General features: G+C 73.0%; 52 protein-coding genes, 1 tRNA gene and 1 pseudogene (1 of these 54 cut by a window edge). 21 read left to right on the forward strand and 33 right to left on the reverse strand.

Annotated elements, in window-relative coordinates; all coding sequences use genetic code 11:
* A pseudogene (locus tag ACFP3R_RS31395) lies at positions 1-264 on the forward strand (NDP-hexose 4-ketoreductase); the annotation flags it as partial.
* A 167-nt stretch (positions 265-431) separates the two neighbouring features.
* Here the strand turns inward: ACFP3R_RS31395 and pcp are convergent.
* The gene (pcp, locus tag ACFP3R_RS31400) at positions 432-1,058 is read right to left on the reverse strand and encodes a pyroglutamyl-peptidase I (RefSeq protein ID WP_380641343.1); all 627 of its coding nucleotides are present in this window, start codon (positions 1,056-1,058) and stop codon (positions 432-434) included.
* An 18-nt stretch (positions 1,059-1,076) separates the two neighbouring features.
* On the opposite strand from pcp, the gene ACFP3R_RS31405 reads away from it, so the two are divergent.
* A complete protein-coding gene (locus tag ACFP3R_RS31405; RefSeq protein WP_380641345.1) occupies positions 1,077-2,048 on the forward strand; it encodes an endonuclease/exonuclease/phosphatase family protein in 972 nt (323 codons plus the stop codon).
* Here ACFP3R_RS31405 and ACFP3R_RS31410 read toward each other — a convergent pair.
* From ACFP3R_RS31410 to ACFP3R_RS31420, 3 genes are read right to left on the reverse strand one after another with little or no spacing between them, the layout of a single operon-like run.
* Positions 2,020-2,814, reverse strand: a complete 795-nt coding sequence (locus tag ACFP3R_RS31410; protein ID WP_380641347.1) for an SIR2 family NAD-dependent protein deacylase — start codon at positions 2,812-2,814, stop codon at positions 2,020-2,022. The two genes, ACFP3R_RS31405 and ACFP3R_RS31410, sit on opposite strands and share 29 nt — an antisense overlap.
* Entirely contained in the window at positions 2,807-3,124 is a 318-nt protein-coding gene (locus tag ACFP3R_RS31415) for an antibiotic biosynthesis monooxygenase family protein (protein ID WP_380641349.1), read from the reverse strand. The genes ACFP3R_RS31410 and ACFP3R_RS31415 overlap by 8 nt, the downstream gene beginning before the upstream one ends.
* Before the next feature lie 24 nt (positions 3,125-3,148).
* Entirely contained in the window at positions 3,149-4,621 is a 1,473-nt protein-coding gene (locus ACFP3R_RS31420) for a M1 family metallopeptidase (protein ID WP_380641351.1), read from the reverse strand.
* Between the two features lie 17 nt (positions 4,622-4,638).
* Between ACFP3R_RS31420 and ACFP3R_RS31425 the strand changes: the two genes are divergently transcribed.
* Positions 4,639-5,400 carry an alpha/beta fold hydrolase gene (locus ACFP3R_RS31425; RefSeq protein ID WP_380641353.1) on the forward strand — a complete coding sequence of 254 codons (762 nt, stop codon included), beginning with the start codon at positions 4,639-4,641 and terminating at the stop codon, positions 5,398-5,400.
* Here the strand turns inward: ACFP3R_RS31425 and ACFP3R_RS31430 are convergent.
* From ACFP3R_RS31430 to ACFP3R_RS31440, 3 genes are read right to left on the reverse strand one after another with little or no spacing between them, the layout of a single operon-like run.
* Positions 5,349-5,846 carry a 2'-5' RNA ligase family protein gene (locus ACFP3R_RS31430; RefSeq protein ID WP_380641355.1) on the reverse strand — a complete coding sequence of 166 codons (498 nt, stop codon included), beginning with the start codon at positions 5,844-5,846 and terminating at the stop codon, positions 5,349-5,351. The genes ACFP3R_RS31425 and ACFP3R_RS31430 overlap by 52 nt on opposite strands.
* Positions 5,847-6,716, reverse strand: a complete 870-nt coding sequence (locus ACFP3R_RS31435; protein ID WP_380641357.1) for an HhH-GPD family protein — start codon at positions 6,714-6,716, stop codon at positions 5,847-5,849.
* Positions 6,717-6,743: 27 nt separating this feature from the next.
* Positions 6,744-7,235: a beta-class carbonic anhydrase gene (locus tag ACFP3R_RS31440; RefSeq protein ID WP_380641359.1), complete on the reverse strand. Its 492-nt coding sequence runs from the start codon at positions 7,233-7,235 to the stop codon at positions 6,744-6,746.
* A 136-nt stretch (positions 7,236-7,371) separates the two neighbouring features.
* Here ACFP3R_RS31440 and ACFP3R_RS31445 point away from each other — a divergent pair, with 136 nt between their 5' ends.
* Together ACFP3R_RS31445 and ACFP3R_RS31450 are read left to right on the forward strand one after the other, a co-directional pair.
* On the forward strand, positions 7,372-8,013 hold the full coding sequence (locus ACFP3R_RS31445) for a hypothetical protein (protein ID WP_380641361.1): 642 nt from the start codon (positions 7,372-7,374) through the stop codon (positions 8,011-8,013).
* A 28-nt stretch (positions 8,014-8,041) separates the two neighbouring features.
* Positions 8,042-8,377: a PadR family transcriptional regulator gene (locus ACFP3R_RS31450; RefSeq protein ID WP_380641363.1), complete on the forward strand. Its 336-nt coding sequence runs from the start codon at positions 8,042-8,044 to the stop codon at positions 8,375-8,377.
* Positions 8,378-8,740: 363 nt separating this feature from the next.
* Here the strand turns inward: ACFP3R_RS31450 and ACFP3R_RS31455 are convergent, their stop codons facing one another.
* Together ACFP3R_RS31455 and ACFP3R_RS31460 are read right to left on the reverse strand one after the other, a co-directional pair.
* Entirely contained in the window at positions 8,741-9,844 is a 1,104-nt protein-coding gene (locus ACFP3R_RS31455; protein ID WP_380641365.1) for a LacI family DNA-binding transcriptional regulator, read from the reverse strand.
* A gap of 107 nt (positions 9,845-9,951) precedes the next feature.
* On the reverse strand, positions 9,952-11,001 hold the full coding sequence (locus tag ACFP3R_RS31460) for a LacI family DNA-binding transcriptional regulator (RefSeq protein WP_380641367.1): 1,050 nt from the start codon (positions 10,999-11,001) through the stop codon (positions 9,952-9,954).
* 227 nt (positions 11,002-11,228) lie between these two features.
* Here ACFP3R_RS31460 and ACFP3R_RS31465 point away from each other — a divergent pair, with 227 nt between their 5' ends.
* The 3 genes from ACFP3R_RS31465 (at position 11,229) to ACFP3R_RS31475 (ending at position 14,357) form a co-directional block, all read left to right on the forward strand.
* On the forward strand, positions 11,229-12,485 hold the full coding sequence (locus ACFP3R_RS31465) for an extracellular solute-binding protein (RefSeq protein WP_380641369.1): 1,257 nt from the start codon (positions 11,229-11,231) through the stop codon (positions 12,483-12,485).
* A 61-nt stretch (positions 12,486-12,546) separates the two neighbouring features.
* On the forward strand, positions 12,547-13,464 hold the full coding sequence (locus ACFP3R_RS31470) for a carbohydrate ABC transporter permease (protein ID WP_380641371.1): 918 nt from the start codon (positions 12,547-12,549) through the stop codon (positions 13,462-13,464).
* A complete protein-coding gene (locus ACFP3R_RS31475; RefSeq protein ID WP_380641373.1) occupies positions 13,464-14,357 on the forward strand; it encodes a sugar ABC transporter permease in 894 nt (297 codons plus the stop codon). The genes ACFP3R_RS31470 and ACFP3R_RS31475 overlap by 1 nt, the downstream gene beginning before the upstream one ends.
* Positions 14,358-14,403: 46 nt before the next feature.
* Here the strand turns inward: ACFP3R_RS31475 and ACFP3R_RS31480 are convergent, their stop codons facing one another.
* A complete protein-coding gene (locus ACFP3R_RS31480; protein WP_380641375.1) occupies positions 14,404-14,544 on the reverse strand; it encodes a hypothetical protein in 141 nt (46 codons plus the stop codon).
* Positions 14,545-14,614: 70 nt separating this feature from the next.
* On the opposite strand from ACFP3R_RS31480, the gene ACFP3R_RS31485 reads away from it, so the two are divergent.
* From ACFP3R_RS31485 to ACFP3R_RS31500, 4 genes are all read left to right on the forward strand, one after another.
* Complete coding sequence (locus ACFP3R_RS31485) at positions 14,615-15,715, forward strand: ABC transporter ATP-binding protein (protein ID WP_380641377.1); 1,101 nt, start codon at positions 14,615-14,617, stop codon at positions 15,713-15,715.
* Positions 15,716-15,876: 161 nt separating this feature from the next.
* The gene (locus ACFP3R_RS31490; RefSeq protein ID WP_380641379.1) at positions 15,877-16,857 is read left to right on the forward strand and encodes a metal ABC transporter solute-binding protein, Zn/Mn family; all 981 of its coding nucleotides are present in this window, start codon (positions 15,877-15,879) and stop codon (positions 16,855-16,857) included.
* On the forward strand, positions 16,854-17,678 hold the full coding sequence (locus ACFP3R_RS31495; RefSeq protein ID WP_380641381.1) for a metal ABC transporter ATP-binding protein: 825 nt from the start codon (positions 16,854-16,856) through the stop codon (positions 17,676-17,678). The genes ACFP3R_RS31490 and ACFP3R_RS31495 overlap by 4 nt, the downstream gene beginning before the upstream one ends.
* Positions 17,678-18,514 (forward strand): metal ABC transporter permease, encoded by an 837-nt coding sequence (locus ACFP3R_RS31500; protein WP_380641383.1) that lies wholly within the window; start codon positions 17,678-17,680, stop codon positions 18,512-18,514. Before ACFP3R_RS31495 ends, ACFP3R_RS31500 begins: the two co-directional genes overlap by 1 nt.
* 292 nt (positions 18,515-18,806) lie before the next feature.
* On the opposite strand, the gene ACFP3R_RS31505 is transcribed toward ACFP3R_RS31500, so the two are convergent.
* The 10 genes from ACFP3R_RS31505 to ACFP3R_RS31550 all read right to left on the reverse strand — a co-directional run bounded on the left by ACFP3R_RS31505 (position 18,807) and on the right by ACFP3R_RS31550 (position 29,101).
* Positions 18,807-20,261 carry a GGDEF domain-containing protein gene (locus ACFP3R_RS31505; protein WP_380641385.1) on the reverse strand — a complete coding sequence of 485 codons (1,455 nt, stop codon included), beginning with the start codon at positions 20,259-20,261 and terminating at the stop codon, positions 18,807-18,809.
* A 236-nt stretch (positions 20,262-20,497) separates the two neighbouring features.
* The gene (locus ACFP3R_RS31510; RefSeq protein ID WP_380641387.1) at positions 20,498-21,721 is read right to left on the reverse strand and encodes an MFS transporter; all 1,224 of its coding nucleotides are present in this window, start codon (positions 21,719-21,721) and stop codon (positions 20,498-20,500) included.
* A 362-nt stretch (positions 21,722-22,083) separates the two neighbouring features.
* Positions 22,084-23,505 carry an MBOAT family O-acyltransferase gene (locus ACFP3R_RS31515; RefSeq protein WP_380641389.1) on the reverse strand — a complete coding sequence of 474 codons (1,422 nt, stop codon included), beginning with the start codon at positions 23,503-23,505 and terminating at the stop codon, positions 22,084-22,086.
* 312 nt (positions 23,506-23,817) lie between these two features.
* Positions 23,818-24,786, reverse strand: a complete 969-nt coding sequence (gene rlmB, locus ACFP3R_RS31520; RefSeq protein WP_380641391.1) for a 23S rRNA (guanosine(2251)-2'-O)-methyltransferase RlmB — start codon at positions 24,784-24,786, stop codon at positions 23,818-23,820.
* Positions 24,787-24,790: 4 nt separating this feature from the next.
* Positions 24,791-26,188, reverse strand: a complete 1,398-nt coding sequence (gene cysS, locus ACFP3R_RS31525) for a cysteine--tRNA ligase (protein WP_380641393.1) — start codon at positions 26,186-26,188, stop codon at positions 24,791-24,793.
* 45 nt (positions 26,189-26,233) lie between these two features.
* Entirely contained in the window at positions 26,234-26,845 is a 612-nt protein-coding gene (locus tag ACFP3R_RS31530) for an HAD family hydrolase (protein WP_380641395.1), read from the reverse strand.
* 97 nt (positions 26,846-26,942) lie between these two features.
* A complete protein-coding gene (locus tag ACFP3R_RS31535) occupies positions 26,943-27,338 on the reverse strand; it encodes a PPOX class F420-dependent oxidoreductase (RefSeq protein ID WP_380641397.1) in 396 nt (131 codons plus the stop codon).
* Positions 27,339-27,392: 54 nt separating this feature from the next.
* Positions 27,393-27,881, reverse strand: coding sequence for a 2-C-methyl-D-erythritol 2,4-cyclodiphosphate synthase (ispF, locus tag ACFP3R_RS31540; protein ID WP_380641399.1), 489 nt, complete (start codon positions 27,879-27,881; stop codon positions 27,393-27,395).
* The gene (gene ispD / locus ACFP3R_RS31545) at positions 27,878-28,579 is read right to left on the reverse strand and encodes a 2-C-methyl-D-erythritol 4-phosphate cytidylyltransferase (protein ID WP_380641401.1); all 702 of its coding nucleotides are present in this window, start codon (positions 28,577-28,579) and stop codon (positions 27,878-27,880) included. The genes ispF and ispD overlap by 4 nt, the downstream gene beginning before the upstream one ends.
* A 33-nt stretch (positions 28,580-28,612) precedes the next feature.
* The gene (locus tag ACFP3R_RS31550) at positions 28,613-29,101 is read right to left on the reverse strand and encodes a CarD family transcriptional regulator (RefSeq protein WP_012782996.1); all 489 of its coding nucleotides are present in this window, start codon (positions 29,099-29,101) and stop codon (positions 28,613-28,615) included.
* Between the two features lie 301 nt (positions 29,102-29,402).
* On the opposite strand from ACFP3R_RS31550, the gene ACFP3R_RS31555 reads away from it, so the two are divergent.
* The 3 genes from ACFP3R_RS31555 to radA all read left to right on the forward strand — a co-directional run bounded on the left by ACFP3R_RS31555 (position 29,403) and on the right by radA (position 32,032).
* The gene (locus ACFP3R_RS31555; RefSeq protein WP_380641403.1) at positions 29,403-30,194 is read left to right on the forward strand and encodes a copper chaperone PCu(A)C domain-containing protein; all 792 of its coding nucleotides are present in this window, start codon (positions 29,403-29,405) and stop codon (positions 30,192-30,194) included.
* A 154-nt stretch (positions 30,195-30,348) separates the two neighbouring features.
* Positions 30,349-30,480 carry a hypothetical protein gene (locus ACFP3R_RS31560; protein ID WP_380641405.1) on the forward strand — a complete coding sequence of 44 codons (132 nt, stop codon included), beginning with the start codon at positions 30,349-30,351 and terminating at the stop codon, positions 30,478-30,480.
* A gap of 184 nt (positions 30,481-30,664) precedes the next feature.
* Positions 30,665-32,032, forward strand: coding sequence for a DNA repair protein RadA (gene radA, locus ACFP3R_RS31565; protein ID WP_380641407.1), 1,368 nt, complete (start codon positions 30,665-30,667; stop codon positions 32,030-32,032).
* A 49-nt stretch (positions 32,033-32,081) separates the two neighbouring features.
* Here radA and otsB read toward each other — a convergent pair whose 3' ends face one another.
* The 3 genes from otsB to ACFP3R_RS31580 form a co-directional block, all read right to left on the reverse strand.
* Positions 32,082-34,616 (reverse strand): trehalose-phosphatase, encoded by a 2,535-nt coding sequence (gene otsB / locus ACFP3R_RS31570; protein ID WP_380641409.1) that lies wholly within the window; start codon positions 34,614-34,616, stop codon positions 32,082-32,084.
* Between the two features lie 52 nt (positions 34,617-34,668).
* Positions 34,669-36,105 carry an alpha,alpha-trehalose-phosphate synthase (UDP-forming) gene (locus tag ACFP3R_RS31575; RefSeq protein WP_380641411.1) on the reverse strand — a complete coding sequence of 479 codons (1,437 nt, stop codon included), beginning with the start codon at positions 36,103-36,105 and terminating at the stop codon, positions 34,669-34,671.
* 154 nt (positions 36,106-36,259) lie between these two features.
* Positions 36,260-37,645, reverse strand: coding sequence for a threonine/serine exporter family protein (locus ACFP3R_RS31580; RefSeq protein WP_380641413.1), 1,386 nt, complete (start codon positions 37,643-37,645; stop codon positions 36,260-36,262).
* A 248-nt stretch (positions 37,646-37,893) separates the two neighbouring features.
* On the opposite strand from ACFP3R_RS31580, the gene ACFP3R_RS31585 reads away from it, so the two are divergent.
* A tRNA-Thr gene (locus ACFP3R_RS31585) sits at positions 37,894-37,969 on the forward strand.
* A 120-nt stretch (positions 37,970-38,089) separates the two neighbouring features.
* A complete protein-coding gene (gene mgrA, locus ACFP3R_RS31590; RefSeq protein WP_380641415.1) occupies positions 38,090-39,118 on the forward strand; it encodes an L-glyceraldehyde 3-phosphate reductase in 1,029 nt (342 codons plus the stop codon).
* 192 nt (positions 39,119-39,310) lie between these two features.
* On the opposite strand, the gene ACFP3R_RS31595 is transcribed toward mgrA, so the two are convergent.
* Both ACFP3R_RS31595 and ACFP3R_RS31600 read right to left on the reverse strand, forming a co-directional pair.
* Entirely contained in the window at positions 39,311-40,732 is a 1,422-nt protein-coding gene (locus tag ACFP3R_RS31595) for a HAMP domain-containing sensor histidine kinase (RefSeq protein ID WP_380641417.1), read from the reverse strand.
* The gene (locus ACFP3R_RS31600) at positions 40,729-41,427 is read right to left on the reverse strand and encodes a response regulator transcription factor (RefSeq protein ID WP_380641418.1); all 699 of its coding nucleotides are present in this window, start codon (positions 41,425-41,427) and stop codon (positions 40,729-40,731) included. The genes ACFP3R_RS31595 and ACFP3R_RS31600 overlap by 4 nt, the downstream gene beginning before the upstream one ends.
* Before the next feature lie 201 nt (positions 41,428-41,628).
* Between ACFP3R_RS31600 and ACFP3R_RS31605 the strand changes: the two genes are divergently transcribed.
* Positions 41,629-42,291: a Crp/Fnr family transcriptional regulator gene (locus ACFP3R_RS31605; protein WP_380641420.1), complete on the forward strand. Its 663-nt coding sequence runs from the start codon at positions 41,629-41,631 to the stop codon at positions 42,289-42,291.
* Positions 42,292-42,442: 151 nt separating this feature from the next.
* Complete coding sequence (locus ACFP3R_RS31610; RefSeq protein WP_380641422.1) at positions 42,443-43,297, forward strand: hypothetical protein; 855 nt, start codon at positions 42,443-42,445, stop codon at positions 43,295-43,297.
* 213 nt (positions 43,298-43,510) lie between these two features.
* On the opposite strand, the gene ACFP3R_RS31615 is transcribed toward ACFP3R_RS31610, so the two are convergent.
* Entirely contained in the window at positions 43,511-44,551 is a 1,041-nt protein-coding gene (locus ACFP3R_RS31615; RefSeq protein ID WP_380641424.1) for an ADP-ribosylglycohydrolase family protein, read from the reverse strand.
* Between the two features lie 311 nt (positions 44,552-44,862).
* Here ACFP3R_RS31615 and ACFP3R_RS31620 point away from each other — a divergent pair, with 311 nt between their 5' ends.
* A complete protein-coding gene (locus ACFP3R_RS31620; protein WP_380641426.1) occupies positions 44,863-47,661 on the forward strand; it encodes an AfsR/SARP family transcriptional regulator in 2,799 nt (932 codons plus the stop codon).
* Between the two features lie 202 nt (positions 47,662-47,863).
* On the opposite strand, the gene ACFP3R_RS31625 is transcribed toward ACFP3R_RS31620, so the two are convergent.
* The 7 genes from ACFP3R_RS31625 to ACFP3R_RS31655 form a co-directional block, all read right to left on the reverse strand.
* Positions 47,864-48,631, reverse strand: coding sequence for an SGNH/GDSL hydrolase family protein (locus ACFP3R_RS31625; RefSeq protein ID WP_380641428.1), 768 nt, complete (start codon positions 48,629-48,631; stop codon positions 47,864-47,866).
* A gap of 251 nt (positions 48,632-48,882) precedes the next feature.
* Complete coding sequence (locus ACFP3R_RS31630) at positions 48,883-49,872, reverse strand: N-acetylglucosamine kinase (RefSeq protein ID WP_380641430.1); 990 nt, start codon at positions 49,870-49,872, stop codon at positions 48,883-48,885.
* Positions 49,869-51,140, reverse strand: coding sequence for a 6-phospho-beta-glucosidase (locus ACFP3R_RS31635; RefSeq protein WP_380641431.1), 1,272 nt, complete (start codon positions 51,138-51,140; stop codon positions 49,869-49,871). The genes ACFP3R_RS31630 and ACFP3R_RS31635 overlap by 4 nt, the downstream gene beginning before the upstream one ends.
* Positions 51,137-52,018: a carbohydrate ABC transporter permease gene (locus tag ACFP3R_RS31640; protein WP_380641433.1), complete on the reverse strand. Its 882-nt coding sequence runs from the start codon at positions 52,016-52,018 to the stop codon at positions 51,137-51,139. Before ACFP3R_RS31640 ends, ACFP3R_RS31635 begins: the two co-directional genes overlap by 4 nt.
* Positions 52,015-52,995, reverse strand: coding sequence for a carbohydrate ABC transporter permease (locus tag ACFP3R_RS31645; protein ID WP_380641435.1), 981 nt, complete (start codon positions 52,993-52,995; stop codon positions 52,015-52,017). Before ACFP3R_RS31645 ends, ACFP3R_RS31640 begins: the two co-directional genes overlap by 4 nt.
* Positions 52,992-54,317: an extracellular solute-binding protein gene (locus ACFP3R_RS31650; RefSeq protein WP_380641437.1), complete on the reverse strand. Its 1,326-nt coding sequence runs from the start codon at positions 54,315-54,317 to the stop codon at positions 52,992-52,994. Before ACFP3R_RS31650 ends, ACFP3R_RS31645 begins: the two co-directional genes overlap by 4 nt.
* 51 nt (positions 54,318-54,368) lie before the next feature.
* Complete coding sequence (locus ACFP3R_RS31655) at positions 54,369-55,577, reverse strand: ROK family transcriptional regulator (protein WP_380641439.1); 1,209 nt, start codon at positions 55,575-55,577, stop codon at positions 54,369-54,371.
* A gap of 130 nt (positions 55,578-55,707) precedes the next feature.
* Here ACFP3R_RS31655 and ACFP3R_RS31660 point away from each other — a divergent pair, with 130 nt between their 5' ends.
* Positions 55,708-56,269, forward strand: the 5' portion of a protein-coding gene (locus ACFP3R_RS31660) for a maltokinase N-terminal cap-like domain-containing protein (RefSeq protein WP_380641441.1). It continues 38 nt past the right edge of the window; the window shows 562 of its 600 coding nt (coding positions 1-562); the start codon lies at positions 55,708-55,710; the stop codon falls past the right edge of the window.

The raw sequence follows: 56,269 nt of genomic DNA on the forward strand, positions 1-56,269 counted from the left end.
CTGGGCGCCCGGCCGCTGCGTCGCACGATCCAGCGCGAGATCGAGGACCAGCTGTCGGAGAAGATCCTCTTCGGCGAGATCCAGGCCGGTCAGATCATCATCACCGACGTCGAGGGCTGGGACGGCGAGTCCGAGGCCAACGACACGGCGCGGTTCGTGTTCCGCGGTGAGACGAAGCCGCTGCGGGTGCCGGACTCGCCTCCGGTGGACCTGGCCTCGTCGGCCGGCGACGGTGGCGGGGAAGCTGACGCCGAGTCTGCCTGAGTGGTTGTCGAGAACGCCCCCGGGACCCCTTGGTCCCGGGGGCGTTCTCGGTTCACGGGTGGAGGTAGGAGCGGCGCTCGCCGCTGGGCAGGCCGCCGGGGGAGAACTGCGGGCTGCTCGGCCGGGTGTGTGGCGCTGGGCTGGGGTGTGCTGGGGGTGCGTGTGTGTCAGTGCAGGGTGCCGGTGGGGGTGTGCAGGTCCTGGGAGGTTTCCAGGGTGGTGCGGATGATGAGGTCCAGGGCCTGTGCGGTGGTGCTCAGGGGCAGGCTGGGGGCGTCCTGGGTCTGGTCCGGGGTGAAGGGGACGTGGACGAAGCCTGCTCGGAGGTGGGGGTGTTCGGTCGCCACCAGGTGCATGAGGCCGTAGAAGACGTGGTTGCAGACGAAGGCGCCGGCGGTGTGAGAGACGGCGGCGGGGATGCCCGCGGCGGTGAGGGCGGCGGTGCAGGCTTTGACCGGGAGGGTGCTGAAGTAGGCGGTCGGGGCGTGGGGGACCACCGGGGTGTCCACCGGTTGGTTGCCGGCGTTGTCGGGGATGCGGGCGTCGTTGAGGTTGACGGCCACGCGTTCCGGGGTGATGTTCGGACGGCCGCCCGCCTGGCCCACTGAGATCACCACGTCGTAGCGGTGGGTGCTGAGCGCGTTCTCCAGGACCCGCAGGGATTCGTCGAACACGCAGGGCAGTTGCAGGGTGGCCAGGGTGTACCCGGTGGGGCGCACGGCCACCGCCGCGTCCCAGGACGGGTTGGTGCGCTGCCCGTCGAAGGGTTCGAAGCCCGTCAGCAATACCTCCATTCGGGCAGAATAGATGTCGTGGTCGAACTGGAGGGACGCCGCACCAGGCGCGGGGGGACGACATTCCTGCTGGTGGTGGCGGCGGTCGCCTTCGTGCTGGCCGGGTTCGTGCGGTTGCTGGGGGTGGATGGCACTCGTCACATGGTGGCCACCACGGCGTTGACGCCCTACTTCGCCGCGGGTGGCGTGGTGCTGGGGGTGCTGGCGCTGCTGCTGCGCCGGTGGGGGGTGGCGGTGCTGGTGCTGTCACTCGCGGCGGTGCTGGTGGCGGCGGTGGCGCCCCGGGCGTTCCCCGACTCGCGGCCGGTGGGGGTGGGGCGCGAGGTGACCGTGATGGCGTCGAACTTCCTGGTCGGGAAGGCGGACGCGGAGGTCGTGGTGGACCTCGTGCGGCGGTACCGGGTGGACGTGCTGGCGATGCAGGAGCTGACGCCGGCGATGGCGCGGGACCTGGACCGGGCCGGGTTGGGGCTGGTGCTGCCGCACCGGCACCTGCTCGACGAGCCCGGGGGGTCGGGGTCGGGGATCGCGTCCCGGTACCCGGTGTCGGCCCGGGAACTGACCGCGCCCGGTTCGCTGCGGCAGGCGAGGGCCCTGGTCGACCTGCCGGGGGACGATCTCGACATCGTCTCCGTGCACCCGATGCCGCCGGTGGTCGAGGGCGGGCCGGAGACGTGGCAGCGGGACCTGGCCGGGTTGCCGGAGCGGGAGCTGGGCGGGCCCGTCCGGGTGTTGGCCGGCGACTTCAACGCGACGCTGGACCACGTGGCGCTGCGGCGGTTGCTGAACAGCGGGTACGTGGACGCGGCCGACCAGGTGGGCGCCGGGTTGACGCCCACCTGGCCGGCCGGGGCGCTGTGGCCGCCGCCGGTCACCCTCGACCACGTGCTGGTGGACGGTCGGTGCCCGGTGGAGTCCTTCGAGGTGGTGGACGTGCCCGGGTCCGACCACCGGGCGGTGATCAGCCGGTTCGTCGTGCCAGCCGGGTGAGGGCCTCTTCCGCGCCCAGGGGGAGCGAGATGCCCCGGCCGTGCCTGATGTCGGGTTCGCGGGGGTTGATGCGGATCAGGTTGCCGGTGGCGGCGGACGCCAGCTCGGCCTGGCGGCGGACGGTGGGCACGGCGGTGCCCGCGCCGATCTCGACCACGACGAGGGCGGTGGTGTCGCGGCGCCAGGCGGTGAGGGCGTCCAGGGCCCTGCGGGAGCGGTGGGGCACCCAGGACCCGTCGCCGAACATGAGGATGTTCGGCCTGGCCAGGCTGCCGCAGTTCGGGCAGGTGGGGAGCGGTTCGGCGGCCCGCACGGTGTCCGGGTCGACGGTGATCACCGCCTCGTTGGGCCAGGTGTCGTCCGAGCAGGGCACGGTGCACTGGAGGTGGTGGATCGAGCCGTGGACCTCGGCGACGCCGGTGAAGCCCGCCCGCTGGAACTGGCCGTCGACGTTGGAGGTGAAGACGCGCGCGTTCCAGTCCCGCAGGACGCGGAAGCCCGCGTGGGGCGTGGTCTCGCGGTAGAGGGCCAGGCGGTGGCCGTAGAAGCCCCAGGCGAGGGTCGGGTCCTCGGCGAAGTGGACCGGGTCCGCCAGTTCCTCGAAGCGCAGGCCCAGGCGGGCGTAGTGCGGGTAGGCCCGCCAGAAGCCCGCGGTGCCGCGGAAGTCCGGCAGGCCCGAGTCCACGCCCATGCCCGCGCCGGCGCACACGAGGACGGCGTCGGCGCCCCGGATGAGGTCGGCGGCCCGGTCGAGGGCCTCAGTCACCCCCGGGCGCGGGGGTGGAGCTGAGCACGACCTCGAACTCCAGCAGGTCGGAGCCGGTGCCCACGGGCTTGGCGCGCTCGCCCGAGTGGGCCTCCTTGGCGCGCCCGCCCATCCAGTTGCGGAAGTCCTCCTCGGTCTCCCACTGGGTCACCACGAAGTACCGGGTGTCGCCCTTGACCGGCCGGAGCAGCTGGAAGCCGAGGAAACCGGGCTCGGAGTCCACGGCGCCCAGGCGTGCGGCGAACCGCTTCTCCAGCTCGGGGCCGGAGCCGTCGGGGACGTGGATCGCGTTGATCTTCACAACCGCCATGGGTCCGACGGTACAGGGGTCGCGCTACCGGCGGAGGGAGCCCGGGTACAGGTGCTCGTCGGCCGGGATCGCCGTGCCCCGGAACCAGGCCGCGAAGAAGGCGTCCAGGTCCTGGCCGGACACCCGCTCCACGTGGGCCTCGAACTCCGGCCAGGACGCGTTGCCGCCCCGGTGCTCGGCGATCCAGTCCTTGAGCACCCGGTCGAAGTCGGCGTCGCCGACCTGGCGGCGCAGGGCGTGCACGGCCAGCTTCCCCTTGTCGTAGACGCCGCGGAACTCGTTGCCGCGACCCATGTCGTAGAGCTCGCGCTCCCAGTAGGCGTCGCGGTCCGCGACCTGGGCGACGGTGTCGCGGTAGAGGGCGTCGAGGTCGGCGCCGTCCTTCGCCTCGTCCCACAGCCACTCGGCGTAGCTGGCGATGCACTCGTTCAGGCAGATGTCGGACCAGCTCTCCACGGACACCAGGTCCCCGAACCACTGGTGGGCGTTCTCGTGCACCACGGTGTCCAGGCTCGCCCAGCCCGCGTAGACGGGCCTGGTCTGGGTCTCCAGGGAGAACCCGATGTCGTCGGCCAGGAAGATGCCGCCCGCGGCCCCGAAGGGGTAGGGGCCGAACCTCCCGGCGAGGAAGTCGAGGATCTCCGGGAGCCTGCGCTGGTGCTCGCGGGCGCTCTCGGCGCCGGGCGCGTAGGCGTCGACGACCGGGGTGCCGTCGGGGAGGGTGGAGCGCTCGATCGTCCACCGGTCGATCGCGACGGTGGTCAGGTAGGTGGCCATCGGCTCCCGGGCCGCCCAGCGGAACGAGGTCCAGCCGTCGGCGGTGACGGGTTCGCGCTCCTCGACGCCGTTGGAGACGACCGACCAGCCCTCGGGGACGCGGGCGGTGAGGGCGAACTCGGCCTTGTCGCGCGGGGTGTCGTTGGCGGGGTACCAGGTGGTCGCGGAGTGGGGCTCGCCGGCCGCGAACGCCCCGCCGCCCCGCGAGACCTGCCAGCCGCTGCTGCCCAGGGCCCGCTCACCCACGACGGTGGGCTCCCCGCCGTACCGCACGGTGGTGGTGAACTCCTCGCCGTCGGCCAGGGGCGCCCGGGGGGTGATCACCAGTTCGTGCTCGCCCTCCTGGCGGAAGCCGGCGGGCAGGTCGCGCACGGTCACCCCGGTGACCTCCAGCCGGTACAGGTCGAGGTTGAACCGGGTGAGGCCGGCGGTGGCCCTCGCGGTGATCGTCGCGACGCCGTCCAGCCGCCTGGTGGCGGGGTCGTAGGTGATGGCGACGTCGTAGCGGGTGACGTCGTAGCCGGTGTTGCCGTCCCGCGGGTAGTAGGCGTCGCCCGCGCCGTCGCCGCCCTCCGCGCCGACCACGGGCGGCGTGGTCGGGCCGGTGGTCGTCGGGGCCGCCTGCCGGTCGTGGGGCAGCCTGGCGACCACGACGCCGGTGACCACCAGCACCAGGCAGAGCACGAGCAGGTACGGGCGCGCCCTGGAGCTGATGGCCATGCCGACATGATGCACGCATGAGCGTGGTGGAGTTCGGGGGCTCGGGGCCGGGCATCCTGCTGCTGCACGGCCTGATGAGCCGGGCCAGCACGTGGTGGACGGTCGCGCAGTGGCTCCGGCCGCACGGGCGGGTGGTCGGCCTCGACGCGCGCGGGCACGGGCGCAACCCCCGGCGCGGTCCCTTCCGGACGGAGGACTTCGTCGCCGACGCGGCCGCCGCGATCGAGCGGCTGGACCTGGGGCCGGTGGTGGTGGTCGGGCACTCCATGGGCGGGCTGCACGCCTGGGCGCTCGCCGCGCTGCGGCCCGACCTGGTGCGCGGGGTCGTCGCCGAGGACGTGGTGCCGGACAACCGGGGCCGGTCGGTCGACGAGTGGCGCTGGTACTTCGAGGCGTGGCCGGTGCCGTTCCGCTCGTTGGCGCACGTGCGGACGGTGGTGGACGTGCCGCGGGTGGAGGAGCTGTTCGAGGAGCGGGCGGACGGCTGGCACCTCATCGCCGAGCTGTCCGACCTCTACGAGATCGCCGCGGAGTGGGGCGAGCGGTCCTACTGGGACTTTGTGGACGCGATCCGGTGCCCGCTGCTGGTGGTCGAGGCCGGGCGGGGCGTGCTGCCGGCGGGGCAGATGGCCGAGGTCGTCCGGCGGTGCGCGGCCCGCGGGCTCCTGGCGCACCACCTGGTGGTGCCCGAGTCCGGGCACGTGGTGCACGACGAGGCGCCGGAGGTCTACCGGGGCGCGGTGGAGGCGTTCCTGAGCGGGTCGATCCCGCCGGTCTGAGTGTCCACGACGGCCACCTGGCGGGCCTCGGCGCGGATCGGGGCGACCGGGTGCAGCTCGGCGAACGCGGCCTTGACCGCGTCGTCGTCGCCGGTGAGCAGGGGGCAGTGCGGGGTCCAGCTGCCGGGCAGGTGCCGGGCGCCCGGGTGCTTCACCCGGCCCGCCAGTACGTCGTGGACGGCCGAGTGCACGGCCAGCAGCTCGCTGTCGACCACGGCGCCGAGCCGCAGGGCGTCGTCGGTGGCGCTGAGCGCGTGCAGCCACAGGTCGGGCAGCCAGAGGCGGGACAGGTCCTCGCGCAGCTCGGCGCGCACCTTGGGGCCGATGGTGCCGGCCGCCGCGTAGGTGAGGTGGGGCGGCAGGTCCGGGGTCACGCCGATCCGCCGCCACAGCTCCCGGACGGCCCGGTCGGCGGCGTCGTCGAAGAACACCACCAGCAGGTGCACCTAGTGCTCCCCGGGCAGCGCGAACAGGCCCTCGGCGGTCTGCTCGACCAGGCCGTCGACCAGCAGCGAGTGCAGGCACCGGTCCCGCTGGCCCGCGTCCGACCACACCAGGTCGAGCCGGGGCTTGGCGACCGGGCCGGTGGTGCCGCGCAGCACGTCCAGCAGCAGGCCGCGCACCTGCCGGTCGGTGCCCGCGAACCTCTGCACGGCCTTGGCCGGGCCGGCGTAGGCGGGGCGGCCGTTGAGCTGCCAGGCGCAGGTCGCCAGGACCGGGCACGCGGCGCACTTGGGCGCGCGGGCCGTGCAGACCAGGGCGCCCAGCTCCATCAGCGCCGCCGAGTAGGTCGCGGCGCGCTCCTCGGGCAGCAGGACGTCCACGTCGCGCAGGTCCCTGGTGGTCGACGGCGGGCCCGCGTCACCCGCGCCGTGCACCGCGCGGGCGACCACGCGTCGCACGTTCGTGTCCACCACCGGGCACCTGCGCCCGTAGGCGAACGCGGCCACCGCGCGGGCGGTGTAGGCGCCGATGCCGGGCAGCGCGAGCAGCACGTCCACGTCGTCCGGGACCACGTCGTCGTGCTCCTCGGCGATGGCCTGGGCGGCGGCGTGCAGCCGCAGGGCGCGCCGGGGGTAGCCGAGCTTGCCCCAGGCGCGCACCACCTCGCCCGGCGTGGCGGCGGCCATCGCGGACGGCGTGGGCCAGCGGGTCAGCCACTCGCGCCAGATCGGCTCGACGCGGGCCACCGGTGTCTGCTGGAGCATGATCTCGCTGACCAGCACGCCCCAGGCGGTGCACTCGGGCCGTCGCCAGGGCAGGTCGCGGGCGGTGTCGGCGAACCAGTCGAGGAGGAGGTCGGCGTCCAGGCTCATAACGCCGACCAGTCTTCCACGAACGGGTCAGACGACCTCGATCAGCTGCCCGGTGTGCACGTCGTAGACGAAGCCGCGGACCCGGTCCCTGTGGATCAGGAACGGGCTGTGCCGGACGCGGTTCACCGAGCCCCGGACGCTGTCCTTGACCTCGCGGAACGCCTCCACCGACCAGGTGGGGCGCAGGCCGGAGTCCTGCTCCAGCTCGTCCTTGAACGCGTCCTCGGTGACCAGCTCCAGCCCGCAGTTGGAGTGGTGCACCAGGAGGACCTCCTCGGTGCCCAGCTTGCGCTGGCTGAGGGCCAGCGAACGGATCATGTCGTCGGTGACGACGCCACCCGCGTTGCGCAGCACGTGCGCCTCGCCCTGCTTGAGGCCGAAGATCTCGAACACCCTGATCCGCGAGTCCATGCAGGTCAGAATGGCGATCTTCATCGACGGCCGGGGCGACGAGCGGTCGCCGGGGACGATGTTGCCGATCTCGGCGTTGCGGCGCAGCAGTTCGTCGATCGCGGTCATCGCGCACCTCCCTGTTCCCCGGGATTGGAACGCGGTTCCCGGATGCCGGCAAGTGGATCGGGCGGAGATCACGTTCATCACATCGGGTGGCCGATGCCTCACCGGATATTCCACGTCGCGGGGTTACTTTCGTCCGGTGATCGAGCCAACGGGCCCGCTCCCGCCGTCGGTGTACCTGCGGCGGCGCGCCCTGGCGGGCGCCGGCGCGGTGACCGCGCTGGTCGGTCTCACCTGGCTGGCCGCCGCCGTGCTCGGCGGGTCCGCCCCCGCCGCGCCGCCAGCCACCTCGACCCCGCCCCCGCCGGCGGCCGCGGCCACCGACCCGTCCTCCGCCACCACCGCCCCGACCACCTCGCCGCCGCCGCCCGCCCCGCCGCCCGGCCCGCCGCCGCCGTGCGAGGACGCGCAGCTGCACGTGGTCGCCGAACTCGACAAGCCCTCGGTCGAGGTGGGCGAGCGGCTGGGGTTGGGGATCGCGGTGTCCAACACGGGATCGCTGCCGTGCGCCAGGGACATCGGGCGGCACGTGCGCGAACTCGTCGTCACCACGGTCGACGGCGCGACCCGGCTGTGGTCGAGCAACGACTGCTTCGCCACCGGGGGCTCCGAGGTGCGCGTCCTGCGCCCGGGGGAGCGGTTCACCTACGGCCTGAACTGGTCGGGCACCACGTCGGAACCGGGCTGCGGCCCGCACCGGCGGTTCGGGCCGGGCGACTACCTGCTGATGGCGAAGGTGGCGGGCAAGCAGAGCGAACCCGTGGTGTTCCGGCTGACCTGAGCTTGACTTACCTAGGTAAGACAACGGTGTGGGTAGGTCGCGCAGGATCACCGGGCCGCTCCTGGACGTGCTGGAGGCGCTGGTGGCAGCCTTCCGGCAGGACGAGGAGCCGCACGGCTGGACGATCATGAAAGCGGTCGGGCGCTCGGGACCGACGGTGTACGGGGTCCTGGAGCGGCTTGAGGAGTGGGGCTGGATCACCGGCACGTGGGAGGAGTTGCCCGCCGACGAGAGCCGGCCGCGCCGCCGGTTCTACCGGCTGACGCCCAGCGGGCGGGTGGAGGCGGTGGCCCTGCCGGCCGAACGCCGGCCCACGCGCGGGGGTACGGCCCTCGGTGAGCCGTTACCCGGCGGTGGGTGGTGAACGGCTGGCTCGGCCTGGCGCTGAGCGTCGTGCTCGGGCTCGCGATCAACGAGTGCGGTGAGCTGTCGCCGTGGCTGGCCCGGCGGTTGGTCCGGTGGGCGGCGGGGGTCCGCTACCCCGATCGGGCCGAGGAGTTGGAAGCCCTCGTCGACGAGCGGCCCGCTGTGGCTGTCCACGCGGTTGGAGCCCCGGGCGCCCGTGGTGGTCTTCGCCGTCCTGATCACCGTGGGCGTGGGCTTCGGCATGGCGGTCGGGACCGGTCGGACGGTCTTCGGCGCCGCCCGTCCCGGGCGGACCGCCGGGGAGGCGTGACAAAAGCGGCGGGGCCCCGTTCCCGGGGCCCCGCCGCGACGCTCCACGACCTCACGGCCCGAACCAGCGCTCCTCCGCCGTCCCGCGCGGCGGCGCGGCGGTGGTGCCGTGGATCAGCTCCGTGGCCAGCGTGACCGAGCGGGGCCGGGAGCGCTCCGCCGAGTCCAGCAGCAGCTTGCCCGCCGCGCGGCCCTTCTCCAGCACCGGCTGCCGGACGGTGGTCAGGCCCGACTGCTCGGCCTCCCGGATGCCGTCGAAGCCGGTCACGGTCAGGTCCTGCGGCACGCGCAGCCCCCGCCGCTGCGCCTCGCCGAGCGCGCCCAGCGCGAGGATGTCCGACGTGCAGACCAGCGCGGTGATCTGCGGGTCGCGGTCCAGCACCTGGGCGGCGGCCGAGGCGCCCGAGGCGGTGGTGTGGTCGAAGCGCTCCACCACGGGGATCGAGCCCCAGTCCACGCCGACCGAGCCGAACGCCTGCGCGAGGCCGGCCAGGCGCGCCCGCTGCACGTGGAAGTGCGCCGACGCCTGCCGGTCCGGCGTCACGAAGCCGTCGTTGCGGTCGCGGGCCAGCCGCATGCACACCACGCCGACCCGCCGGTGCCCCAGCGTGATCAGGTGCTGCGCCAGCGAGTGCATCGCGGCCTGGTCGTCGATGCCCACGCGGTCGACGTTGTCGATGTCCGGCTGGTCGCACACGACCGTCGGCACCGGGCGCTCCAGCACGGCGGCGAGGTGCGGGTCGTCGTCGGGCACGGAGTAGACGACGAAACCGTCGACCCCCGCCCGGTGCACCGCGGCCACGTCCTCGCGCTCGGGGTTCGCGGGTACGAGCAGCAGGCCCTGCCCGGCGTCCTCGCACGCGAGCGCCAGGCCCTCCAGGAACCCGATCGCCGCCGGGTCGCGGAACGCGTAGGACAGGTTCTCGGTGAGCAGCAGGCCCACCGCGCCGGCCTTGCGCGTGCGCAGGGAACGGGCCACCGGGTCGGGGCCCGGGTAGCCGAGTCTTCTCGCTGTCTCCAACACCCGGCGTCGCAGCTCCGGTGAGAGCTGGTCGGGACGGTTGTACGCGTTGGACACCGTTGTCCGGGAAACACCCAGCTCCGCCGCCAGTGAGGCGAGCGTCGCCGGGCGTCGCACATGCATCGACCGCGCCATGAAGTGACCGTAACGGTTCAGAACCAATTACAGAAGTGGGGGTGACGGGCGTCCCTCAAATTCACCATCAGCGCAGGTTACTTCATGTTACCAGGTAGTAGTTTGGTCTAAACCAATGCGGGTGACGCGGACGACTCGCGCACCACCAGCCTGGGGCGGAAAACGCGCGTGTAATTGCCCGCCGGCCGACGCCGCCGATCGGGGTCGAGCCGGTGCACCAACTCGTCCACCGCGGCCGCCGCCATCTCCTCGATCGGCTGGGCCAGCGTGGTCAACGACGGCGAGCAGTACGACGCCAGCGGGATGTCGTCGAAGCCCACCACGGCCAGGTCGCCGGGCACCCGCAGCGCGCGGCGGTGCGCCTCGCGCAGCACGCCGATCGCCATGTGGTCCGACGAGCAGATCACCGCGGTCGGCCGCACCGTGTCGAGCAGCGCCGCCACCGCCACCGCGCCGCCCTCCGGCCCGAACGGCCCGTGCGCCACGAAGTCCGACGACGCGGGCAGGCCGTCCTCCTCCAGCGCCGCCGCCCACCCGGCGCGCTTGAGCCGCGACGGCAGCGACCGCGCCGGCCCCGAGACGAACCCGATCCGCCGGTGCCCCAGCTCCACCAGGTGCCGCGTCGCCGCGTACCCCGCGTGCTGCTCGTCCACGGTCACGTCCGGCACGTCCAGCGACGGCGTGGCCCCGTTGACGAACACCATGTGCACGCCGTCGCCCAGCAGCTTCGCGTAGTACGACGGCCGCGGCGCCTGCCCGAGCGGCACCTCGGTGTTGGTGATCTCCGGCGAGACGAACACCATGCCCTCGACGCCGCGCGCGAGGAGCATCCGCACGTACTCCTCCTCGCCCATGGCGGCCGCGCCGGTGGCGCGCGTGTTGCACAGCAGCGACGAGTAGCCCAGGCGCGCCGCGCGGACCTCCAGCGCCTCGGCGAACGCCGGGAACACCGGGTTCGACAGCTCCGGCACCAGCAGCCCGATCACGCCGGTCCGCTGGAGCGCCCCCAGCCCGCGCGGTGTGTACGGCATCTCGGCGAGCACGGCGAGCACGCGTTGGCGCGTTTCGTCGTTGACACCCGCCCGGCGGTTGAGCACCCGGCTCACCGTCGAGATGCTCACCCCGGCTGCCCTGGCGATCTCGGACAGACCGGACACCGTGCCTCCTAGCTTGGATGTGGGTGACGTGCAGCCTGCCGTCAGCGGCAAATTTTTGCAACGCCGACCGCGGTTTCGTCCGGGAACACCGGGCCGTTACGGCTTGGTTACCGTCCCGGCCTTGACCCGGCCCAGGTCGGCGGGATGAAATCCGCGTCAACAATTTCGCAAGTTCTTGCAAGAGCCTTCATCGCGATGAAGGTCCAGCAGGAGGGACGACAGCAACGATGCGACGTACCACCCTCGTGACCGCAGTGGCGGCAGCGAGCGCCCTCGTCCTCACCGCGTGCGGCGGTGGTGACGGCGGGTCGGAAGCCGGCGACTCCGGCGAGGTCACCTTCTGGGACACCAGCGGCCCGAACGAGAGCCCGGTGTTCACCAAGCTGGCGCAGGACTGCGCCACCAAGGGCGGCTACCGGGTCAAGACCGAGACGGTCGCCTTCGACCAGGCGCTCAACAACTACCGGACCGCCGCCCAGGGCGGGCAGGGCCCCGACGTGTTCCGCGCCGAGGTCGCCTGGGTGCCGCAGCTGGCCAAGCTCGGCTACGTGGTCGACCTGACCGGCACGGAGCTGGCGAGCGACACCTCCGACTTCCTGGACACCCCGCTGGGGTCCACGAAGTTCGAGGGCAAGTCCTACGGCGTCCCCCAGGTCACCGACTCCCTGGCGCTGTTCTACAACAAGAAGCTGCTGGCCGACGCCGGCGTCGAGCCGCCGAAGACCTGGGACGAGGTCAAGTCCGCCGCGGCCGAGCTCGGCGGCGAGAAGACCCTCTTCATCAACAACGACGCCTACTACGCGCTGCCCTTCATCTACGGCGCGGGCGGCGACCTGGTCGACGCCGAGGCGAAGAAGATCGTGGTCAACTCCGCCGAGAACGTGAAGGCGCTGGAGACCGCCAAGGGCCTGCTGGACGCGAAGGCCGCCGGCACCGCGCTCGACCCGGCCAACTCCTACAACAACATGCAGGCCGCGTTCACCTCCGGCGAGGTCGCCATGGTGGTCAACGGCCCGTGGTCGGTCGCCGACTACCTCAAGGGCGCCGCGTTCACCGACGCCGCCAACCTCGGCATCGCGCCCGTGCCCGGCGACACCGCGGGCAAGGGCACCGCGCCCGTCGGCGGCCACAACTACGTCATCCGCCAGGGCACCAAGGCCAAGGACTCCTCGGTCGAGTTCATCGCCTGCATGAGCGGCGTCGAGTCCCAGGTGGCCGTGGCCAAGGAGCTGGGCCTGCTGCCCACCCGCAAGTCGGCCTACGAGAACGCCGACGTCCAGGCCAACGAGGTCGTCTCCGCGTTCGAGCCGGTGGTCACCGCCGCGCACCCGCGCGCCTGGATTCCCGAGGGCGGCCAGCTGTTCGACCCGCTGAAGATCGCCTACGCGGACGTGCTGGCCGGCAAGAAGGACGCCAAGACGGCGCTGGACGAGGTCGCCAAGACCTACAAGGACACCGTCGTCCCCGACTACACCGTCGGCTGACAGCCTCGTGGGGGCTCCCCCGGCCGGGGGAGCCCCCACGGGCACGCGGAAGGAGACTTCGGTGCGCAGGTTCCTGGACCGGCACTGGTACGCGTACGCGATGGTGCTGCCGGTCGTGGTGGTCATCGCGGTGCTGGTGCTGTTCCCGCTCGCCCAGGGCGTGTACTTCACCTTCACGAACATCAACGAGGGCAACATCGCCAACCCGATCCTCGATCGGCCGGCGAGCTACGACTGGGTGGGGCTGGGCAACTACCTGAACGTCCTGTCCGGCGACACCAGCTTCGGCGCCTTCTGGGGCACCCTGGTCCGCACGCTGATCTGGACGTTCGGGTGCGTGTTCTGCCACTACACCATCGGGCTGGGCCTGGCGCTGCTGCTCAACCGGCAGGTGCGCGGGCGGGCGGTGTACCGGGTGCTGCTGATCCTGCCGTGGGCGGTGCCCGCGTTCATCAGCGCGTTCGCGTGGAAGTACATGTTCAACGCGCAGTACGGGATCATCAACCAGGGCCTGCGCGCCGTCGGCCTGCCCGACCCGGTGTGGCTGGGCCAGTCGGACTGGGCGCTGGTCGCGGTCATGATCGTCAACATCTGGCTCGGTGTGCCGTTCATGATGGTGGCGCTGCTGGGCGGCCTCCAGTCCATCCCGGGCGACCTCTACGAGGCCGCCGAGGTGGACGGCGCCACGGCGTGGCAGCGGTTCCGGCACGTGACGCTGCCCGGGTTGCAGGCGGTGTCCAGCACGGTGGTGCTGCTGGGCATCATCTGGACGTTCAACATGTTCGCGATCATCTACCTGATCACCGGACCGAACCCGAACACGCGGATCCTGGTGACCTACGCGTTCGAGCGGTTCTTCTCCGGCGCGTCCCGCGACTTCGCGGTGGCGTCCACCTACGGCGTGCTGATCCTGTCCGTGCTGCTCGTGTTCGCGGGCGTGTACCGGCGCGCGCTGCGCAAGCAAGGCGAGGTGTGGTGATGTCGGTCGAGGCGGCTTCCCTCAAGGCGACGCGGCCGGTCCGGGCGCCCGGGCGCGCCGACCGGTCGCGGTTGGCGAGCTTCGGCCTGCACGCGGCGCTGGTCGGCGCGTCGCTGATCGCGGTCTTCCCGGTGTTCTGGGTGCTGGTGACCTCGTTCAAGCCGGACGCGCGGGCCGTGGAGACCACGCCGAAGCTGGTCAACGAGTCCAGCCTGGACAACTACACGCGCATCCTGGCCGGGGAGAAGGGCGACTTCCTGGCCTGGTTCGGCAACTCGGTGCTGATCGCGCTGATGACCACGGTGCTGGCGGTGTTCCTGTCGGCGACCGCGGGGTACGCGGCCTCGCGGTTCCGGTTCCCGGGCAAGCGGTCGCTGATGCTGTCGTTCCTGGTCGTGCAGATGTTCCCGTTCGCGGTGCTGATCGTGCCGCTGTACAACATCCTGCTCGACCTGGGGTTGCAGGGCACGTCGTTCGGCCTGGTGCTGGTGTACTGCACGACCGCGGTGCCGTTCTGCACCTACATGCTGAAGGGCTACTTCGACACCATCCCCGGCGACATCGACGAGGCGGGCCGCGTGGACGGCCTGTCGCCGTTCGGCGTCTTCTGGCGGCTGGTGCTGCCGCTGGCCCGGCCGGGGCTGGCGGTGACCGCGTTCTACGCGTTCCTGACGGCGTGGGGCGAGGTGGCGTTCGCGTCGGCGTTCCTGTCGGCGGCGGACGAGTCGAAGACGCTGGCGGTGGGGTTGCAGGTGTTCGTGCAGCAGAACCGGACCGAGTGGGGCCACCTGGCGGCGGCGTCGATCCTGGTGGCGATCCCGGCGGTCGTGGTGTTCTACCTGGTGCAGCGGTTCCTGGTGACGGGGCTGTCGTCGGGCGCGGTCAAGGGGTAGGCCCGGACCCCGGCCGCGGTGGGCCCACCGTCCCGCCGCGGCCGGTTCAGACCGCGATGACCTCGACCATCGACTCCAGCCCGACGAAGATCGCCGCGCCGAGCTTTTCCGCGCGCGTCGCCGCGTGGTCGACCCGCGGCAGCCGCTTGTGGCGCTCGACGGGCTCCAGCGCCGAAAACTGGACCAATCCACCCGTTCCCGTAAGCGCTTGCAATCCCTAACGTTGCGGCAAAGCGTGGTAGTGAAAGGTGCGTCACATGGCAGAGGTCGCCTACGTCAAGGCGTCGCGGATCTTCCCCGGCAACCCGCCGGTCCGCGCGGTCGACGAGTTGTCCCTGGATGTCGCCGACGGCGAGTTCCTCGTCCTGGTGGGTCCGTCCGGCTCGGGCAAGTCCACCGCGCTGCGCATGCTCGCGGGTCTGGAGGACGTCGACGAGGGCGCCATCCACATCGGGGGCAAGGACGTCACCAACGTCCCGCCCAAGGGCCGCGACATCGCCATGGTGTTCCAGTCCTACGCGCTCTACCCGCACATGACCGTCGCGGAGAACATGGGCTTCGCGCTCAAGCTGCGCGGCGTGAACAAGGCCGAGATCAAGGAGAAGGTCGCCGAGGCGGCCAAGATGCTCGACCTCGGCAAGTACCTGGACCGGAAGCCGAAGGCCCTGTCCGGCGGTCAGCGCCAGCGCGTCGCGATGGGCCGCGCGATCGTGCGCGAGCCCTCCGTGTTCCTCATGGACGAGCCGCTGTCGAACCTGGACGCGAAGCTGCGCGTGGAGACCCGCGCGAACATCGCCGCCCTCCAGGCGCGGCTGGGCACCACCACGATCTACGTCACGCACGACCAGGTCGAGGCCATGACCATGGGTCACCGCGTGGCGGTGCTCAAGGACGGCCTGCTCCAGCAGTGCGACACCCCGCGCAACCTGTACGACAAGCCGGCCAACGCGTTCGTCGCGGGCTTCATGGGCTCGCCCGCCATGAACCTCAAGACCGTGCCGCTGACCGGTGAGGGCGCCAAGCTCGACGGCGTCGTGGTGCCGCTGGAGCGCCGCGCGCTGGACAAGGCCGCGGCCGAGGGCCTGTCCGAGGTCACCTTCGGCGTGCGGCCCGAGTCGCTGGGCCTGGTCTCCTCCGCCGAGCACGGCATGGAGATGGTCGTCGAGCTGGTCGAGGAGCTGGGCGCGGACGCGCTGCTGCACGGCTCGGTCCGCATCAACGGCACCCCCGAGCGGTTCGTGGTCCGCGTCGACGGTCGCACGCCGCCGACCCTGGGCCAGACGGTGAAGGTCGCCGTGCGCGACGCCGGCGAGGTCCACCTGTTCCACCCGGAGAGCGGTCTGCGCCTGACCGACTGACACCCGCGGTGCCCCGGAGGGCCGTCCCCGTTCACGCGGGGGCGGCCCTCCGACGTGTGCGACGACACCCGGTCGGTGCGGTCCGCGGTCGCGCGGAGTTCTAAACTGAACTCGACAACGGTTTCCATTGCCTCTGGTTCGCCCAGTCGAGGAGTGCGCTGATGACGGTCCGCAACATGATGATCGGGGCGGTGGCCACCGCGACCGCCGTCGCCCTCACGGCCTGCGGCGGCGGTCAGGACACCCCCGCCGCCGAGGACGACGGTCGGATCAAGGTCGTCGCCTCCACGAACGTGTGGGGCAGCGTGGTCGAGGCCGTCGGCGGCGACGCGGTCGAGGTCACCTCGATCATCGACGACCCGTCCGGCGACCCGCACTCCTACGAGAGCAGGCCCGCCGACGTGGCCGCGGTGCGCGACGCCCGGCTGGTGATCTTCAACGGCGGCGGGTACGACGACTTCTTCGCCACCCTGCTCGGTCCCGAGACCGAGGGCGCGAAGAAGATCGAGGCGTTCCCGATCTCCGGCAAGGCGTCGGGCCACGAGGAGCCGGGCCACGAGGAGCCGGGCCACGAGGAGGCCGGGGCGGCGGAGCCGACCGAGGACGGGCACGGCCACGACCACGCGGTCAACGAGCACGTCTGGTACGACTTCGAGACCGTCCACCGGGTCGCCGAGCAGGCCGCCGCCGACCTCGGCGAGATCGCCCCGGACCGGAAGGCCGAGTTCGAGACCAACGCCCGGGACTTCGGCGCGGAGCTCGACGAGCTGACCGCGGCGCTCGACGGCAAGGGCGCGGGCAAGCGGGTCCTCCAGACCGAGCCGGTCGCCCACTACCTGCTCGACGCCGCGGGCGTGGAGGACGCCACCCCCGAGTCGTTCAGCGACGCCGTGGAGGAGGAGACCGACGTGCCCGCCGCCGCGCTCGCCGAGGTGCTCGACCTGGTGACCGGCAAGCAGGTGTCCGCCCTGGTCAACAACGCGCAGACGGAGAACGCCGCCACCGGTCAGGTGGTCGAGGCGGCCCGTTCGGGCGGGGTGCCCGTGGTGGAGGTGACCGAGACGCTGCCCGAGGGCGCGACCGGCTACCTTGACTGGATGACCAAGCAGGTTGACGCCCTCGTGGGTGCGCTCGGCGCATGACCGCTCGGGGCGAGACGGCGCGGCCCACCGACCCGCCGGCGGTGGCGCTGCGCGGCGCGCGGCTGGCCTACGGCGACCGCGTGCTGTGGGAGGGCCTGGACCTGGACGTGGCGCCCGGGGAGTTCCTGGCCGTGCTCGGGCCCAACGGCTCGGGCAAGACCAGCCTCATCCGGGTGCTGCTGGGCCTCCAGCCGCTGTCCGCCGGCACCGTTCGGGTGACGGGCGGCAACCGGCGCATCGGCTACGTCCCGCAGCAGCGGGCCGTGGACACCACGCTGACCCTGCGCGCCCGCGACCTGGTCGGCTTCGGCCTGGACGGCCACGGCTGGGGCCTGGGCGTGCGCGGCCGGCACGAGCGGCGCGAGAAGGTGGACGCGGCGCTGGCCGCCGTGGGCGCCACCCGGTACGCCGACGAGCCGGTCGGCCTGCTCTCCGGCGGCGAGCAGCAGCGCCTGCGGGTGGCCCAGGCGCTGGTCGGCGACCCCGAGGTGCTGCTGTGCGACGAGCCGCTGCTCTCGCTCGACCTCGCCCACCAGCGCGTGGTCAGCGACCTGATCGACGCGCGCCGGCGGGCCGCGGGCACGGCCGTGCTGTTCGTGACGCACGAGATCAACCCGGTGCTGCCGCTGGTGGACCGGGTGCTGTACCTGGTGGAGGGCCGGTTCCGGGTCGGCACGCCCGCCGAGGTGATGACCTCGCGGGTGCTCACCGAGCTGTACCGCACGAACGTCGAGGTGGTCCGCGTGCGCGACCAGATCCACGTGGTCGGCGCGCAGCACGTGTGCGAGGACGAGCCGCACCACGTGGTGGATGAGGGTTGATGGAGAACTTCTTCGACTGGCGGCTGACCGTCGAGCTGCTGGGGTACGACTTCGTGCGCGACATGCTGGTCGCGGGCGCGGTGCTGGGCCTGGTGGCCGGGCTGATCGGCCCACTGGTGGTCACCCGCAAGATGGCCTTCGCCGTGCACGGCACGAGCGAGCTGGCCTTCACCGGCGGCGCGGCGGCCCTGCTGCTCGGCGTGGGCGTCGGGTACGGCGCGCTGGCGGGCTCCGTGGTCGCCGCGCTGCTGCTGGGGCTGCTCAGCGGGCGCGACTCCGACCGCGACTCGGTGATCGGCGCGGTCCTGGCGTTCGGGCTGGGCCTGGGGGTGCTGTTCCAGGCCCTCTACAGCGGCCGGGCGGCCAACAAGTTCGGGTTGCTCACCGGTCAGGTGGTCAGCGTCGGCTCGACGGACCTGTGGCTGCTGATCGGCTCGTCGCTGGCGGTGCTCGCGGTGCTGGCGGTCATCTACCGGCCGCTGCACTTCGCCAGCGTGGACCCGGCGGTGGCGGTGGCGCGCGGCGTGCCGGTGCGCACGCTGACCGTGGTGTTCGCGGTGCTGGTGGGCGTGGCCACGGCGTTGAGCGTGCAGGTCGTCGGCGCGCTGCTGGTGCTGTCGCTGATGATCACGCCGGCGGCGGCCGCGGTCCGGGTCACCGCGAGCCCGGTGAGGGCCACGGTGCTGGCGGTGGTGTTCGCCGAGGTGTCCGCGGTGGGCGGGATGCTGCTGTCGCTCGCGCCCGGGGTACCCGTGAGCGTGTTCGTGACGACCGTGTCCTTCCTGATCTACCTGGTGTGCCGGCTCGCGGGCCGCAAGCGGGTGCGGGCCCAGTAGGGCGGCGAACCGTCGCGGTATCGATTTGCTGAAAGATTCGGTTTCGAGGTTAGAAACGTCGAGGAGTGGGTACTCCTTGAGTGGGCCGACAGGCCCGAGGTGGTGACCGCGCTGGAACGAGCGTTCCATGACTCCGACGCTGAGGTGCCGGCACGCGCGCGGCAGGCCCTGGGGAAGGGCGGCTGACCGCGCCCCGCGCCGTGCCCCGGAACGAACCCCGACCTCTATGCCGATGCCGATGCGGATTCCGACGCCGACGCGCCCCCGGACCGGGCTCCGGCCGGGTGACCTCTCAGGCCGAGCGGGTGACCTCGGCCTGCGCCTCGTCCACCGGCTCGTCCAGCCGGGGCGCGGGCAGCAGCCGGACCTCGCCCGCGGCCACGCGCACCTGGTTGCGGCCGTTCTCCTTGGCCGTGTAGAGCGCGGCGTCGGCGCAGTGCTGGGCGTCCGCGAGGTGGTCGCCGTGCTCGGGCAGCACGGCCACGCCGATGGACGCCGAGATGGCGCCCACGTCCTGGTCACCGCCGATCGAGGGCAGGTTCCGGCCCCGCAGGGTGACCGTGTTGCGGTACTTGTCGGTGGTCACCACGGACATCTCGCCGATCGCCTCGCGCACCCGTTCCGCTATGGCGGTGCCCTGCGCGAGACCGGTGTCGGCGAGCACCACGACGAACTCCTCGCCGCCGTCGCGCCCGGCCACGTCGCCCGGCCGCAGCTTCTCCCGCAGTATCCGGCCGACCTCGGCCAGCACGGCGTTGCCCGCCGGGTGGCCCCAGGTGTCGTTGATCCGCTTGAAGTGGTCCAGGTCGATGGCGAGCACGGTCACCGGCTTGTTGTCGTGCCGGCAGCGCTCGGTGAGCCGGTTGGCGTACTCGGCCAGGCCGTTGGTGTTGAGCAGCCCGGTCCGGTAGTCGGTGTGCGCGTCCTCGGTGAGCCGGGCGTGCAGCTGCTCCTGCTCGCGCAGCAGCCGCTCCAGGTGCGCCCGGCGCTCGGCGGCGTGGTAGAGCAGCGAGTTGACCAGGATCACCGGGAACACCAGCAGCAGCGGGCCCACCCAGTGCGTGGTCATCAGCATGCCGAGCATGACGCCCGCGCCGAGCGTGGACAGCTCCAGCATGTTGTCCGCCCGCGAGCCCAGGAACTCCTGGATCCGGGTGTGCGGGGTGACGATCTTCAGCGCGATGGCGATGTTCATGCCCTGCGCGCCCCAGTTGACCACCGCGGCGGTCATCAGCACCAGCACCAGGCCGAGGTCGGGCACCACCCGGCCGGTCGAGCCCAGGGACACGCCGGACAGGTGCACGACGGCCCAGGCCAGCATGGTGCCGCCGAGGATGCTCGCCGAGGAGAACATGAACCGGTGGGGCTGCCGCCGCGCGATCGGCTGGATCAGGATGCGCATCCAGATCGTCGCCAGCACGGCCAGCGCGCCGGGCAGCGCGATGGCGGCGGCGAACGTCCAGACGGACGTGAGGTCGATGTGCGGGCCGGCCGATTCGTCGCGGCGCGATTCCTCCGCCCGCCACACGACCATCAGGTGCACGGTGATCGCGAACATCACCGCGGCGAACCGCAGCCAATCGGCGTCCTGAATCGTGCCGAGCGTGGTCAGCAGCCAAATGGCGGCAGCGGCTACGGCCGATTCGACGACCAGGAAGTAGGCCAGGGCGGCGGGTCGCAACGACCACAGGTCCCAGTTCCGAATCGAGGTCCAGCCGACTGCCCCAGACGCCTTGCGGTCAGTCAAACTGTTCTTCACCACGACCCCCTACCCTCTGCGCGGCGCCACGTGGCGAACGCCGTTCGCAGCCGCACGCCGGTGCCCGGGACGCGTTCCGAGGAGGTGTTCGCCATGCGCAACCGCGACATGTGATCCACCTTCCCGTCACCGGACCGAGTGTTCACCGTACGTGCCCGCTGCCTAGCGGGCCGCAGCCGAGGGGCCCTTCATGTTTGACAATCGCGATATGTGATGACTCCGTTTCAGATCGCCACCGCTTCGGGGTCGTGCCGGTTGCGCGCCCGACGCCAGGCTACGGTCGCCTGGGTGGCCAGGAGTAGTCCGATGCCACCCGCTCCCGCGATGGTCGCGGTCACCGACCCGATCGAGTGCGCCACGACACCGGCCAAGGCCATGCCGCCGCCCTGCGAGGACCGCAGCGCGGCCCGGCCGATGCCGTACGCCCTACCGCGGTAGGCGTCGGGCAGGATGCGCATCCACGCCGCTCGCGCGGGCGTGTGGTACGCACCGGCCATACCGGCTATGACCAGCAGCGCGATGGTCCAGGTCAGGTTCGGGTCGAGCGCGAACATGACCAGCGGGGCCAGGGACAGTATGGCGAGCGGCCCGATCAGCCGCTCGCGTTTCGCCGGATCGCGCACCACCCGGAAGAGGACCGCCACACCCAGGACGTTCGCCGCGGGCTCGATGGCGAGGATCAGGCCGACCGCCCACACGGCGTCCAGGCTCGCCGCCAGGGGCACGGCGAGTCCCTCGGGGACCATGGCGAGCCCGGCCAGCAGGCGCATGCCCATCAGGCTGCGCAGCCTGGGTTCGGTGACCAGGAGCGTGAACGCGCCTTTGGGGCCTTCGGGGTCCCGCTGGGAGCCGAGCGGGTCCGCGGCCGGCCGGTGCCGCACCGACACCTGGACCAGGACCGCCACCCACACGAACGTCGCCGCGTTGATGCCCAGCGCGACCTGCGGACCGGCCCCGATCACCAGGAAGCCTGCCGCCGCCAGGCCCACCATCTGCGCCACGTCCACCGACGTGCCGAACAGCGCCACGCCGTCGTCGTAGCGCTTGTCCGGCAGCACGGTCGGCAGGCTCGCCTCCTGGGCCGCCAGGAACGGCGTCGCGATCATCAGGACCACGACCAGCAGCACGACCATGAGCCACAGCGGCACGCCGGGCACGGCCATGAGCGCCATCAGGACGGCCTGGAGCCACGCGCAGCACACCATCACGGTGCGGCGGGGGAACCGGTCCGCGACCCAGCCGAGCAGCGGGCCGGAGATCAGCGGCGGGAACAGCGTCAAGGACCAGGTGAGGGCGGTCCAGGCGGCCGACTGGGTCCGTTCGAACACCAGCAGGGACAGGGCCACGGTCGCGAGCTGGTCGCCCACGGTGGACACCGTCGAGCCGATCCACATGCCGCGGAACTCGCGGTTGCCCACGAGTGCGCGGATGGTTCCCCCGGAAGTCACGAGCGCTCCAGGTCGGTCGGCCCCGATGAGTGAGTCACGTTACCCCCACCCGAAGTAACAATTCCCTCGGTCAGCACGGTAGAAGCTGTTGGATCTGCAATCTCTGTCCTACCACAGTGTGTACCCGAACGGAGCAGGTCGGTTACATAAAGTAGTTACAATAGCGAAAAAACGGGCACTTATTCTTGACAGTTGACCGTAGGTGACCCAGTTGGGCAATGTTCGCCTACCCTGCGTCGAGGTGCGCCTCCATTGGGTCGGCCGGCGCTGGGCCGACCGGTCCAGCACGTTCCCGCCGTCCGCCCGGTCGGTCGGCGCCGCCCGCGGGCAATTTGTTCGGCGTGCCGAGGTCTAGTCGATCTTCAGAACTGGTAGTAGAGGAACGGGCTGAAGGTTCCGCTCGCGACCAGGATCGCCGCGTACGCCACCCCGACCGTCATCAACGACACCCTAGCGGCTTTGGCGATCTTCGCGCGAGAGGACTCGAGGTAGGGACCGGTCACGGGTTCGCTCGGCATAACGACGACCGCCAGTGCCACCAGGAGCAGAACAATGCGCTGATTGGTCGCCGCCGCGCTCACGGCCTCGGTCAGCCCGTGGAAATCCGGCAACAACAGGTGGCCGATGATTGTGAACGCCGTACCGAGGTCGGGTGACCGGAAGAACACCCACCCGATAACGACCAGCACCGTGGTCAGGGCCCTGCGGGCAATTCGGGCCCCCGTCGCCGAGGGGGCGGATTCCCACCCGAATCGGCGCTCCACCACCAGCAGCGCGCCGTGGAACACGCCCCAAACCAGGAACGTCCAGTTCGCGCCGTGCCAGAAACCGGTGAGCACGAAAACGATCGACAGGTTCCGGTAGGTCTGGAGGGCGCCGCCGCGGTTGCCGCCCAGCGGGATGTAGACGTAGTCGCGGAACCAGCGGGACAGCGACATGTGCCACCGCCGCCAGAACTCCGTCACGGTCACCGAGGAGTACGGGCGCGCGAAGTTCTCCGGCAGCCGGAACCCCAGCATCCGACCCAGCCCGATCGCCATGTCGGAGTAGCCGGAGAAGTCGAAGTACAGCTGGAGCGTGTAGCCGATCGCGCCCAGCCAGGCCACCGCCGTGGTCATCTGGTCGGCCGGGGTGGCGAAGCAGGCGTCCACCATCGGCGCCAGCGAATCGGCGATGATCACCTTCTTGCACAGGCCCAGCGCGAACCGGGGGAAACCGGCGGCGATGTCGTCCAGGCGGTGCGTGCGGGGCTGCGGCAGCTGGTCGGCGATCTCCCGGAACCGCACGATCGGGCCCGCCACGAGCTGGGGGAACATCGCGATGTAGGTGATGAACGCGACCGGGTCGCGCAGCGCCGGGCGCTCGCCGCGGTAGACGTCCACCACGTAGGAGATGTGGTGGAAGGTGTAGAAGGAGATGCCGATCGGCAGGGCCAGCTCCACCACCGGCAGGTCGGCCCCCACCACCGAGGCGATGTCGTGCAGCTGCCGGCTGGCGAACCCGGCGTACTTCCAGACCAGCAGCACCGCCAGGTCCACCGCGACCGTGCCGACCAGCACCAGACGCCGGTCACCGCGGCTGCCCGGCTCCAACCGCAGCCCGGCCAGGTAGTTGACCACCATGCACCCGAGCAGCAGCAGCGTCGTGCCGCCCGCCCCGGACACGTAGAACAGCAGGCTCGCCACGGCGACCACGGCGTTGCGCCGGTTCCTGGGTGCGACGAGGACGGCCGCGAGCACGACCGGCAGGAAGAACCACAGGAACAGGGGCGTGGCGAAGGACATCGCCGCAAACTCTAACCGCCGCCCCACCACCCCGAGGCGGAACCACTCACATCACACCACAACCCAAGCCCCCGCCCAGCCCTGCCAGACCCCCCAACCCACGGCCCCAGAACCCCCAACTCACGAGGTCTGAACGCTCAACTCACCCAACCTGAACGTACGACTCGCGAGGTCTGAACGTACGACTCGCGCGGCGCGGGTGTTCGACACGCGCGCGAGTCGTACGTTCAGGACCACCGTGTCGTACGTTCGCGACACCCGAGTTCTACGTCCGGGACCGGTGAGTTGAGCGTTCGCGACTATCGGGGCCGGTCAGGCGCGGGCAGACTGGCGGCGTCGCCGGGCCACCTCGGCCAGCACCACGCCGGCGGCCACCGAGGCGTTCAGCGACTCCACGCCGGGCGCCATCGGGATCGACACCGTCTGGTCGCACGTCTCGCGCACCAGGCGGGACAGGCCCCGCCCCTCGGAGCCCACCACGACGACCAGCGGACCGGTCGCCAGGTCGAGCCCGTCCACGTCGACCGTGCCGTCCGCGTCCAGGCCCACGACCATCAGACCCGCCTCGGCCCACTCCTTGAGCTGGCGCGTCAGGTTCGTGGCCACCGCGATCGGCAGCCGCGCCGCCGTGCCCGCGCTGGTCCGCCACGCCACCGCTGTCACGCTCGCCGACCGGCGCTGCGGCAGCACGACCCCGTGCGCCCCGAACGCCGCCGCCGACCGCACCACGGCCCCGAGGTTGCGCGGGTCCGTCACGCCGTCCAGCGCCACCAGCAGCGGCGGGTTGCCCGACTGGGCCGCCAGCTCCAGCAGGTCCCGCGGGTCGGCGTACTCGTACGGCGGCACCTGGAGCCCGAGGCCCTGGTGCATCGCGCCGCCGGTGATCCGGTCCAGCTCGCCGCGCTGCACCTCCAGCACGGAGATGCCCCGCGACGCCGCGATCTGCACCGCCTCGGTGACCCGGTCGTCGGTCTCGACGCCCAGCGCCACGTACAGCGCCGTCGCCGGGATCTCCGCCCGCAGGCACTCGACCACCGGGTTGCGCCCGGCCACGATCTCCGGCGCCGCCTCGGCCGCCCGGCGCCGCTGCGACCGCTGCTGATCGGCCTTGGCCGCGGCGTTCGCCCGCCGGTGCGCCGGGTGGTTGGGCCGGTCCGCCGCCTTGGGCGTCGGGCCCTTGCCCTGGAGACCCTTGGCGCGCTGGCCGCCGGACCCGACGACCGCGCCCTTCTTGGAACCGGGCTTGCGCATCGCGCCCCGGCGCTTGGAATTCCCTGCCACGAGGTCAGTCGTCCTTCAAAGTCCACTTCGGACCGTCGGGGGTGTCCTCGACGGCGATCCCGGCCAGCAGCAGGTGGTCGCGCAACGCGTCCGCGCGCGCGAAGTCCCGCTCCCGCCGAGCCTGCTGCCGTTCCTCCAGCAGCCGGTCAACCAGCACGGCCAGCGCCCGGCCGCCCGCACCGTCCGCGGCGGACGACGCGTCGTGCCACCGGGGTGACAGCGGGTCCAGGCCGAGCACGCCGGTCATCGCCCGCACCGACCCGGCCGCCGCGCGGGCGCCCGCGTCGTCGCCCGACTCCAGCGCCGTGTTGCCCTCGCGCACCCGCCGGTGGATGGCGGCCAGCGCGCCCGGCGTGCTGACGTCGTCGTCCATCGAGGTCACGAACGCCGGGGCCAGCTCGCCCGAGTCGTCCACGGCCCCGGTCCGCTCGACCACGCGCCGCAGGAACGACTCGATTCGCCGGTACGCCGAGACCGACTCGTCCAGCGCCTCCGGCGAGTACTCGATGTGCGAGCGGTAGTGCGGGCCGACGAGGTAGTAGCGCAGCTCGGGCGCGCGCACCTGCTCCAGCATCACCGGGATGGTCACGGTGTTGCCCAGCGACTTCGACATCTTCTCGCCGCTGAGCGTCACCCACGCGTTGTGCATCCAGTAGCGGGCGAACCCGTCACCGGCCGCGCGCGACTGCGCCTGCTCGTTCTCGTGGTGCGGGAAGATCAGGTCGATGCCGCCGCCGTGGATGTCGAACGTGCCGCCCAGGTACGCGGTCGCCATCGCCGAGCACTCCAGGTGCCAGCCCGGCCGGCCTGGGCCCCACGGCGTCGGCCACGACGGCTCGCCCGGCTTGGCGGCCTTCCACAGCGTGAAGTCGCGCGGGTCGCGCTTGCAGGTCGCCGCCCACTCGCCCTGCGACACCTCGTCCAGCTTCTGCCCGGACAGCGCCCCGTACTCGGGGAACGAGGTCACCGAGAAGTACACGTCGCCCTCGGCGGCGTACGCGTGGCCCTTCTCGATCAGCCGGTCCATCAGCTCGACCATCTGCGTCATGTGCCCGGTGGCGCGCGGCGCGTACGTCGGGGGCAGGCAGCCCAGCGCGTCGTAGGCGGCCTCGAACGCCCGCTCGTGCCGGTACGCCCAGTCCCACCAGGCCGCGTCGTTCTCCCCGGCCTTGGTCAGGATCTTGTCGTCGATGTCGGTGACGTTGCGCACCAGGTGTACGGTCGACCCGTCGCGGGCCAACCAGCGGCGCAGCACGTCGAAGTTCAGGCCGCTGCGCACGTGGCCGATGTGCGGAACGCCCTGCACGGTGGCCCCACACACGTAGATCGACGCCGTTCCGCTGACCTGCGGGACGAACTCCCGCATCGACCGGGTCGCGGTGTCGAAGAGGTGGAGGCTCACACGCGAATGGTACGGGCGTTGGCCAGGGGGTATTGCACCGGCTGGTCAGGTGTGCTTGCGCAACGCCCGCAGCAGTGCGTCCGGCCGCGCCGAGGTCGGACACGGTTCCACGATCTCCACCGCGCACCCGATCGCCGCCGCGCCGCCGTCGGCCTCCGGGCTGTCGCCGATCATCAGCGCCTCGGACGGGTGCACGCCGAGCCGGTCGCAGGCGACGCGGAACAGCTTCGGGTCCGGCTTGGCGAACCCCTCCTGGTAGGACAGCACGTACTCGTCCACGCGGTGCTCGACGCCGTGACGTGCGAAGACGGGGCGGATGTCCCACGCGATGTTGCTCACCACGGCGGTGGGCAGCTCGGTGCCCAGCGCCTGCGCCGCGTCGGGGTAGGGCTGCCAGAACGCCGGGCTGAGCAGGTTCTCGTAGAACCCGACCGGGTCCGCCGCGCCGGCACCCGCGAGCACCGCGAGGTGCAGTTCGCGGTGCGCCACCGGGTCGAGGTCGCGGCGCTCCCACTCGGCCTCGTCGACGTCGAGCCCCTCGGCCACGCCGACCGGCGCGGTGAGCGCGCGCATCAGCTCGTCGTGCGCGGTGAGCGAGTCGTGCTCCAGGCGGAACAGGGTGCCCGAGAAGTCGAAGAGGACGGCACGGATGGTCACCCGATCACGCTACGAGGTCTGGACCACCCTTGGGAACAACCGAGACCAGTCTCACCGGTCGGACCGCGGTGCCGGACCGCGGTGCCGGACCACGGCGCTAGACCGCGTTGCCGGTGACCTTCGTCGGCGTCAGGCGCAGCACCACGCGCACCTTGCCCGGCCGGTCCTGCGGGAACTCCCGGCCGTCGTACTTGTGCGACAGGTCGCCGGCCAGCCGGCGGCCCACGTCCTCGGTGATCGTCACCGTGCCGCGGACCTCCGCGTACACCTGCGGGTCGGCGCCGCTCCAGATGCTCACGCTGGCCCGCGGGTCGCGGGTCAGGTTCACCGCCTTCGCCCGGTCGCGCAGGGTGGTGAACAGCAGGTCGTCGCCGTCGCGCGTCACCCACACCACCGAGGACTGAGGGCTGCCGTCCGGGTTCGTCGTCGCCATCACGGCGAAGTTGGGCTCGTCGACGAGCGCGCGCGTGACCGGGCTGAGGGTGACCGCCATGTCGATCACAGTACTGGCCGCCGGCCGCGCGTCGAGGGGCCGAAAGCGGCGTCTTCAGGCGTCCAGCGGCACCAGCAGGGCGGTCGCCACGGCGGCGATGCCCTCGCCGCGCCCGGTCAGCCCCAGGCCGTCCGTGGTCGTGCCGCTCACCGACACCGGCCCGCCGACGGCCGCCGACAGCACCTCCTGCGCCTCCTCGCGGCGCTTGCCGACCTTGGGCGCGTTGCCGATGACCTGCACCGCCGCGTTGCCCACCCGGTAGCCGGCCCCGGTCAGCAACCGGCGCACCTCGGCCAGGAAGTCCACCCCGTGCCGCCCGGACCACCGCGGGTCGCTCGTGCCGAACACCGCGCCCAGGTCGCCCAGGCCGGCGGCCGACAGCAGCGCGTCGCACAAGGCGTGCGCGGCCACGTCGCCGTCCGAGTGCCCGGCGCAGCCGTCCACGCCCTCCCAGCGCAGCCCGACCAGCCAGCACTCGCGGCCCGCCTCGACCTGGTGCACGTCCGTGCCGATGCCCACCCTGGGGATCGCGGGGGTCGTCACCGGGCTCCTCCACCGGACCGGACCAGCAGCGCCTCGGCCACCGCCAGGTCGAACCTCGTCGTGACCTTCATCGCGTCCTGGTGGCCCGGCACCGTGACGACCGGCACGCCGAGCCGCTCCACCAGGCCCGCGTCGTCGGTCGCGCGCAGGCCCGACCCGTGCGCCCGCAGCAGCACGCGCGCGTCGAAGCCCTGAGGGGTCTGCACCACCCGCAGCAACGCCCGATCGGGTGTGGCGACCACCACGCCGTCGGCGTCGACCTGCTTCACCGTGTCCGCGACCGGCAGCACCGGGATCACCGCCGGGTGACCCGCGGCGACCGCGTCGACCACCGCCCGCACCACCTCGGGAGGGGTGAACGCCCGCGCGGCGTCGTGGACCAGGACGATCGAGGTGTCGGGTATCTCACGCAACGCGTGCTCCAGCGCCAGGCGGACCGAGTCCGACCGCTCGGCGCCACCGGCCACGACGTGCACCGCCCCGCCGGCCTGGGCCAACGGGGCGGTGCACGCGTTCATGGTGTCTACATCGGACGGGGGCGCGGCGATCACCACGTGCCCCACGCGGCCGGACGCCAGGAGACCGCGCACCGCACGGACCAGCAGCGGAACGCCGTCGACCGGGACCAGCGCCTTGGGCATGCCGAAGCCCAACCGCTCACCCCGGCCCGCCGCGGGCACGAGCGCGACCACACCCATGTTCGCGGCTTCCCGAGTTCTTCCCTGGAACGATCAGGACGCGGTGGCGAGGACCTCGTCGAGGAGCACCTCGGCCTTGTCCTCGTCGGTGCCCTCGGCCAGCGCCAGTTCACTGACCAGTATCTGTCGAGCCTTCGCCAGCATCCGCTTCTCACCAGCGGACAGACCGCGATCCTTCTCGCGCCGCCAGAGGTCGCGCACCACTTCGGCCACCTTGTTCACATCGCCCGAGGCGAGCTTCTCCAGGTTGGCCTTGTACCGCCGGGACCAGTTGGTCGGCTCCTCCGTGTGGGGAGCACGCAAGACCTCGAAGACCTTGTCGAGACCCTCCTGGCCGACGACGTCGCGCACGCCCACGATCTCGGCGTTGTCGGCGGGGACGCGGACCGTGAGGTCGCCCTGGGCAACCTTGAGGACGAGGTACTTCTTCTCCTCGCCCTTGATCACGCGGGTCTCGATTGCTTCGATGAGGGCGGCACCGTGGTGCGGGTAGACGACGGTCTCTCCGACCTTGAAAACCATGTGTCCTCTGCCCCTTTCGCTAACCCCATCCTAACACGCCGAGCAATCCCCTCTTCGGCGTCCGGAGATCGGTTCGCGCTGGTCAGGGTCACGCAGAGGGTTGACAAATCACCCGGTCGCATGCAACGCCCGAGGTCGATCTTGCTCCACAGTGGACGGGTGGTCACCCCTGCGGGGCACCACGTGCCGCCGACTCCGCGTCGTCCCGTTAGGCTCCCCGACTGTGTGGTCGCGCCGCTCAGTACCGGCTCTACCGGGTGCGACCCGCCTCGTCAGCAGACCGGGAAGGATCCGAGCAGCCGTGGGTCGCGCACACCAGAAGTCCCCAGCGCCTCGTCGTCTGGCCGTCGTGGCCGCGCTGGCGGCGGGCCTCGGCCTGGTCGCCGCAGGTTGCAGCGCAGGTCAGATCACGCAGACCGACACGCAGGTCGCGGCGGTGAACGGCGCGAGCGGTGACGTGGGTCTCGTCTCGGTCCGCGACGCGCAGCTGCTGTTCCCGGTCGAGCACGGCCTGTACGAGGAGGGCGAGGACGCGCCGATCTCCCTGCTGATCGCCAACAACAGCGGTGAGGCCGACAAGCTGCTGGCCGTGACCAGCGATTCCTCCGAGCCCGCCGAGATCACCGGCGACACGCTGCTGGAGGGCACCTCGTCGATCCTGGTGGAGGCCGAGGAGGGGCAGTCGGGCAGCCACTCCAGCACCACCGCCTCGGCCGGCCGGACCGGTTCGTCCACGCCGTCGGGTTCGTCCTCGCCGTCCGTGACGAGCACCACGTCCCCGTCCGGGTCGTCCTCGGTGACCGGCACCACGACGCCGACCTCGGGCAGCGGCGCCACCACGACCACCGAGGCCGACAGCGCCTCGCAGTCGAACAACATGCCGACGACGCCGACCAAGCTCCCGTCGTCGGTCGACCCGACCGAGCCGGGGCTGGCCAAGATCGTGCTGAAGGGCCTGACGAAGCAGCTGCGGCCGGGGCAGACGATCCGGGTGACGTTCCTGTTCGAGAAGGCCGGCGAGCTGACGCTGGAGCTGCCGATCGGCGCCTCGCCCGAGCCGCGCCCGGCCGGCGAGTCCTCCGGCGGTCACTGAGCCGGTCGAGGCCGCACCGGACGGCTGAACGCTTCGCAGGGGTCCCCGCCAGGGGACCCCTGCTTTTATTTTGCCCGTTGGCACCGACAATTTCGCAGGTCGAGTGGTGGCCTGTGGACAACTCCGCCGGCGGGGTCATTGCTACCCATTCCGGTTGTTGTTCGCTGATTGCCGCTGGCCGCTGGCCGCTGGCCGCTGGCCGCTGGCCGCTGGCCGCTGCCGCTGGCGCTGGCTGCCGCTGGCGCTGCCGCCAGCGCTGGCGCTAGCTGCTGGCCGCTGGCGCTGACTGCCGCTGGCCGCTGGCTGCTGTTGGCCGCCGCCGGTTGGCCCCACCGTCCCGGCTCGCCCGGGGCGCCGCCCGGCCGGCCACGGTCCTGGCACGGCCAGCCCACCGCCCTGGCCCACCCGGGCCCCCACCGCCCACCAGCCCACCCCGGACCTGTCGGTGGTCCCGGTTAACCTCCGACACCGTGGCGAAAACAGCACGGGTGGCCAAGCCCACGTACCGGTGCGCCGAGTGTGGGCACGAGGTGGCCAAGTGGGTGGGCCGCTGCCCCGAGTGCCAAGCCTGGGGCACGGTCGAGGAGCGCGGCGTCAGCCGGGCCGCCCGGGTGGTGGCCGGTGCGCCCAGCGCCCCCGCTCGCCCCATCGGCGAGGTCGACATCGAGTCCGCCCGCGCCAAGCGCACCGGCGTCGACGAGCTGGACCGCGTCCTCGGCGGCGGCCTGGTGCCGGGCGCCGTCGTGCTGCTGGCCGGGGAGCCCGGCGTCGGCAAGTCGACCCTGCTGCTGGAGGTCGCCTACCAGTGGGCCGCCCGCGCCGGCTCGCCCTCCCTCTACATCACCGGCGAGGAGTCGGCGGGCCAGGTCAGGTTGCGCGCCGAGCGGACCGGCAACATCCACGGCGCCATGTACCTGGCCGCGGAGAGCGACCTCGGCGCGGTCATCGGCCAGATCGACGCCGTCGACCCCGGGGTGCTGATCGTGGACTCGGTGCAGACCATGTCCTCGCCCGAGGTGGACGGCACCCCGGGCGGCGTCACGCAGGTCCGCTCGGTCACCGCGACGCTGCTCGCCGTGGCCAAGGAGCGCTCGCTGCCGATCGTGCTGGTCGGCCACGTCACCAAGGACGGCTCGGTGGCCGGTCCCCGAGTGCTGGAGCACCTGGTGGACGTGGTCCTCCAGTTCGAGGGCGACCGCCACTCCAGCCTCCGCCTGGTCCGCGGCATCAAGAACCGGTTCGGCGCGGCCGACGAGGTGGGCTGCTTCGAGCTGCGCGACGACGGCATCGTGGGCGTGCCCGACCCCTCCGGCCTGTTCCTCAACCGCCGCGAGCAGGACGTCACCGGAACGGCGGTCACCGTGGTGGTGGAGGGCAAGCGCCCGCTGCTGGGCGAGGTCCAGGCGCTGGTCACGCCGACGAACCTGCCGTCACCCCGGCGGGCGGTCAGCGGGCTCGACTCGGCCCGCGTGGCGATGGCCCTGGCCGTGCTGGAGAAGCGCGGGCGGATGGCCATGCACAACAAGGACGTGTTCACCGCCACGGTCGGCGGGATGCGGCTCACCGAGCCCGCGGTGGACCTCGCGGTGGCGCTGGCGATCGCCTCGGCCGCCACGGACACGCCGCTGCCGCACGACCTGGTGGTGGTCGGCGAGGTCGGCCTGTCGGGCGAGCTGCGCCGCGTCAACGGCGTGGGCCGCAGGCTCACCGAGGCCGCCCGCCTGGGCTACACCAAGGCCCTCGTGCCGCCGGACGCCGGGCCGCTGCCGGGTGACACGCGGGCGCTCGTCGCGCACGACCTGTTCGAGGCCCTCCAGCTGCTCAAGCTCGCGAAATAGCGAACGCGCCCGGTGCGGTGGGCACCGGGCGCGTTCGTGGACGACCTGCCTACTTCGCCGCCGCCAGCAGCTGGGCGCAGCGGATCAGGCCCAGGTGGCTGTACGCCTGGGGGTGGTTGCCCAGGGAGCGCTCCGCGATGGGGTCGTACTCCTCGGGCAGCAGGCCGGTGGGTCCGGCCGCGTCGACCATCTGGGCGAACAGCTCCTCGGCCTCGGTGCGGCGGCCGGTGAGCAGGTACGCCTCGATCATCCAGGCCGCGCAGAGGTGGAAGCCGCCCTCGTCGCCGGGCAGGCCGTCGTCGCGCCGGTAGCGGTAGACGGTCGACCCCGAGCGCAGCTCGGCCTCGATGGCGGTGACGGTGGCCTGGAAGCGGTCGTCCGCGGGGTCGACCAGGCCGGTCAACCCGACGTGCAGCGACGCCGCGTCGAGGTCGTCGCCGTCGTAGGCGGTGGTGAAGGACTGGGCCTCCTCGCTCCACCCGTGCTTGAGCACGTCGCCCGCGATGGTGTCGCGCAGCACCGGCCAGGACGGGTCGACCTCGCGGTCGTAGAGCCCGGCCAGCGTCACCGCCCGGTCGAGAGTCACCCAGCACATGACCTTCGAGTACACGTGGTGGCGCGGCGCGTGCCGCTCCTCCCAGATGCCGTGGTCGGGCTCGTGCCAGCGGCGGGCGACCGCCTCGGCCATGGCCTGCACCATGCGCCAGTCCTGGTCGGTCAGCGAGCCGCGCGCGGCGGCCAGCTGCATGACCAGGTCGACCACGGGCCCGAACACGTCGAGCTGCACCTGCTGGTTGGCCAGGTTGCCCACGCGCACCGGCCGCGACCCGGCGTACCCGGGCAGCGTGTCGATGACCGCCTCGGCGCCCAGCATGGTCCCCTGGAGCGTGTAGAGCGGGTGCAGGCGCTCCGGGCCGGGCAGGGTCTCCAGGACCCCGTGCAGCCACTGGAGGTACGCCTCGGCCTCGCCCAGCGACCCGACCGACACCAGCGCCTGGGCGGTCAGGGCGGCGTCGCGCAGCCAGCAGTACCGGTAGTCCCAGTTGCGGATGCCGCCCAGCTCCTCGGGCAGCGAGGTGGTGGCGGCGGCCATGATCGCGCCGGTGTCGTGGTGGACCAAGCCCTTCAGCGTCAGGGCCGAGCGCAGCACCAGGTCGGGCTCGACGGTGGGCAGCTTGAGCGTCGCCGCCCAGTCCGACCAGTGCGCGCCGGCGCGGGCGCGCCGCTCCGGCTCGCCCAGGGTGGCCTCGGACAGGTCGTCGGTGCCGCAGCGCAGCTCCAGCAGGATCGGCGCGCCCTCGCGGGGGCGCACGACCGCGGTGGCGGTCTCCTGGAGGCCGTCGCTGCTGATCTCCCAGTCCACGCCCGGCGAGCGCAGCACCATCGGCTCCGAGGTGCCCACCACGCGCAGGCCCTCGCGCTCGCGCAGCAGCCGCACCGGCACCTGCCCGAACTCCGGCCGCGGCGCGAAGGTGATCACCGCGTTGGTCGAGCCCGAGATGCGCCGCACCAGGTCGGTGCGGTGCGCGGGCACCCCGTGGTCGAGGTAGTCGGTCACCAGCAGGCGCGACCAGCGGGTCTCCACGATCATCGTGCCCGGCACGTACCGCTGGCCCAGGGGCAGCGAGCCGTGCTCCGGCTTGATCGAGAAGTGGCCCGCGGACGGCCCGCCCAGCAGGTCGGCGAACACCGCCGCCGAGTCCGGCTCCGGGTGGCACAGCCAGTTCACCCGGGCGTCCGGCGTCAGCAGCGCCACCGACCGCTCGTTGGACAGCATGGTCATGCGCTCGATCGGCACCGCCTGGTCGCCGTGCAGCCAGGCACGCCGCTCCTCCAGCAGGAACGCCAGCACCGTGGCCACGTCCAGCGTGTCGGAGACGGAGTACTCGGCCAGCGACTCGCCCTCGCCGACCTTGATGCCCACGTCGGGGCCGGTCAGCCGGGCGAACGCCTTCTCGTCGGTCACGTCGTCGCCGACGAAGACGGCCGCGGTCGCCGACGCGCGGTGCCGCAGCACGTCCAGGGCGTGGCCCTTGTCGGTCTGCACCACGGCCAGCTCGATCACGGCCTTGCCCTCCGTGACCTGCACGCCGTCCCAGGTGGCCGGACCGGTGCGCACGGCGTCGAGCACCCGTTCGCCCACGGTCGGGTCGGCGCGGCGGACGTGCACCGCGATGCTGGCTGGCTTCACCTCCAGACCGACGCCCTCCTGGCCGGCGACGACCTCCTCCAGGGCGGTTTCCAGGCGGCGGTGCAGGGCTCGCGCGTCGGCGTCGAGGGCGTGCACGAAGCCGACGTCGAACTCGGAGCCGTGCGAGCCGACCAGGTGCACCTCGGACGGCAGGCGCGAGAGTGTTGCCAGGTCGCGCAGCGCGCGCCCGGAGATCACCGCGGTCGTCGTCTCGTGCAGACCGGCCAGCGAGCGCAGCGCGCCCACCGACTCGGGCAGCGGACGGGCGTCCTCGGGGTTGGCCACGATCGGAGCCAATGTCCCGTCGTAGTCGCAGGCGACCAGCAGGCGCGGTGTACGAGCCAGCTGCACGATCGCACGGCGAAGTTCGGCGGGGAGGGCCTCGGCGGTCAACGCCCCTCCTCAATGCTCGGTGGGACAGGTAAGGTATCTGGTCTGAACTGATTCAGACCGCGGTCTGCGTGCCCAGTGCGTCAAGGAACGATCGCGCCCAGCGGTCTACGTCGTGTGTGAGGACTTGGCGTCGCAGCGCGCGCATCCTACGGCGACCTTCGGCCGGATCGAGTGTGAGGGCGGCTTCCAACGCGTTCTTCACGCCGTCCAGGTCGTGGGGGTTGACGAGGAACGCGCTCGTGAGCTCGGCGGCCGCGCCGGCGAACTCGGACAGCACCAGGGCGCCGCCGAGGTCGTACCGGGTGGCGACGTACTCCTTGCAGACGAGGTTCATGCCGTCGCGCACCGGGGTCACGACCATCACGTCCGCGGCCGACATGAACGCGGTCAGCTCGCGGCGGTCGACCGATTGGTGCAGGTAGTGGACGATCGGGTGGCCCACGGTGGAGAACTCGCCGTTGATCCGGCCGACGATCTGCTCGATCTCGCTGCGCATCTGCTTGTAGTGCTCGACGCGCTCGCGGCTGGGCGTGGCCAGCTGCACCATGGTGACCTCGGTGGGGTCGACGCGGCCGTCGGCGAGCAGTTCGTAGAGCGCGCGCAGCCGCACGTCGATGCCCTTGGTGTAATCGAGGCGGTCGACGCCCAGGAAAATCTTCTTCGGGTTCCCGAGGTCTGCCCGAATTTTGCGGGCCTGTTTCTGGACCTCCTTGTCGCGGGCCAGCGCGTCCAGGCCGGCGGAGTCGATGGAGATCGGGAAAGCGCCCACGCGCACCGTGCGGTCGCCGACCTGGACCACGCCGGGCCGGGTGCGCACGCCGACCGCGCCGCGGCTGGGCTCCAGGCCCACCAGCCGCCGGGCCAGCCACAGGAAGTTCTGCGCGCCGCCGGGCCGGTGGAAGCCGACCAGGTCCGCGCCGAGCAGGCCGCGGATGATCTCGGTGCGCCACGGCAGCTGCATGAACAGCTCGACCGGCGGGAACGGGATGTGCAGGAAGAAGCCGATGCGCAGGTCCGGGCGCAGCTCGCGGAGCATCGCGGGCACCAGTTGGAGCTGGTAGTCCTGGACCCACACGGTCGCGCCCTGCGCGGCGACCTTCGCGGTCACGTCGGCGAACCGCTGGTTCACCCGCACGTAGGTGTTCCACCAGCGGCGGTGGAACGCGGGCGGCGCCACCACGTCGTGGTAGAGCGGCCACAGGGTGCCGTTGGAGAAGCCCTCGTAGTAGTCGGCCACCTCGGTGGCGCTCAGCGACACCGGGTGCAGCTGGAGGCCGTCCTCCTCGAACGCCTCCACGTCCGCGTCGGCGATGCCGGGCCAGCCGACCCACGCGCCGCTGTGCGCGCGCAGGAACGGCTCCAGGGCGCTGACCAGTCCACCGGGGCTGTGCTTCCAGCGCTGGGTGCCGTCCTCCAGGCGCTCCAGGTCAACCGGGAGGCGGTTGGCCACGACCAGGAAGTCCGCGCCGTTCTCGCCAATGCTGCTCACCGGGTAGCGCCTCCTCAGAGATCCGTCTCGCCCACGTCGAAGGTTAGTGGGAACGTGCAGGCTGGATGCCCTGTCGTCGGTCCTGTCACACTGTGTTGACTTGACGAAAGTACGTCAGGTGGGCCAGGTCACGTGGAAACCGCGTGATCAGGCTCTACCTGCGCACACGGGCCACCAGTCGGCCCACGCCGGAGCGCACCGGCCGCCCCAGATGTTCACCCAGAACGACGCCGCCGGCGAGCGCCAGCGCGGTGCCCGCGGCGAGCACGAGGATCGACAGGCCGGCCGGGTCGCCCTCCGCGGTGAGCCGGTAGAGGCCCAGGTAGGTGGTGTAGCCGGGCAGCAGCGGCACCACCCCGGCGACCGCGACGACGGTCGGGGGCACGCGCAGCCGGCGGGACACCACCTTGCCGCCGAAGCCCACCGCGGTGGCCGCGACGGCGGCGGCGGTGACGGCGTTCGTGCCGGTGAGGGTGAGCAGGCCGGAGCAGGCCGTGCCGACCGCGCCCGCCGCGGCGGCCGGCAGCAGCGCGCGGGGCTGGGCGTAGCTGGCCAGGGCGAAGCAGGCGGAGGTGGCCGCGCCGGCGGCGAACTGCACCGGCAGGTCCGAGATCAGCGGCGGCAGCGGGTCGGCGATCGTGGTCCGCACGCCCCACTGCACCCCCGCCCGCAGGGTCAGCGCGACGCCCGCGATGAGGCCCGCGGTGAGCAGCGCGACCTCGACCGTGCGGGCGGCCGCGGTGATGTTGTAGCCGGTGATCGCGTCCTGCACGGTGCCCACCAGCGACAGCCCGGACAGCAGCACCACGATGCCGGTGGCCACCAGCAGCGACGGGCGCACGCCGGGCAGCAGGTCCGTGGCGTACATGGCCAGGGCCGCCGCGGTGGCCAGGGCGCCGCCGACGACCTGCTGGAAGAAGAACGGCAGTGCCCGGCGGTTGAGCACCCGGCCGACCCGGTCGATGAGCGCGGTGACCAGCGCGGCGGCCAGCGCCAGTGCCGGCCCGCCGCCGACCAGGAACGCGACCGAGGCGGCCATGCCCGCCCAGGCCAGCGTGGCGACCCAGCGCGGGTAGGGGTGGTCGGCCCGGGTGATGCGGTCGATCTCGGCGTGGGCCAGGTCGGCGGTGACCCGGTCGGCGGTGACCCGGTCGGCGGAGATCCGCCGGATCAGCTCCTCCACGGCGGCCAGCCGCGTGTAGTCCAGGCCGCGGGTGCGGACCACGCGCATGGACGTGACCGGCGCGGCCTCGGTGCCGCGCGGGCAGGACACGGTGATCGAGGTGTAGGTGACGTCGGCCTCGGTGCGGGGCAGGCCGTAGGCGTCGGTGACGGCGAGGATGGTGGCGGTGACGTCCGCCGCGCCCGCCCCGCCGGCCAGTTGCGCCTCACCGACGCGCAGGGCCAGGTCCAGCACGAGGTGGACCGTCGAGTCGTCCGGGACGGCCGGTCCCTCGACCGGCCGTTCCCGCTTCCGCCGCCGGTGTCGACGCCACAGCCGCACCCGTGCCTCCTGGTCGGGGGTTGGTCCGGTCGCCACGCCCGACCGCTGCGAATTTGCGGCTGTGTCCTGCGCCACCCCCGGACGAGGGACCTGGACAGGATTATCCGATCACTGTCCGTTCAATACTGTTGATACCGCTGGCCAGCACTTTTGCGGTCCGGTGGCACCACCCGGACGGTACCTCCACCCTCCGGACGGACCAACGCGGGGACACGGTGAGCAGACCGTTCGCCGCAGGTGGCACCCCCTGGGGGCGCTTACGATGTTCCCGGCCTCCGGGTCGTGCCGGTGTAGCTCAATTGGCAGAGCGCTCGCCTTGTAAGCGAAAGGTTGCGGGTTCAAGTCCCGCCACCGGCTCCACGCGGGTCTCGCGGACCGCGTCGGACGTGCCGTCCGGCGACCCGCGTTCGAGCCGGGGCGGGGGTGCCGCCGGTGACCGCAGGTCCGGCGAGGGGCGGGCACGCGTGCCAAGGTGGGTCCATGGCCTACCGACCCGACGGATCGCGGTACGACCGGATGACCTACCGCCGCTGCGGGCGCAGCGGCCTCACACTGCCCGCGGTGTCGCTCGGCCTGTGGCACAACTTCGGCGACGACCGGCCCCACGAGCTGGGCCGCTCGATCATCCGCCGCGCGTTCGACCTCGGCATCACGCACTTCGACCTGGCCAACAACTACGGCCCGCCCTACGGCAGCGCCGAGGCCAACTTCGGCCGCGTCCTGGCCGAGGACCTGCGCCCGTACCGCGACGAGCTGGTCATCTCCACCAAGGCGGGCTACGACATGTGGCCCGGCCCGTACGGCGAGTGGGGCTCCCGCAAGTACCTGCTGGCCTCGCTGGACCAGTCGCTCGGGCGGCTGGGCCTGGACTACGTCGACATCTTCTACTCGCACCGGTTCGACCCGGACACGCCGCTGGAGGAGACGGTCGGCGCCCTGGTCAGCGCGGTTCGGCAGGGCAAGGCCCTCTACGTCGGCATCTCGTCCTACTCGGCGACCAAGACCCGCGAGGCGGCGGAGCTGCTGCGCGCCGCGGGCGTGCCGCTGCTGATCCACCAGCCCTCCTACTCGATGCTCAACCGGTGGATCGAGCGGGAGCTGCTCGACGCGCTGGGTGAGCTGGGCACGGGCTGCATCGCGTTCTCTCCGCTCGCGCAGGGGATGCTCACCGACAAGTACCTGGGCGGCATCCCCGAGGGCTCCCGCGCCACGCAGGGCAAGTCGCTGTCGACGGACCTGCTGACCGAGGCGAACCTGGCGCACGTGCGGGCGCTGGCCGAGGTCGCGGCGGGTCGGGGGCAGACGCTGGCGCAGCTCGCGCTGACCTGGGCGCTGCGCGACCCGCGGGTCACCTCAGTGCTGGTCGGCGCGAGCAGCGTGGCGCAGCTGGAGGACAACGTCGCCGCGCTCGACGGGCCGCCGCTGACCGACGACGAGCTGGCGCGAATCGAGGAGCACGCCGTCGAGTCCGGGGTGGACCTGTGGGCGCGGTCGTCGAACGCCGGGTAGCTCGGCGGCCCTGAGGCGGGCGGCGGGGCGGTGGTCGGCTTCGGCTCGTGGTGGTGTGGAGCCGGGTGGTGCTGAGCGGGTGGTGCTGAGCGGGTGGTGCTGAGCGGGTGGTGCTGAGCGGGCGGCGCGGAGCCGGGTGCCGTGGAGCCGGGTGCCGTGGAGCCGGGTGCCGTGGAGCCGGGCGGCGCGGGGTCAGGTGGTGCGGCGCGGCAGCCGGACCTCGAACACCGTCGAGCCCGGCCCGCTGTCCACCACGACCGTCCCGCCGTGCGCCACCACCAGCGACTGCGCCACCGCCAGCCCCAGCCCGCTGCCGCCCCGGCCCCGGGTCCGCGAGTCGTCCACCCGGTAGAACCGGTCGAAGATCCGGCCCTGGTCGGCGGTCGGGATGCCGGGGCCGGAGTCGCCCACCCGCAGCACCACCCGGCCCGGCTCCACCGCCAGCGACAGCGCCACCGCCGTCCCGGCCGGGGTGTGCACGGCGGCGTTGGTCAGCAGGTTGTCCACCACCTGCCGCAGCCGCACCGGGTCGAACGCCAGCCGCACCGGGTCCGGGGGCGTGGTCACGTCCAGCGGGTGCGTCGGGCGGGCCGCCCGGAACGCGTCCGCCGCCTCGCGCGCCAGCGCCGCCAGGTCGCCGTCGGCGAGCCGGAGCGGCGTCTCCACCTCGGCCGCGTCGAGCCGGGCCAGCAGGAGCAGGTCGTCCAGCAGCACGGTCATCCGCGCCGCCTCCGACCGCAGCTTCTCCAGGTGCGCCTCGCGCTCCCCGGGCGCGTTCGCCGCCGCGTACCGGAACAGGTCGGCGTACCCGCGGATCGAGGTCAGCGGCGTGCGCAGCTCGTGCGAGGCGTCCGCGATGAACCGCCGCAGCCGCTGCTCGGCGGCGGTGCGGGCGGCCAGGGAGGCGTCGATGTGATCCAGCATCGTGTTGAACGCCGTGCGCAGCTCCTCCACCTCGACGCCGCCGCCGTCGCCCGCCGCGCGCACCGGCAGCCGCGCCGAGTCGGTCAGGTCGTGCGAGGTGATGTCGTGCGCGGTCTGCGCCATGTCGCTCAGCGGCTGGAGCCCGCGCCGCAGCACCGCCCGCCCGATCACCACGAACGCCACCAGCGCCAGCAGGAACGCCGCCACCTCGACCAGCACCAGCTGCCGCACGGTGGTGGTGATGTCGTTCATCGGGGCCGCGCTGACCATCACCACGCCGTCGGCCACCTCGCAGCCGCGCAGCCGGTAGGTGCCCAGCCCCTCCAGGTACTCGGTCCGGAACGCCGGCTCCTCGCCGCCGATCACCCGCAGCGCCACGTCGGTGAACTCGGTGGGGTCGTCGGGCAGGCCCTCGGTGTCCAGCGGCCGCGGTTGGCCGTCGCGCACCTCGTAGAGCGCCGAGTACCAGCCGTAGCCGGAGCTCTTGAGGGTGTTGTTGCGGTCGTACTCCTTCTTCAGCGACACCTGGGTGGTGGCCATCTGGTCGTCCATCCGGCGCGCCAGGTACTCCTCCATGGACGTCGCCATCACGGTGCCGACCACGGCGAACACGGCCAGCGCCAGCGCGCCCAGCCCGAGGGCCAGGCGCGTGCCCAGGCGCAGCCGGCCCCACCGGGGCGGGAACGTCACTCGGCGGCCCGCCGCAGCACGTAGCCCACGCCGCGCACGGTGTGGATCAGCGGCTCACCGCCGTCGTCCAGCTTGCGCCGCAGGTGCGACACGACCAGCTCCACCACGTTGGACCGGCCGCCGAAGTCGTACTCCCACACGTGGTCGAGGATCTGCGCCTTGGTCAGCACGGTCGGCGACCGGCGCATCAGGTACCGCAGCAGCTCGTACTCGGTCGGCGTGAGCGTGACCAGCCGCCCGCCCCGGCGCACCTCGCGGGTGTCCTCGTCCATCGCCAGGTCGGACACCTTCAGCACCGACCGCTTCCAGGTCGGCCCGGTCGACCGCCGCAGCACGGCCCGCAGCCGCGCCATCAGCTCCTCCACCGAGAACGGCTTGACCAGGTAGTCGTCGCCGCCCCGGGTCAGGCCCGCGACCCGGTCGGCGGTGCCGTCGCGGGCGGTCAGGAACACCACCGGCACCATCGCGCCGGACGAGCGCAGCCGGTCGAGCACGGTGAAGCCGTCCAGGTCGGGCAGCATCAGGTCGAGCACCACGATGTCGGGGTGGAACTCGGCGGCGGCCCGCAGCGCCGCCTCCCCGCTGCCCGCGGTGGCGGCCTGCCAGCCCTCGTACCGCGCGACCGTCGCGACCAGGTCGGCGATGTGCGGTTCGTCGTCCACCACGAGCAGTCGAACCGGGTTGCCCTTGTCCACGTGCCCATGGTGCGCCGCCCCCGCGCGGGCGCGCGGGCGACCCCGTCGGATCAACAGCTTTTCGACAGGCGCGGGACAGGGAGGGCGCGGCTCCCCCGAGCGGGCCCGGTGGGGTGACCGCCGGACAGGGCCGTGACGACCGCCGCGCCGTGGCGCCCGCCGCGCCCCGGCCCGCCGCTCGCGGTGCGGTAGACAGTGCGGGTGAGCGGGGCGACTACCCGGCCACCGCGGGGCTTCCGGGCGCTGGTCGACGAGGGCACGTGGCGGGCGCTGCTGGAGCGCGGGGTGCCGCGCGAGTACCGGCCGGGCGAGCTGCTGCTCCGGCAGGGCGACCCCGGCACGGTGGTGCTGGCGCTGGTCTCGGGCCGGGTGAAGGTGCTCCGGACGGAGCCCGACGGCGGTCGGCTGCTGGTCGCCCTGCGCGGTCCGGGCGACCTGCTGGGCGAGATCGCGGTCCAGTCCTCGGTGCCGCGGACCGCGACCGTGCGCGCGATCGACCGGTGCGCGGCGAGGGCGGTGGGCGCGTCGGCGTTCGACGCGTTCCTGGAGGAGCGCCGGGTGCGCAGGCAGCTGACCGACTACGGCTTCGCCAAGCTGTCGCAGGCCGTGCCGTACCAGGTGCGGCTGGTGCACTTCACGCCCGAGCGCAAGATCGCCCGGCTGCTGCTGGAGGTCGTGACCCTGGCCGACGACGGCAGCCCGCGCGTGCCGTTCTCGCAGCAGGACATCGCCGACGGCCTGGGGCTCGCCCGCAGCACGGTGGCGCTCAACCTCCAGCGGTTGAGGGAGGACGGCACGCTCCGGCCGGGTCCGCGCCTGGTGATCGCGGACCCGGGGAAGCTGCGGGCGCACGCCGGTTTGTGACGCCAGTCACAGCGATTCTGTCCGGCGGCGGACAACCCCGCCCGCGCGGACGCGGGACCCTGCTCCTCGGGACCCGTGGTCCCGCGACCCGTGGTCCCGCGACCCGGGCCCGGGTCGGCCCGGCTCGGCTCGGCTCGGACGAGGAGGAAGCGTGGAGCGCAAGTGGGTGCCGCTGCCGCCGTACCGCTCGCTGCTGGTGGTGGACGTCAAGGACTTCAGCGGCCTGCCCGGTCGCGACCACGCGGCGGTGACCGACGCGATCCCGGAGATCCTGTACGGGGCGTTCGAGCGCCTCGGGGCCGTGGACGTGTGGGCGAGGCGGCTCTTCGCGCAGAGCACCGGCGACGGGCTCTCGACCGCGTTCGACCCGGCCGCGCTCCCGCTCCTGGTCGACGCGCTCCCGGGGTCGCTCCAGGAGGAGCTGGAGTTCCGCGCCCGGGTCGACGGGCTGCCCGCGCTGCGGATGCGGCTGAGCGTCTCGGTCGGCCCGGTCACCGACCCGAACCCGGGCGGCGTGAGCACCGGCAGCGGCGAGGCCCGCGTGGAGAACCACCGGCTGCTCGACTCCGACGCCGTGCGGGACCTGCTCACCCGGTCGGGCCCGGCCACCAGGGTCGCGGCGGTGATCTCGCGGCGGGCCTTCGAGGACGCGGTGAGGTCCGGGTACGCGGGGGTCGACGAGGAGGAGTACGTCGCCGTCCCGGCGCGGGTGAAGTCCTACGAGGACACCGTCTACCTGAGGGTGCCGCGCCCGACGGGCGACCTGCTGCGCAGCGGCTTCAAGCCGCCGGCGCCGGCGGACGCGCCCGCCGCCGCGCCCGCGGAGCGCGACACCTGGAGCAACCACGTGAGCGGCGTGGTCCACGGCAACGTCGTGCAGAGCCGCGACCACTACCACGGCGACCGCACCACCTACACCGCCCGGGGCGACAACACCGTCAACACCGGCTCCGGCAACCAGTTCACCGGCAACGACGTGCGCTACCGCGACCGGCGCCGGCCGTGACGACCCCGGGCGCGGGACCGCCCGCCCCGCCGGGCAAGACCCGCCGGTAAGCGCTCACCTGCGCTCTGCTACCGTGCGGTCACGGGTTTTCCCGCTCCACGGCAGGTCAGCCGGGATTCGCGCTCGGGGCGTGCCCCGCCGCAGACCACGTGGAGAGCCGGCCTCGGTCGCACGGATTCGGGACCGTGCGCGCCGAGGCCGGCACCACGAACCTCACGCGTAGCGGTGGAGGTCGAACTCCTGCCCCGTCACCGACCGCGCCAGGTCGCCGCCCAGCCGCGTGAGCAGGTCCACCAGCTCCAGCCCGGCCAGCCAGTCGCGCGGCAGCGCCGCGGTGCCGTGCAGGGCCCCCAGGATGTTGCCGGTCAGCGCGGCCGTGGCGTCGCTGCCGCCCGAGTGGTTCGCCGCCGCCCGCAGGGCGTCCGCGAACTGCGACCGCTTCGGGTGCACCAGCACCACGTGCACGGCGATCGCCAGCGCCTCCGGCCCGGTCCACCCGCTGCCCAGCCGGTCCACCCGCACCGACTCGAAGCCCTGCGCCCGGTGCTCCTCGGCGAACACCACGGCCCGGTTGAGCGTGTTCGCCGTGTACGGGTCGCTGCGCAGCACCCGCCCGATGACCTGGTCCACGGCCTCCCGGATCGGCCGCCCGCGCACCGCGAGCAGGTGGATCAGCAGCGCGAACGCCCCACCGGACACCCAGCCGCCGGTGCCGCCGTGGGTCAGCGCGGCGAACCGGCAGCCCAGGTCGTAGGCGATCTCGGCGCTCGGCGCGAACCCGGCGGGCGCGGTGCGCGTCACGCCGTTGCAGCCGGACGACTCGTTGTGCGGCTGCTCCGGCGAGGGCGGGCTGTCGGCGGCCAGCGCGCGCAGGCACGTCAGGCCGGGCGACCGGCTGGAGTACAGCCGCTCGTCGGCGACCAGCCCGGTCGCACCGGGCTCCGGCGCGGCCACCTGCTGGGTGACCAGCCACCGCCGGTAGCTGCGCCAGACCACGTCGACCGGGTCCCACTCGCCGGTGGTCTGCCCGCGCACCCACGCCCGCAGGTAGCCGTCCGCGGTGAACAGCGTCAGCTGCGTGTCGTCGGTCACCAGGGCCGGTCGGGGCGGCTCCAGCACGCCCCTCGGCCCGTGGTCGCGCTGGATGTCCGCCCACCCGAGGTACTGGACCGGCGCGCCCAGGGCATCGCCCAGCGCGCCGCCCAGCAGGCAGGCCGCACCACGGTCGACCACGTTCACCGGCTCGCGCGGCACTCGCCCTCCTGTCGGTCGCCCTCTCCCGACGGGGACGGCCGGGGCCAAAACCCTAGCCTTCGCGGTCGGGCGGGGTCAGGGCGGCGCGCTAGTTGAGCAAGCAACATCTACCGGCAGGTATCCACCAGGCGCCCCGCCGCACCTGATCAGTGACCGGGTCGTCACGCGAACGGCGTGCGGCACCACCGCGGGCGCTCGTCCGGAGGGGCGCGGGCGAGCCGGGACCGCGTGAGCCGGGACCGTGTGGGCCAAGGCCGGGCAGGCCGGGGACCGTGCGGGCCGGGACGGAAGCACGAGGCGGGGGGAGGGGCATGACCGACCGGAGCAGGAGCGGGGTGGAGTTCGGTGTCCTCGGACCGTTGCAGGTGGTCGCGGACGGCCGGCAGCTCGTGCTCGGTCGCCGGGGGATGCGCGGCCTGCTCGCCATGCTGGTGCTGGAGGCCAACCGGGTGGTGCCGATCGACGAGATCGTGGACTGCCTGTGGGGCGACGACCCGCCCGCCACCGCCCGGACCATCGTGCACGGCTACGTGTCGCGGCTGCGGCGGGTGCTGGAGCAGGCCGACCCGGCCGGCTCGGCGCGGATACTGACCACCCCGCCCGGCTACCAGCTCGCGGTCGACCCGTGGCGGCTGGACTTCCACCGGGCCCGGCAGCTGGTGTCCTCCGCGCGGGGCAAGCCCGCGGCGACCCGGGCGCAGCTGCTGCGCGAGTCGCTGGGGCTGTGGCGCGGGCCGGTGCTGGCGGACGTGCCGGGCAACCCGGTGACCACGGACCTGGAGGAGCTGCGGCTGGCCGCGCTGGAGGAGCGCATCGAGGCGGAGCTGGAGCTGGGCCGCCACCTGGAGCTGGTGGGCGAGCTGCGGCAGTTGGTCACCGAGCACCCGTTCCGGGAACGCCTGGTCGGGCAGATGATGCGGGCGCTGTACCGGTCGGGGCAGCGGGCCGACGCGCTGGAGGCGTACCAGCGGTTCCACCGGCGGGTGGTCGACGAGCTGGGCATCGACCCCGGCCCGGGGCTGCGGGTGCTGCACGAGCAGGTGCTGCGCGACGACCCGGCGCTCAGCTCGGCGGGCCAGGCGGAGGCGGCCACGGTGCCGCCGCGGCCGGGCGTGGTGGTGCCCGCCCAGCTGCCCGCCGCGGTCGGCGGGTTCACCGGTCGCGACGAGGAGCTGGGCTGGCTGGACCGGCTGTGCGACGCGCGGGACCGGGCCGCCACCACGGTCGTCGTGGTCAACGGCGCGCCCGGCATCGGCAAGAGCGAGCTGGTCGTCACCTGGGGCCGCCGGCGCGCCGAGCAGTTCCCCGACGGGCTGCTGTTCGCCCCGCTGCACGGCTTCGCGCCCGACCGCGACCCGGTGGAGCCGGCCGAGGTGCTGGCCCGCTTCCTGGTGGCGCTGGGCGTGCCCGCCGACAGCCTGCCCCACGACCTGGACGACCGCGTCGGCCTGTACCGGTCGGTGCTGGCCCGGCGCCGGGTGCTGGTCGTGCTGGACGACGCCTACGACGCCGGGCACGTGCGGCTGCTGCTGCCGCCCGGCGCGGGCTCGGTGGTGCTGGTGACCAGCCGCAAGCGCCTGGAGTCGCTGGTGGTCAGCAACGGCGCCCGGATGCTGACGCTGGACACGCTGACCGACGAGGAGGCGGTCCGGCTGGTGGACGAGGTGGCCGGCAAACCGCTGTCGGAGCAGGAGCCCGACGCCGTGCGGGCGCTGGCCGAGCTGTGCGGGAACCTGCCGCTGGCGCTGCGCATCGCCGCCGCGAAGCTGGTGATCAGTCCGGAGTGGACGGTCGAGGCCCTGGTGGCGCAGCTGTCCGACGACGACGCCCGGCTGCGCACCCTCGACCTGGCGGACACGGGCGTCGGCGTGGCACGGGCGCTGGCCGTGTCCTACCGCAACCTGCCGCCCGAACTGGCGGAGACGTTCCGCGCCGCCGGCGTGGTCCCCGGCCGCTGGGTGAGCCCGCACGCGGTGGCCGCGGTGTGCGACACCGACCTGGGCACGGCCGCGGGCCGGCTGGCCGACCTCGCCGACGCGCACCTGGTGGTCGAGCAGTGGCGCGGCGGGTTCGTGCTGCACGACCTCGTCCGGCTCTACGCGCGGGAGGTCGTGGACGAGGCCGCCTCCGACCGCGCCCTGCGCCACCTGGTCGAGCACTACCTGGTCGCGTGCGACCACGCGCGGCGCCTCGTCCGGCCGGTGGCCGACGGCCTGGACTTCACCGGCGACTCCGCCGCGCCCCGGCCCGCGACCGCGCAGCAGGCGCTGTCCTGGTTCGACAAGGAGTGGCCGAACATCATCGCCCTGGTGCACGCCACCGCCGAGGCGGGCCTGCACCGGCAGACCTGGCAGCTGGTGCGGCTCGTGCACACCTACTGCGTGACCCGGCTGGTCCGGCGCGAGTGGCAGGCCGTCGCGGAGTTCGGCCTGGCCTCCGCGCGGGAGATCGGGGACCGGCGCGGCGAGGTGCTGGTGCTGCACGCCATGCAGGACATCGACAACCGCACCGACTCCCTGCGCGGCACCCTGGAGCGCGCCGAGCTGGCCCACCGGATCGCGGTCGAGCTGGGCGAGCCCCGGTACGTGGCGATGACGCTGGACAAGCTGGCGCTGACCCTGGTCGAGGAGGGGCGGCCGGTGGAGGCGCTGGACCGGCACCGCGAGGCGGTCGAGCTGGCCCGCTACGACGTCGACCCGACCGGCGAGGCCACCGTGCTCAACAACCTGGCCCAGACCGAGCAGCTGCTCGGGCAGCGCGAGACGGCCGCGCAGCACCAGTTCCGGGCGATGGAGATCTACCACCGCATCGGTGACGAGCGGGCCTACGCGGTGGCCGTGAACAACCTGGCCGAGCTGTACGCCGAACTGGGCCTGCTGCCCGAGGCCGAGGAGCACGCCCGCCAGGGCGTGGAACTGGCGCGCGGCGGGTCGATGCAGTTCGAGGAGGCGTTCGGTCGACAGGTGCTCGGCCAGGTGCTGGCGGAGCGGGGCGAGCAGGTGGCGGCGCAGGCCGAACTGGCGGAGTCGCTGCGGTTGTTCGAACGCCTGGGCTCACCCCGGGCGATGTTGGTCCGAACGGCCCTTGAAGCGTTGACCTCAGGGGTTTAGCCGACGTTTAGCTGGACCGCACGAAGTCGTGGGAACTTTGGTGTGCGCTGATCACACCGCTCGCGGTGGTCGGCGCCGGGTGGCTCTTGGAGGGGGACCAGGGGGGAAGCCACCCAACCCGCCCGGCCGGCGTTCGGGGGAGAGCGCCGGCCGGACGGGCCGCTCCCGGGCCGTTCCCGACGCCGTGCGGCCCGCCCCCGCCTCAGTCCGAGCAGACCGGCAGCAGCTCCGGTCGCTTGGGCGCCAGGCCGTCGCCCATCGACTCGCCCCGCAGCTGCCGCCCGATCCACGGCACCACGTGCTCCCGCGCCCACCTCAGGTCGTGCCGGCGCTGGGTCATCCAGTCCTCGTCCACCGGCGGCGGCCAGGGCGCGTCCCACTCCTCGCCCGGCTCGCACCCCAGCACCTCGGCCGCGCGCAGCGCCACCCGCCGGTGCCCCTCGGCCGACAGGTGCAGCCGGTCCTCCGACCACGCGCGCCGGTCGTGCAGCACGGTCATCGACCACAGGTCGACCACCCGGCAGCGGTAGCGCTCGGCCACCGACCACAGGTGGTTGTTGTAGATGGCGATCTTGCCGCGCAGCGACCGCAGCAGCGGCGTGTGCTTCGGGTCGAACCCGGTGAAGACCAGCACCTCGCAGCCCGCCGCGCGCAGGTCGGCCACGGCGATCTCGTAGATCTCGGCCACCGCGTCCGGGTCGCTGCCGGGCACCAGGATGTCGTTGCCGCCGCCGCAGAACGTGACCAGCCGGGGCCGCAGCGACACGGCCAGCGGGACCTGCTCGTCGACGATCTCCTGGAGCACCTTCCCCCGGATCGCCAGGTTGGCGTACCGGAAGCCCTCCTGCCTGGCCGAGAGCACCGCGGCGAGCCGGTCCGCCCAGCCGACGAAGCCGCCGGCCGGCGCGGGGTCGTCCAAGCCCTCGGTGAAGCTGTCCCCCAGTGCGATGAAGCTGTCCAGGACCGGCATGGTCACCTCCTGACGCGGGCACCCCCCGTGACCGCGTCCGACAGCATGCAACGCGGTGCCGGACCTACGCCACCGTCGGTTGCGGCGCTGTCGCGAAGCCGTCACCCACCGGTGTGAACCGCTGTCGGCATTGGGCGAATTCGCCTCGTTCGGGACGCGTCGTCGTGACGCGGATCGCGTCGTGACGGGTCACCCGGCAAGGGCCGGTGCGGGGGAGGGGCCGCCGCCCGGGGACCTCCCCCGCACCGACGTCATCGGCCGCCCACCGCCGCGGGCTCCCGGTAGGCGGCGCGCAACCGCGCCTCGGCCGCGGGTCCCGCGCCCAGCGCGTCCAGCCCGAGCAGCGCGGCCCCGACCACCGGCGGCACGTCCACCACGCGCACCCGGTCGGCGGGCACGGGCAGCCGCGCCCGCACCGCGTCGACCACCGCGTTCCCGGCGCCGGTCAGCACCCCGCCGCCGAGCACCACGTCCACCGGCTCGGCCAGCAGCCCCAGCCGCGCCAGCGACACCCGCGCCAGCAGCGCGACCTCCTCCACCAGCCGGTCCACCACCGCCCGCGCCACCGCGTCGCCGGCCGCCGCCACCTCGAACAGCAGCGGGCACAGCTCGTTCGGGTCGAACCCGACCTCGCCGAAGTGCAGCAGCTCCACCGCCTCGGCCAGGGTGGTCGTGCCGAAGTGCGCGACCACCGCGTCCAGCAGCGCGGTCGGCTCGCCGCGGCCGTCGTCGGCGCGCGCGGCCAGCCACAGCGCCTCGGACCCGAGGTGCGCGCCGCCGCCCCAGTCGCCGGAGATCCGGCCCAGCGCCGGGAACCGGTGCACCCGGCCGTCCGGGGCGACCGCCACGCAGTTGATGCCCGCACCGCACACCACCGCCACGCCGATGCCGTCCGCGGTGCCGGCCCGCAGCAGCGCGAACGTGTCGTTGCCGACCACGGTCGTCGCCGACCACCCGCGCGCCCCGATGGCCGCGCGCAGGTCGTCCTCCTCCCGGGGCAGGTCGGCGCCCGCGAGGTAGGCGGCGGTGTGGGCGGCGATCGGCTCGCCCGCCGGCAGCCCGGCGCGCCGGGCCACCTCGCGCGCCAGGCCCTCGAACACCTCCAGGCTGCGGTCCAGGCCGATGTTCTGCGGCGACGCCCCCGGCCCGCGGACCTGGGCGAGCACCCGCCCGTCCAGGTCGACCAGCGCCATCGCCGTCTTGCTGTTCCCGCCGTCCACGGCGAGCACCCGCTCCGTCACGCGCGTCCCCTCGTCCACGGCAGGAAGTCGGCGTTGCGCGCGACCAGTTCGTCGGCGAGCCGGTCGGCCACCTCGTGCTGCCCCACCAGCGGGTGCGCCAGCAGCGCGTTCGCCACCCGGTCCCGGCCGCCGCGCAGCGCCGCGTCCAGCGCCAGGTGCTCGTAGGCGGTGACGTGCGCGATCAGCCCGGAGAAGGCGGGCGGCACGGGCGGCACGGGCAGCGGTTCCGCGCCGCTCCCGTCGACCACCGCGGGCACCTCGACCACCGCGTCCTCGGGCAGGAACGGCAGCGTGCCGCCGTTGCGGGCGTTGACCACGTGCCGCGACGCGCCCTGCCCGCCGGTCAGCGCGTGCACCAGCTCCACGGCGGCCTCCGAGTAGTACGCCCCGCCGCGCTGGTCCAGCTGCTCGGGCTTGGTGACCACCGCGTCGTCGCGGTAGAGCTCCAGCAGCTCCCGCTCGACGCCCGCCACCACCTCGGCCCGCGGCGGCTCGGTCCGCTGCCGCCGCACCACCTCGTCGTGCTCGTAGAAGTACTTCAGGTAGTACGACGGCACCGCGCCCAGGCGCCGCATCAGCGCCGCGGGCAGCCCGATGTGCCCGGCCAGCGCCTCTGCGTGCCGCTCCAGCAGCTCCGGCAACCGGTCCCGGCCGTGCACGAACACCCCCGTCTCCCAGGTCAGGTGGTTGAGCCCCACGTGCTCCAGCCGCACCGCCCCCGGCTCGACCCCCAGCAGCGCCGCGGTCCACCGCTGGAACGAGATCGCCACGTTGCACAGGCCCACGGCCCGGTGCCCGGCCTGGAGCAGCGCCCGCGTCACGATCCCGACCGGGTTGGTGAAGTCGACGATCCAGGCGTCCTCGCCGGCCGCCGCCCGCACCCGCTCGGCGATGTCGAGCACCACCGGCACGGTCCGCAGCGCCTTGGCCAGCCCGCCCGCGCCGGTCGTCTCCTGGCCCACGCAGCCGCACCCCAGCGGGAACGTCTCGTCCGAGGCGCGCGCCGCCTGGCCGCCGACGCGCAGCTGGAGCAGCACGGCCGATGCCCCGTCCGCGCCCGCCTCCAGGTCGTCGGTGGTGGTGACGCGGGCGTCGTGGCCGGCGTGCCGCAGCAGCCGCTGGGCGAACGCCCCGACCACGGCCAGGCGCTCGGGGTCCGGGTCGACCAGCGCGATCTCGTCGACCGCGAGGCTGGTCCGCCTGCCCGCGATGCCGTCGACCAGCTCGGGCGTGTAGGTGGACCCGCCCCCGACAACGGTCAGCTTCATCCTTTGACTCCGGTGAAGGTGATGCCCCGGACGAACGAGCGCTGCGCGAACGCGAACAGCACGATCGCCGGGAGCATGATCAGCAGGGTGACGGCCATCGACAGGTTCCACTCCACCTGGTGCATCCCCTTGAACGAGGACAGCGCCAGCGACAGCGTCCACCGCTCCGGCACCTCGCTGGTGTAGAGCAGGGGGCCGAAGTAGTCGTTCCAGGTGTAGAGGAAGCAGAACAGCGCGGTCGCCGCGATGCCCGGACGCGCCATCGGCACCACGACCCGCAGCAGGGTCTGGAGCTCGGAGCACCCGTCCACGCGGGCCGCGTCCACGTAGGACTGCGGGATGGTCAGCATGAACTGCCGCAGCAGGAAGACGGAGAACGCGTCGAACAGGAAGTACGGCGCCACCAGCGGCCACAGCGACCCGGTCAGGCCCAGGCTCGACCAGGCGTCGTACAGCGGCACGGCGGTGACCTGCGGCGGCAGCATCATCGCGGCCACCACCAGGAGGAACACGGTGTTGCGGCCGCGCCACCGCAGCTTGGCCAGGGCGTAGGCGGCGGGGATCGACGACAGCAGCATCCCCGCGGTGGCCAGCAGCGAGTACAGCAGGCTGTTGCCCAGGTACGTCAGCAGCGGCGCGGTCTCGAAGACCTCCGCGAAGTTGCCCCAGTGCCACTCGCGCGGCCACAGGTCCTCGCCGAACGCCTGCTCGTCCGACATGACCGCGGTGAGGAACACGAAGACCACGGGCAGGGCGAACGCCAGGCCCAGCGCCAGGCCGAGGCTGTGCACCGCGACCCACTCCAGGGCGGCGCGCCGGTTCACCGGCCGCCGGGTGGCGGGCCGGGGCGGCGCGGGAGGGCGCGGCACCGCGGTCACGTCCCCTCCTCCTGGTGCGAGGCCCGGCGCATCCGCTGCACCAGCAGCGCGGTGACCGCGAACGACACGACGAACAGCACGGTCGCCATCGCCGCGGCGTAGCCCATGTCGAAGTAGCGGAAGCCCTGGGTGAACAGCCACACGGGGTAGGTCAGCGTGGAGTTGCCGGGGAAGCCGAGGTCGCCGGTGCTGCCGGTGACGTTGGCCGAGCCGCTGGCCGCCGAGCCCGCCACGACGGCCTGGGTGAACAGCTGCAACGCCAGGATCACCGAGTTCACCACGCCGAACAGCAGCACCGGCGAGATGGCCGGCAGCGTCACGTGCCACCAGCGCCGGACCGGGCCGGCGCCGTCCAGCGCGGCGGCCTCGTGCTGGTCGCGCGGCACGTCCAGGACCGCGGCCAGGATGATGATCATCAGGTCGCCGGACACCCACAGCACCACCGCGGCGATGCCGGGCTTGGCCCACGCCGGGTCCGCGAACCACAGCGGCCCCTCCACGCCGAACCAGCCCAGCACCGAGTCCACCGGGCCCTCGTTCGGGCGGAACAGCAGGAAGAACACCAGGGTCGCGGCGACCGGCGGGGTCAGGGAGGGCAGGTAGCACAGGGTGCGCACCAGGCCGACGCCGCGGCGCAGCCGGGCCACCACCGACGCCACGCCCAGCGCGAACAGCACGCGGCCGGCGGTGAGCACCACCACGAACCACAGCGTGTTGCGCACCGAGGTCCAGAACAGCTCGTCGGAGAACATGTAGGCGTAGTTCGCCAGGCCCGTCCACTCGGGCGGGTTGATCAGGTCGTACCGGGTGAAGGAGAACACCACCGTGGCGACCAGCGGGTAGGCGAAGAACAGGGCGAACCCGAGGGCGGCGGGGGCGAGGAAGCCGAGGACCGCGAGGCGGTGCCGGGTGCGCCGGGGCCGACCCCGGGCGGGGGCGGCCCGCGACGCCCCCGCGCGCTCCAGGGTGGCTGTCACCGGCCGCTCTTGGCGATCTGCTCGTCGACGCGCCGGTCGACCTCGGCCAGGCCCGCCTCCAGGTCGGGCACCGCGCCCGACTGCCAGGACGCGGCGAAGTCGCCCACGGCCTTGATGTGCGCGTTGCCGATCGGCGTGACCGGGTTGCCCTGGAGCCTGCCGGAGCGGGCCAGGTCGACGAACGTGCGGAAGTTCTCGTCCACCTCCAGGCGCGGGTCGTCGAGGGCGGCCCTGGTGGTGGGGATGTTCTTGATGCCGTTGGCCAGGTCGACGATCGCGTCGGTGTCGAAGGACAGGTGCTTGATCAGCTCCCAGGCCGCGCCGGGGTTCTTCGCGCCCTTCGGGATGCCCATGATCGAGCCGGTGGTGAAGCCGGTGCCGTACAGCTCGGGGCGGCTCGTCGGGAACGGCGCGGTGCCGTAGGACAGGTCGGGCGCCTGGTCGTCGAGGAACGCCGTGCGGTACTCGCCGTCCATCATCATGGCGATCTTGCGCTGGTGGAAGGCGTGGTCGGGCGAGTACTGCTGGCCGAGCCCGGCGCGGAACCGCTCCAGGTCCTCGTAGCCGTAGAAGTCGACGAGCTCCTTCTGGAAGCGCAGCATCTCGGCCCACTCGGGCGTGGCGAGCGAGGACCCGCCGTCCGGGCCGGCCCACCGCGCGCCGAAGTGCGGCGCCCAGTTCTGCGGGTTGTTGGCGTAGAACGGCATGGTCGGCAGGAAGCCCGCCACCTCGATGGAGCCGTCGGCGGCCCGCTTCGTGGTGCGCTTGGCGTAGTCGAGCAGCTCGGCGGTGGTGCGCGGCGGCGCGGTGAGGCCGGCCTCGGCCAGCATCCCCCTGTTGTAGTAGAGCCCGTAGACGTCGCTGAGCAGCGGCATCGCGCAGCGGTTGCCCTTGTACTCGGTGTAGGAGCGGACCGCGTCGGGGATCTGCCCGAGGTCGACCCGGTCGCGGTCGACGTAGGGCTGGAGCGGCTGGAAGGTGCCGGACGAGCAGAACTGGCCGATGTTGTCGGTGGCCCACGACATGGCCACGTCCGGCGGGTTGCCGCCGCGGATGCCCGCGGTGATCTTGTCGTCGTCCTGGCTGCCCTCGTGCTCGATCTCGGCGTTCGGGAACTTCGCCCTGAAGCTCTCCAGGGCCTTGGTTACCTCGGTCAGCTCCCGGCCGGAGTAGTTGCTCCAGACGGTCAGGGTGAACTTCTCGTCCGCGCCGGGGGCGGTGGTCGGGCCCCCGCCGGTGTCGCGGCCGGAACCCGCCGCGCACGCGGTCAGGGACACCGCCGCGGCCACGAACAGCAGCGTCGCGCGGTGGAGCTTGCGCATGTGCTCTCCTTCGTCTCAGGGGGACGTCGGCGCGAGCCTGGGCGTGCCGGGCTACTGCTCCCCGGGTGCCCCCGGTGGCTCGCGGAAGGGCTCGGTCGTGGCGGCGGGCAGACCGAACACCTGTTCCCGGGCGACCGACAGGGCGGCGTGCAGGGCGCCGGAGCGCACCGGCGCGCCGGTCACCCGGGCGAGTCGGACGGTGGTGCGGGGCACCACCAGCAGGCGCAGCTCGGCGGCGACGAGGTCGGCCAGGGCGGTGCCGCCCGCCTGCGCGACCTCGCCGGAGAGCAGCACCAGTTCGGGGTCGACCACGGCGACCACGTTCGCCACGCCGGTGGCGACGCGGCGGGCGAGGTCCACCAGGAACTCGCGGCCCGCGGCGCCCTCGCCGAGGGCCTTGGCCACGGCGGCGCGGCCGGTGCGGGCGGACACGCCGTGCGCGCGGGCGAGCCGGGCGATGGCGGAGCTGTCGAGCAGGTCGCCGTAGCGGCTGCCGGTGCGGTCGGTGCCGGTGTCGGCGTGCGCGTGGTCGGGCACCCGCATGGCGTCGATCTCGCCCGCGCCGCCGGTCGCGCCGCGCAGCAGTGAGCCGTTGACCACGATCGCCGCGCCGACCGCGTCGGCGGGCCAGAGCAGCACGAAGTTCCGGACGTGGCGGGCGTTGCCGGCGACCATCTCCTCCAGCGCCACCAGGTTCACGTCGTTCTCGACCGTGACGCCGGTGCCCAGCACGTCCTGGAGGTCGCCGGGCAGGTCCTTGTCCTCCCAGCCGGGCATGTGCGGGGCGTAGTTCAGCCTGCCGGTGGTGGGGTCGACCGCGCCGGGGCTGCCCACGACCACGTGGTGCAGGGCGGCGGTGGTGAGGTCGGCCTGGGCGGCGGCCTTGGCGACCGCGGCGCGGAACGCCTCCAGCACGCCGGTGCGGGGCATGGGCGCGCGGTGCTCGGTGAGCACGGCGCCGGAGATGTCCGCGACCGCGATGTCCACCGAGTCGGGGGTGAGGTCGACGGCGGCCACGTGGGCGAGCGCGCCGTTGACCGACCACAGCTGGGCGCGCGGGCCGCGGCCGCCGCCGCGCAGGCCGCTGCGCAGGACGGTGCCCTCCTGCTCCAGGCGGGTCAGCAGCTGGGCGGTGGCCGGCTTGGACAGGCCGATGACGGCCTCCAGCTCGGACCTGGTGAGGGGGCCGTTGCGGAGCAGCGCCTCGATCGCGGCGCGGTCGTTGATCTCCCGCAGCAGCCTCGGACTCCCGGCTCGCATCGCCACTCCTGTCTGTTAACTTTCCAGACTATTTACGGGGACCGTAGTGACGGGTCCCACCGGCGTCAATACCGGTGGTGTTCGCGGGAGCGGCCCCGGGCGCGGCGGGTGCCGGATAGCGTGCGGGTCCATGGCGAGAATCCACGCGGGCGCGACGCTGACGCCGGGTTTCCGCGAGTTCCTGGCGCCGTGGGTGGCGCGGCAGCCCTGGTACCGGGGCGCGGGCGTGCCGGTCCTGGCGCCGGTCGGGTTCTTCCGGTTCGAGGACCCGGCGGGCGAGGTCGGGCTGGAGACGCACCTCGTGACCGACGGGACCGACCTCTACCACGTGCCGATGACCTACCGGGGCGCCCCGTTGGCGGGGGCGGGGCACGCGGTGGTCGCCACGCCCGAGCACAGCGTGCTGGGCACCCGGTGGATCTACGACGGCGAGGCCGACCCGGTGTGGCGCGAGCGCGTGCTGGACCTGGTGCGCGCCGGCGGCGCCTCGGACCCGGCCGGGCGCGGGGGTATGGGGCCCGCCGGGGCGCGGGGCGAGCGGCTCGGGCCGGTCGACGAGGGGGCGCTCGTGGAGCCGGTGCGGGTGCCGGTCGTCGGGACGCCCGAGCCCGGTCCGGACGTCGTCGGGTTGGTGGTGGGGACGTGGCACCCCGGTGGCCCGGACGCCGGGGCGGTCGGCGGGTGCCTCGCCG

Origin of the sequence: Saccharothrix lopnurensis (assembly GCF_042658445.1) — a bacterium.
Lineage (GTDB): Bacteria > Actinomycetota > Actinomycetes > Mycobacteriales > Pseudonocardiaceae > Actinosynnema > Actinosynnema lopnurensis.

What these genes read in the sequence shown, in the direction of transcription:
- pcp (WP_380641343.1), bottom strand. Translation starts at nt 1,058, where the DNA reads ATGGAGGTATTGCTGACGGGCTTCGAACCCTTCGACGGGCAGCGCACC.
- ACFP3R_RS31415 (WP_380641349.1), bottom strand. Translation starts at nt 3,124, where the DNA reads ATGGCGGTTGTGAAGATCAACGCGATCCACGTCCCCGACGGCTCCGGC.
- ACFP3R_RS31420 (WP_380641351.1), bottom strand. Translation starts at nt 4,621, where the DNA reads ATGGCCATCAGCTCCAGGGCGCGCCCGTACCTGCTCGTGCTCTGCCTG.
- ACFP3R_RS31425 (WP_380641353.1), top strand. Translation starts at nt 4,639, where the DNA reads ATGAGCGTGGTGGAGTTCGGGGGCTCGGGGCCGGGCATCCTGCTGCTG.
- ACFP3R_RS31435 (WP_380641357.1), bottom strand. Translation starts at nt 6,716, where the DNA reads ATGAGCCTGGACGCCGACCTCCTCCTCGACTGGTTCGCCGACACCGCC.
- ACFP3R_RS31440 (WP_380641359.1), bottom strand. Translation starts at nt 7,235, where the DNA reads ATGACCGCGATCGACGAACTGCTGCGCCGCAACGCCGAGATCGGCAAC.
- ACFP3R_RS31455 (WP_380641365.1), bottom strand. Translation starts at nt 9,844, where the DNA reads ATGGCGCGGTCGATGCATGTGCGACGCCCGGCGACGCTCGCCTCACTG.
- ACFP3R_RS31465 (WP_380641369.1), top strand. Translation starts at nt 11,229, where the DNA reads ATGCGACGTACCACCCTCGTGACCGCAGTGGCGGCAGCGAGCGCCCTC.
- ACFP3R_RS31475 (WP_380641373.1), top strand. Translation starts at nt 13,464, where the DNA reads ATGTCGGTCGAGGCGGCTTCCCTCAAGGCGACGCGGCCGGTCCGGGCG.
- ACFP3R_RS31485 (WP_380641377.1), top strand. Translation starts at nt 14,615, where the DNA reads ATGGCAGAGGTCGCCTACGTCAAGGCGTCGCGGATCTTCCCCGGCAAC.
- ACFP3R_RS31490 (WP_380641379.1), top strand. Translation starts at nt 15,877, where the DNA reads ATGACGGTCCGCAACATGATGATCGGGGCGGTGGCCACCGCGACCGCC.
- ACFP3R_RS31495 (WP_380641381.1), top strand. Translation starts at nt 16,854, where the DNA reads ATGACCGCTCGGGGCGAGACGGCGCGGCCCACCGACCCGCCGGCGGTG.
- ACFP3R_RS31500 (WP_380641383.1), top strand. Translation starts at nt 17,678, where the DNA reads ATGGAGAACTTCTTCGACTGGCGGCTGACCGTCGAGCTGCTGGGGTAC.
- ACFP3R_RS31515 (WP_380641389.1), bottom strand. Translation starts at nt 23,505, where the DNA reads ATGTCCTTCGCCACGCCCCTGTTCCTGTGGTTCTTCCTGCCGGTCGTG.
- ACFP3R_RS31535 (WP_380641397.1), bottom strand. Translation starts at nt 27,338, where the DNA reads ATGGCGGTCACCCTCAGCCCGGTCACGCGCGCGCTCGTCGACGAGCCC.
- ispD (WP_380641401.1), bottom strand. Translation starts at nt 28,579, where the DNA reads ATGGGTGTGGTCGCGCTCGTGCCCGCGGCGGGCCGGGGTGAGCGGTTG.
- ACFP3R_RS31550 (WP_012782996.1), bottom strand. Translation starts at nt 29,101, where the DNA reads ATGGTTTTCAAGGTCGGAGAGACCGTCGTCTACCCGCACCACGGTGCC.
- mgrA (WP_380641415.1), top strand. Translation starts at nt 38,090, where the DNA reads ATGGCCTACCGACCCGACGGATCGCGGTACGACCGGATGACCTACCGC.
- ACFP3R_RS31620 (WP_380641426.1), top strand. Translation starts at nt 44,863, where the DNA reads ATGACCGACCGGAGCAGGAGCGGGGTGGAGTTCGGTGTCCTCGGACCG.
- ACFP3R_RS31625 (WP_380641428.1), bottom strand. Translation starts at nt 48,631, where the DNA reads ATGCCGGTCCTGGACAGCTTCATCGCACTGGGGGACAGCTTCACCGAG.
- ACFP3R_RS31635 (WP_380641431.1), bottom strand. Translation starts at nt 51,140, where the DNA reads ATGAAGCTGACCGTTGTCGGGGGCGGGTCCACCTACACGCCCGAGCTG.
- ACFP3R_RS31650 (WP_380641437.1), bottom strand. Translation starts at nt 54,317, where the DNA reads ATGCGCAAGCTCCACCGCGCGACGCTGCTGTTCGTGGCCGCGGCGGTG.
- ACFP3R_RS31655 (WP_380641439.1), bottom strand. Translation starts at nt 55,577, where the DNA reads ATGCGAGCCGGGAGTCCGAGGCTGCTGCGGGAGATCAACGACCGCGCC.